This is a genomic window from Bradyrhizobium sp. LB13.1, assembly GCF_054056815.1.
Window position 1 is genome coordinate 7,335,041 of record NZ_JBSRYQ010000001.1, and the last position, 57,246, is coordinate 7,392,286.

General features: G+C 64.2%; 45 protein-coding genes and 7 pseudogenes (2 of these 52 only partly in view). 19 read left to right on the forward strand and 33 right to left on the reverse strand.

Going from position 1 to position 57,246, the window contains the following annotated elements; all coding sequences use genetic code 11:
• A protein-coding gene (locus ACVWYI_RS35585) for an adenylate/guanylate cyclase domain-containing protein (protein ID WP_456664363.1) crosses the window boundary here: on the forward strand, positions 1-782 show its end. 1,015 nt of this gene lie to the left of the window's left edge; the window shows 782 of its 1,797 coding nt (coding positions 1,016-1,797); its start codon lies off the left edge, out of view; it ends in the stop codon at positions 780-782.
• A 174-nt stretch (positions 783-956) separates the two neighbouring features.
• Positions 957-3,724, forward strand: a pseudogene (locus tag ACVWYI_RS35590) (di-heme-cytochrome C peroxidase).
• 180 nt (positions 3,725-3,904) lie between these two features.
• Here the strand turns inward: ACVWYI_RS35590 and ACVWYI_RS35595 are convergent.
• Positions 3,905-4,852, reverse strand: a complete 948-nt coding sequence (locus ACVWYI_RS35595; RefSeq protein WP_247339671.1) for an alpha/beta fold hydrolase — start codon at positions 4,850-4,852, stop codon at positions 3,905-3,907.
• Positions 4,853-5,058: 206 nt separating this feature from the next.
• On the opposite strand from ACVWYI_RS35595, the gene ACVWYI_RS35600 reads away from it, so the two are divergent.
• Complete coding sequence (locus ACVWYI_RS35600; protein ID WP_456664364.1) at positions 5,059-5,529, forward strand: Hsp20 family protein; 471 nt, start codon at positions 5,059-5,061, stop codon at positions 5,527-5,529.
• A 361-nt stretch (positions 5,530-5,890) separates the two neighbouring features.
• Positions 5,891-6,727, forward strand: a complete 837-nt coding sequence (locus ACVWYI_RS35605; protein ID WP_456664365.1) for an alpha/beta fold hydrolase — start codon at positions 5,891-5,893, stop codon at positions 6,725-6,727.
• Here ACVWYI_RS35605 and ACVWYI_RS35610 read toward each other — a convergent pair.
• Positions 6,724-7,518 carry a hypothetical protein gene (locus ACVWYI_RS35610; RefSeq protein WP_456664366.1) on the reverse strand — a complete coding sequence of 265 codons (795 nt, stop codon included), beginning with the start codon at positions 7,516-7,518 and terminating at the stop codon, positions 6,724-6,726. The genes ACVWYI_RS35605 and ACVWYI_RS35610 overlap by 4 nt on opposite strands.
• A gap of 490 nt (positions 7,519-8,008) precedes the next feature.
• Between ACVWYI_RS35610 and gltB the strand changes: the two genes are divergently transcribed.
• Positions 8,009-12,742, forward strand: a complete 4,734-nt coding sequence (gltB, locus tag ACVWYI_RS35615; protein WP_456664367.1) for a glutamate synthase large subunit — start codon at positions 8,009-8,011, stop codon at positions 12,740-12,742.
• 157 nt (positions 12,743-12,899) lie between these two features.
• On the forward strand, positions 12,900-14,351 hold the full coding sequence (locus ACVWYI_RS35620; protein WP_247339666.1) for a glutamate synthase subunit beta: 1,452 nt from the start codon (positions 12,900-12,902) through the stop codon (positions 14,349-14,351).
• Positions 14,352-14,416: 65 nt separating this feature from the next.
• Here ACVWYI_RS35620 and ACVWYI_RS35625 read toward each other — a convergent pair whose 3' ends face one another.
• Positions 14,417-15,469 carry a DUF262 domain-containing protein gene (locus tag ACVWYI_RS35625; protein ID WP_456664368.1) on the reverse strand — a complete coding sequence of 351 codons (1,053 nt, stop codon included), beginning with the start codon at positions 15,467-15,469 and terminating at the stop codon, positions 14,417-14,419.
• 155 nt (positions 15,470-15,624) lie between these two features.
• Positions 15,625-17,377, reverse strand: a pseudogene (locus tag ACVWYI_RS35630) (outer membrane beta-barrel protein).
• Positions 17,378-17,569: 192 nt separating this feature from the next.
• Here ACVWYI_RS35630 and ACVWYI_RS35635 point away from each other — a divergent pair.
• Positions 17,570-18,577 carry a KpsF/GutQ family sugar-phosphate isomerase gene (locus ACVWYI_RS35635; protein WP_247339662.1) on the forward strand — a complete coding sequence of 336 codons (1,008 nt, stop codon included), beginning with the start codon at positions 17,570-17,572 and terminating at the stop codon, positions 18,575-18,577.
• 48 nt (positions 18,578-18,625) lie between these two features.
• Here the strand turns inward: ACVWYI_RS35635 and ACVWYI_RS35640 are convergent, their stop codons facing one another.
• Positions 18,626-19,099 (reverse strand): carboxymuconolactone decarboxylase family protein, encoded by a 474-nt coding sequence (locus tag ACVWYI_RS35640; protein ID WP_456664369.1) that lies wholly within the window; start codon positions 19,097-19,099, stop codon positions 18,626-18,628.
• Between the two features lie 150 nt (positions 19,100-19,249).
• Here ACVWYI_RS35640 and ACVWYI_RS35645 point away from each other — a divergent pair, with 150 nt between their 5' ends.
• Complete coding sequence (locus ACVWYI_RS35645; RefSeq protein WP_247339658.1) at positions 19,250-19,588, forward strand: winged helix-turn-helix transcriptional regulator; 339 nt, start codon at positions 19,250-19,252, stop codon at positions 19,586-19,588.
• A gap of 118 nt (positions 19,589-19,706) precedes the next feature.
• Here the strand turns inward: ACVWYI_RS35645 and ACVWYI_RS35650 are convergent, their stop codons facing one another.
• The 4 genes from ACVWYI_RS35650 to hemH form a co-directional block, all read right to left on the reverse strand.
• On the reverse strand, positions 19,707-20,150 hold the full coding sequence (locus tag ACVWYI_RS35650) for an NfeD family protein (RefSeq protein ID WP_247339656.1): 444 nt from the start codon (positions 20,148-20,150) through the stop codon (positions 19,707-19,709).
• A 72-nt stretch (positions 20,151-20,222) separates the two neighbouring features.
• The gene (locus ACVWYI_RS35655; protein WP_247339654.1) at positions 20,223-21,227 is read right to left on the reverse strand and encodes an SPFH domain-containing protein; all 1,005 of its coding nucleotides are present in this window, start codon (positions 21,225-21,227) and stop codon (positions 20,223-20,225) included.
• Between the two features lie 230 nt (positions 21,228-21,457).
• A complete protein-coding gene (locus ACVWYI_RS35660) occupies positions 21,458-22,435 on the reverse strand; it encodes an ABC transporter substrate-binding protein (protein ID WP_247339652.1) in 978 nt (325 codons plus the stop codon).
• A gap of 10 nt (positions 22,436-22,445) precedes the next feature.
• The gene (gene hemH, locus ACVWYI_RS35665) at positions 22,446-23,483 is read right to left on the reverse strand and encodes a ferrochelatase (RefSeq protein ID WP_247339650.1); all 1,038 of its coding nucleotides are present in this window, start codon (positions 23,481-23,483) and stop codon (positions 22,446-22,448) included.
• Positions 23,484-23,566: 83 nt separating this feature from the next.
• Here hemH and ACVWYI_RS35670 point away from each other — a divergent pair, with 83 nt between their 5' ends.
• The gene (locus ACVWYI_RS35670) at positions 23,567-23,965 is read left to right on the forward strand and encodes an MAPEG family protein (RefSeq protein WP_247339637.1); all 399 of its coding nucleotides are present in this window, start codon (positions 23,567-23,569) and stop codon (positions 23,963-23,965) included.
• A 154-nt stretch (positions 23,966-24,119) separates the two neighbouring features.
• On the opposite strand, the gene ACVWYI_RS35675 is transcribed toward ACVWYI_RS35670, so the two are convergent.
• From ACVWYI_RS35675 to ACVWYI_RS35685, 3 genes are read right to left on the reverse strand one after another with little or no spacing between them, the layout of a single operon-like run.
• On the reverse strand, positions 24,120-25,235 hold the full coding sequence (locus ACVWYI_RS35675) for a nickel/cobalt transporter (protein WP_456664370.1): 1,116 nt from the start codon (positions 25,233-25,235) through the stop codon (positions 24,120-24,122).
• A complete protein-coding gene (locus ACVWYI_RS35680) occupies positions 25,232-25,870 on the reverse strand; it encodes a DUF1007 family protein (protein ID WP_247339633.1) in 639 nt (212 codons plus the stop codon). Before ACVWYI_RS35680 ends, ACVWYI_RS35675 begins: the two co-directional genes overlap by 4 nt.
• Positions 25,870-27,951, reverse strand: coding sequence for a M3 family metallopeptidase (locus ACVWYI_RS35685; protein ID WP_456664371.1), 2,082 nt, complete (start codon positions 27,949-27,951; stop codon positions 25,870-25,872). Before ACVWYI_RS35685 ends, ACVWYI_RS35680 begins: the two co-directional genes overlap by 1 nt.
• Positions 27,952-28,089: 138 nt before the next feature.
• Between ACVWYI_RS35685 and ACVWYI_RS35690 the strand changes: the two genes are divergently transcribed.
• The 5 genes from ACVWYI_RS35690 (at position 28,090) to ACVWYI_RS35710 (ending at position 32,890) form a co-directional block, all read left to right on the forward strand.
• Positions 28,090-28,344, forward strand: a complete 255-nt coding sequence (locus ACVWYI_RS35690) for a hypothetical protein (protein ID WP_247339629.1) — start codon at positions 28,090-28,092, stop codon at positions 28,342-28,344.
• A 657-nt stretch (positions 28,345-29,001) separates the two neighbouring features.
• On the forward strand, positions 29,002-30,144 hold the full coding sequence (locus ACVWYI_RS35695) for a type III PLP-dependent enzyme (RefSeq protein ID WP_247339628.1): 1,143 nt from the start codon (positions 29,002-29,004) through the stop codon (positions 30,142-30,144).
• A gap of 143 nt (positions 30,145-30,287) precedes the next feature.
• Complete coding sequence (locus ACVWYI_RS35700) at positions 30,288-30,875, forward strand: GNAT family N-acetyltransferase (RefSeq protein WP_456664372.1); 588 nt, start codon at positions 30,288-30,290, stop codon at positions 30,873-30,875.
• Positions 30,876-31,009: 134 nt separating this feature from the next.
• On the forward strand, positions 31,010-31,399 hold the full coding sequence (locus ACVWYI_RS35705; protein WP_247339622.1) for a RidA family protein: 390 nt from the start codon (positions 31,010-31,012) through the stop codon (positions 31,397-31,399).
• A 48-nt stretch (positions 31,400-31,447) separates the two neighbouring features.
• Positions 31,448-32,890, forward strand: a complete 1,443-nt coding sequence (locus tag ACVWYI_RS35710) for a homospermidine synthase (protein WP_247339619.1) — start codon at positions 31,448-31,450, stop codon at positions 32,888-32,890.
• 66 nt (positions 32,891-32,956) lie between these two features.
• Here the strand turns inward: ACVWYI_RS35710 and ACVWYI_RS35715 are convergent, their stop codons facing one another.
• The 11 genes and pseudogenes from ACVWYI_RS35715 to ACVWYI_RS35765 form a co-directional block, all read right to left on the reverse strand.
• Positions 32,957-33,292, reverse strand: a complete 336-nt coding sequence (locus ACVWYI_RS35715; protein WP_247339618.1) for a hypothetical protein — start codon at positions 33,290-33,292, stop codon at positions 32,957-32,959.
• A gap of 102 nt (positions 33,293-33,394) precedes the next feature.
• On the reverse strand, positions 33,395-34,111 hold the full coding sequence (locus tag ACVWYI_RS35720; protein WP_247339616.1) for an MgtC/SapB family protein: 717 nt from the start codon (positions 34,109-34,111) through the stop codon (positions 33,395-33,397).
• Between the two features lie 30 nt (positions 34,112-34,141).
• Positions 34,142-35,161 (reverse strand): WD40 repeat domain-containing protein, encoded by a 1,020-nt coding sequence (locus ACVWYI_RS35725; protein ID WP_456664373.1) that lies wholly within the window; start codon positions 35,159-35,161, stop codon positions 34,142-34,144.
• Entirely contained in the window at positions 35,161-36,201 is a 1,041-nt protein-coding gene (locus ACVWYI_RS35730) for a CobW family GTP-binding protein (protein WP_354104493.1), read from the reverse strand. The genes ACVWYI_RS35725 and ACVWYI_RS35730 overlap by 1 nt, the downstream gene beginning before the upstream one ends.
• 54 nt (positions 36,202-36,255) lie before the next feature.
• Positions 36,256-37,120: pseudogene (locus ACVWYI_RS35735) on the reverse strand (metal ABC transporter solute-binding protein, Zn/Mn family).
• A gap of 5 nt (positions 37,121-37,125) precedes the next feature.
• A pseudogene (locus ACVWYI_RS35740) lies at positions 37,126-38,001 on the reverse strand (metal ABC transporter permease).
• 6 nt (positions 38,002-38,007) lie between these two features.
• Entirely contained in the window at positions 38,008-38,763 is a 756-nt protein-coding gene (locus tag ACVWYI_RS35745) for a metal ABC transporter ATP-binding protein (RefSeq protein ID WP_456664374.1), read from the reverse strand.
• 2 nt (positions 38,764-38,765) lie between these two features.
• The gene (locus tag ACVWYI_RS35750; RefSeq protein WP_247339603.1) at positions 38,766-38,990 is read right to left on the reverse strand and encodes a hypothetical protein; all 225 of its coding nucleotides are present in this window, start codon (positions 38,988-38,990) and stop codon (positions 38,766-38,768) included.
• Positions 38,991-39,034: 44 nt separating this feature from the next.
• Positions 39,035-39,535, reverse strand: coding sequence for a hypothetical protein (locus tag ACVWYI_RS35755; RefSeq protein WP_247339602.1), 501 nt, complete (start codon positions 39,533-39,535; stop codon positions 39,035-39,037).
• Positions 39,532-40,143: a permease gene (locus ACVWYI_RS35760; RefSeq protein WP_247339601.1), complete on the reverse strand. Its 612-nt coding sequence runs from the start codon at positions 40,141-40,143 to the stop codon at positions 39,532-39,534. Before ACVWYI_RS35760 ends, ACVWYI_RS35755 begins: the two co-directional genes overlap by 4 nt.
• A 214-nt stretch (positions 40,144-40,357) precedes the next feature.
• Entirely contained in the window at positions 40,358-40,954 is a 597-nt protein-coding gene (locus ACVWYI_RS35765; RefSeq protein WP_247445116.1) for a superoxide dismutase, read from the reverse strand.
• A 237-nt stretch (positions 40,955-41,191) separates the two neighbouring features.
• Between ACVWYI_RS35765 and ACVWYI_RS35770 the strand changes: the two genes are divergently transcribed.
• The 3 genes from ACVWYI_RS35770 (at position 41,192) to ACVWYI_RS35780 (ending at position 43,727) form a co-directional block, all read left to right on the forward strand.
• Positions 41,192-41,719, forward strand: coding sequence for a GNAT family N-acetyltransferase (locus ACVWYI_RS35770; protein ID WP_456664375.1), 528 nt, complete (start codon positions 41,192-41,194; stop codon positions 41,717-41,719).
• 82 nt (positions 41,720-41,801) lie between these two features.
• Entirely contained in the window at positions 41,802-43,187 is a 1,386-nt protein-coding gene (locus ACVWYI_RS35775; protein ID WP_456664376.1) for an MATE family efflux transporter, read from the forward strand.
• A gap of 105 nt (positions 43,188-43,292) precedes the next feature.
• Positions 43,293-43,727: a DUF2147 domain-containing protein gene (locus ACVWYI_RS35780; RefSeq protein ID WP_354050706.1), complete on the forward strand. Its 435-nt coding sequence runs from the start codon at positions 43,293-43,295 to the stop codon at positions 43,725-43,727.
• Here ACVWYI_RS35780 and ACVWYI_RS35785 read toward each other — a convergent pair.
• The 6 genes from ACVWYI_RS35785 to ACVWYI_RS35810 all read right to left on the reverse strand — a co-directional run bounded on the left by ACVWYI_RS35785 (position 43,724) and on the right by ACVWYI_RS35810 (position 49,703).
• The gene (locus ACVWYI_RS35785) at positions 43,724-44,875 is read right to left on the reverse strand and encodes a DUF3095 domain-containing protein (RefSeq protein WP_456664377.1); all 1,152 of its coding nucleotides are present in this window, start codon (positions 44,873-44,875) and stop codon (positions 43,724-43,726) included. The two genes, ACVWYI_RS35780 and ACVWYI_RS35785, sit on opposite strands and share 4 nt — an antisense overlap.
• Before the next feature lie 206 nt (positions 44,876-45,081).
• The gene (locus ACVWYI_RS35790) at positions 45,082-45,291 is read right to left on the reverse strand and encodes a hypothetical protein (protein ID WP_456664378.1); all 210 of its coding nucleotides are present in this window, start codon (positions 45,289-45,291) and stop codon (positions 45,082-45,084) included.
• Between the two features lie 126 nt (positions 45,292-45,417).
• Positions 45,418-46,140 carry an SDR family NAD(P)-dependent oxidoreductase gene (locus tag ACVWYI_RS35795; RefSeq protein ID WP_247339588.1) on the reverse strand — a complete coding sequence of 241 codons (723 nt, stop codon included), beginning with the start codon at positions 46,138-46,140 and terminating at the stop codon, positions 45,418-45,420.
• Positions 46,133-47,515, reverse strand: coding sequence for a class I adenylate-forming enzyme family protein (locus tag ACVWYI_RS35800; RefSeq protein ID WP_456664379.1), 1,383 nt, complete (start codon positions 47,513-47,515; stop codon positions 46,133-46,135). Before ACVWYI_RS35800 ends, ACVWYI_RS35795 begins: the two co-directional genes overlap by 8 nt.
• On the reverse strand, positions 47,502-47,747 hold the full coding sequence (locus ACVWYI_RS35805; RefSeq protein ID WP_015688794.1) for an acyl carrier protein: 246 nt from the start codon (positions 47,745-47,747) through the stop codon (positions 47,502-47,504). Before ACVWYI_RS35805 ends, ACVWYI_RS35800 begins: the two co-directional genes overlap by 14 nt.
• A gap of 141 nt (positions 47,748-47,888) precedes the next feature.
• Entirely contained in the window at positions 47,889-49,703 is a 1,815-nt protein-coding gene (locus tag ACVWYI_RS35810; protein WP_456664380.1) for a long-chain-acyl-CoA synthetase, read from the reverse strand.
• A 385-nt stretch (positions 49,704-50,088) separates the two neighbouring features.
• On the opposite strand from ACVWYI_RS35810, the gene ACVWYI_RS35815 reads away from it, so the two are divergent.
• The gene (locus tag ACVWYI_RS35815; RefSeq protein ID WP_247339574.1) at positions 50,089-50,808 is read left to right on the forward strand and encodes an SGNH/GDSL hydrolase family protein; all 720 of its coding nucleotides are present in this window, start codon (positions 50,089-50,091) and stop codon (positions 50,806-50,808) included.
• Between the two features lie 44 nt (positions 50,809-50,852).
• On the opposite strand, the gene ACVWYI_RS35820 is transcribed toward ACVWYI_RS35815, so the two are convergent.
• Complete coding sequence (locus ACVWYI_RS35820; protein WP_247339572.1) at positions 50,853-51,122, reverse strand: DUF3551 domain-containing protein; 270 nt, start codon at positions 51,120-51,122, stop codon at positions 50,853-50,855.
• 33 nt (positions 51,123-51,155) lie between these two features.
• A pseudogene (locus ACVWYI_RS35825) lies at positions 51,156-51,436 on the reverse strand (DUF3551 domain-containing protein).
• Positions 51,437-51,863: 427 nt separating this feature from the next.
• Here ACVWYI_RS35825 and ACVWYI_RS35830 point away from each other — a divergent pair.
• A pseudogene (locus ACVWYI_RS35830) lies at positions 51,864-55,002 on the forward strand (efflux RND transporter permease subunit).
• Between the two features lie 28 nt (positions 55,003-55,030).
• On the opposite strand, the gene htpG reads toward ACVWYI_RS35830, so the two are convergent.
• Both htpG and ACVWYI_RS35840 read right to left on the reverse strand, forming a co-directional pair.
• Positions 55,031-56,908: a molecular chaperone HtpG gene (gene htpG, locus ACVWYI_RS35835; protein ID WP_247339567.1), complete on the reverse strand. Its 1,878-nt coding sequence runs from the start codon at positions 56,906-56,908 to the stop codon at positions 55,031-55,033.
• 120 nt (positions 56,909-57,028) lie between these two features.
• A pseudogene (locus ACVWYI_RS35840) lies at positions 57,029-57,246 on the reverse strand (hypothetical protein); it runs 197 nt beyond the window's last position.

Genomic DNA, 57,246 nt, shown 5'->3' on the forward strand with positions numbered 1-57,246 from the left:
AGGGGCTGTCGCACTACTACCGGCAGACCAAGGAGGATTTGAACCTCGCCGTCGCCCTGTTCAGGGAGGCGATCGCGGTCGATCCGAAGCTGTCGATCGCGCACGCCTATCTCGCCACGATCCAGATCCAGAGCATCCAGTTCGGCTGGGTCAAGGGCACGCGCGAGATGTGGGCCGAGGCGATGAAGCTTGCCGAAACCAGCGTCCGGCTCGATCCACGCTCGTCATTTGCATTCTCGATCCTGTCCTGGGCCCACGCGCTGGAGGGGCATTACGAGGCCGCGATGGACGCCGCCAAGCGCGCGGTCGCGCTCAACCCCTACGACAACGGCGCGCGCGGCGTGCTCGGCATCTGCCATTTCGTCATCGGCGAGCACCGCGAGGCGATCGAACTGTTCTCGATGGCAGCGCAGCGCGACAACAGCGATCCGCGCTACCAATGGGCCGCGCTGAATGCCTTCAGCCACTATCTGCTGGGCCAATATGACGCGACCCTGTCATGGGCCCGCGAGCAACTCTACATCAACCCGAACCACATGCAGGCGCTGGCGATCCGCGCCGCGGCGCTCGCGCAATTGGGGCGGGCGGGCGAGGCGAACGAGGCGACCCGCGTGCTCATGGGTAACTACCCGACTCTGAATGTTGACCGTCATTTGCGCAATTTCCACTGGAAGCGCCCCGAGGACCTCGCCCATTACCGCGACGGACTCTTGAATGCGGGCGTGCCGCTCGGCAAGCTGACCCTGGTCCAGAGCGGCCTGAAACGCGTCGCCGAATCCTGAGGGCCAGCCGCGGCCACGCGGCAATTTCCGTCCACCTTGATTGACACGACAGTGAATTCAACCACACTTCGTTACACGCTGAAGTAGTATAATGTACTGTCGGTTTGTTAGGACTTTCCCCGCTCTATCGCCGCGCCTGTATTTTACGATTCGCTGTTTTCAGGATTCTGGGCCATGCATGATGCCGCTTCGAAGCCCCCGTTCGACCCCTCGATCCAGGTCTCGCCGAACAATCCCTGTCCATTCCTGCGCGGCCTCGTCGGCGAAGGCTTTGTTGACGGCGGGACTGTCCCGCTCGGGACGCTGTCGCAGACGATTGCAAATGCAACCGGCGAGACCGGGCTGAAGAAGGCCTTCGCCCGCATCCAGGTCCGCGGGGTCGCGCTCATCGCAAACGGTCTCGGTCACATCCTGAAGAGCGCATTTTCGGGTGCTCAGCTCGACGCGCTGCGTGGCGGCCCCCTCGACAAGCGCGGCGCCGGCTCGCGCGTCCTCGGCGTCGACGGCAAGGTCGACGAGGACGAGCTCGCGCGGTTTGCGAGCTTCGGCCGGAATTACCAGAATCCGAACGGCGGCGGCTCCGAGCCGGGTCTCAACGCCTCGGAAATCGACGTCTTCATGCGCGACAACGTCAAGCGCGCCGGCAGCGCCGCGCGCTGGTACTACCCCCTGCTGATGAAGTTCGAATGGCCGATCCTCCTGAAGATCGTGGGCAAGGGCGAGGGGGAGGACCGCTATCTCAGCGTGGCCGACGTGCGCACGCTGTTCAACGAGCGCCAATTCCCTGCTCGCATCAACCGGCGGCTCGTATCGCAGCCGGTGCTGTCGACCTGCCAGCGCGTGGTGCGAGGCGCCCTCAAGTTTGCGGCCCTGCTCGTCGCCCTCGGCCTCGTCTTGCTCGTTGCCGTCGCCGAATTCCCCGACCAGGTCCGCGCCATGCTGCCGCAAAAGGGGATTCTCGTGAATCTGCTGCCGCCGCCCCTGCCCGCTGTCCCCGAGACGAAGGCGGCCTATTGGCTCGAGCAAAACTGGTCGCTGAAGGACAGGCACTGGTTTCACCACGCCAGCCAAGGCACGGCGACCTTTCCGGTACCCTATGAATGGTTCATGGCGCTGGAGCAGCCGCGCCTGCACCTGTTCTCGCGGCCAGGCATGATGACGGACAGCGCCTATCTCGAGCGCTTCGGCTTCATCCCAAGCCCGCAGTCGATCCAGACTGACGCGGCGTCACTGCGCCGCTTCGGCTACGCCAATGTCTACGAGACGACGCAAGCGCCGGACTGGTCGACCAGATGGACGCCGGCGGAGAACGTCGATGGCCTGCCGGTCGGCTTCGCGCGGATGACCGGGGTCAGCGATCCCGCGACGGGCCGACGCGAAGAGAACAAGATCGGGCTGACCTGCGCGGCCTGCCATACCGGCCAGATCCATTACCAGGGCATCGACATCCGGTTCGACGGCGGCCCGGCCATGACCGACCTGAAGAAGCTCGAGCTCTCCACCGGCCTGTCGATCGCCTACACGCTTTACGTGCCGTTCCGCTTCCAGCGCTTCGCCGATCGGGTGCTCGGCCCCGACGCCAGCAAGACGGACCGCGACGCGCTCAAGCAGAAGCTCAGCGCGATCGGCAATTTCCTGATCGACTGGGCGAAAACCCAGCAAAAGACGATTGAAGGCAAGAAGACCTGGAACGGCAGGCAGCAGAGTGACACCGAGGAGGGATTCGGCCGCCTCGACGCTCTCAATCGCATCGGCAATCAGGTCTTTTCGCAGGACCTGGCGCTGAGCGGGATCAAGGGATTCGAGAAGAACCTGCACGCCCAGGACGCGCCGGTCAGCTACCCTCCGATCTGGACGGTGCCCTGGTTCAAGTTCGCCCAGTACGACGCCTCGATCGAGCAGCCGCTGATCCGCAACGCCGGCGAGGCACTCGGCGTGACGGCGCTGCTCAACCTGTCCGACGCCTATCCGGAGGACAGGATTTGGCGGTCCTCGGTTCACATCAACACGCTCGGCTGGATCGAGGACATGCTCAGAGGGCCCGATCCGTTCAAGACGGCTGATCCCTCCACCGGTCCGAAGTTCGGAGGCCTGCTGGCGCCGAAATGGCCGTCGCAGATCCTCGGCGACAATTGGAGGCTTGATCAAAAGAAGGTCGACAATGGTCGCAAGATCTACGCCGAGATGTGTTCCGGATGCCATTTGCCCGCCATCGACACTCCGGCTTTCTGGTCCTCCGGACATTGGGAGCCGAGCGGCGACGGCAAGGTCCTGAACGCGGTGACGATCCCCCTCGACGAGATCAAGACGGACCCCGAACAGTCGCTCGTGCTCAGCAACAGGATTGTCGATGTGCCCGGCTTTTCCTGAAGGTGAATACGGCCGACCTCCAGAAATGGTGGCAATGCGACGTCTCGACTGCGAGCTCGCCGACCGAGATGGTGTATGCGCTCGGGCTCATGACGGTGGTGGACCTGGTCGCCCGCAAATGGATGGACGACGAGAAGACTCCGGACGCCGAGCGGGCGAAATTGTGGAACCTCGCGCGCAAGAACTGCCTCAATCCGGTGGGGGGAGCACGCTATCGCGCGCGGCCGCTCAACGGCATCTGGGCCACCGCGCCCTATCTGCACAACGGTTCGGTGCCGTCTCTCTACTGGTTGCTGAAGCCTGCAAGCGAGCGTCCGCAAAAATTCTGCATGGGCCGCCGCGACTATGATCCCGTGACCGTCGGCTTTGCGGTCACCGCCGACGAGAAGTGCAAGACGGGTGAAACCGAGTTCTCGGCGGGGTCGGACAAGGATCCGATCCAGGGCAACAGCGTGCTCGGCCATTCCTTCGAGCGCAAACCGGGTGAGGAAAAACGTCCCGGCGTTATCGGCCGCGTGTTCAAGGACGACAACGAGCGCTACGATCTGATCGAGTATCTGAAGACGCTGTAGCCGAGCTCTGTCCCGAGCACGCCGCCCTCATCCTGAGGAGCCCGCACAAAGCGGGCGTCTCGAAGGATGGCCGAGGGCGAGAGCCGGGCCTTCATGGTTCGAGACGCGCGTTCCGCGCTCCTCACCATGAGGGTCTTGCGACCAAGCGGGCCGAGGCAGCGCACCGCCGTCGCTCCCGCCTCACTTGAACAGCGGCGTGCCCGGCACGAAGGCGTCGAAGGCTGCCCAGAATTGGGAACGGTAGCGGTCCTGCTCCTGGAGGATCTCGTGCTTGGCGCCGGCGATCACGAGATGGGAGCCGGCGCGCAGATGATAGGCGAACTCCTCGATCGCCGCGGTCGAGACCACGGTGTCGCTGGAAGCCGCCAGCATCAGGATCGGCTGACGGATCTTCGACGGGTAGTTTTTGCCTCTGAAGGTGTTCATCGCGCGGAAGGCGGTATCGGCCCAGGCGACCGTCGGTGAGGCCAGCCCCAGCGTCGGATCCTCCTCAAGGATCGCGGCATTGCGCGCGTAGCGCACGGGATCGCTGGTCAGCGGATTGTTGATGAAGGGGTTGAGCCCGGTGATGTGATCGCTGCCGCCGGGGACGTAGCGGCCGCCCATTCCCAACACGCGCATCGTCTTCAAAAGCGTCCGCGCCGGAAACGAGGTAGCGCGGCCGGGCAGGTCGATCATCGGCGCCGACAGCACCATGCGGTCGAACCAGCGCTTGCCCGCATGCGCGACCCGCAGCAACACTGTGCCGCCCATGGAGTGGGCGAGGGCGAAGAAGGGCGGCGGGCAATCCGGCAGCACCACCTGCTGCACGAAGGTCTCGACGTCGATCTCGAAATCGGCGAAGTCACGCACATAGCCCTTGCGCGGATCCCGCAGGCGGCGCGAGGAGTGGCCCTGCCCGCGCCAGTCGATCATCGCCACAGCAAAGCCGCGGTCGCGCAGGTCGCGCACGGTCTCGAAATATTTCTCGATCTGCTCGCTGCGTCCGGTGAAGACGCAAACCGTGCCCTTGCGGTTTGCCGGCGGTGCCCAGCGCGCAAAGCGCAGCTCGGCGCCATCAGGGGTCTTGATGGTGCCGCTGACGACGTCTTCGGGAACAGGATTGGACGGAATCGAGACCAGCGTCATGGGCGGGAGGTTTTGAGAATCAGGGGGCGGGAGCGCCGAAAAGGCGCAGATAGCCGCCCTCTTGAACGCAGTTTCCCAAAACCCATATCACTATGGTGCAGGCCGCTACCAGTGTTTCGGAACCGGAACATCAGGCTGCACACAGACGAAAGCCCGGCCCGATTGGCGGGCGGGTTTCCAACAGTCGCTCAATGGAGGACTTGACCATGCGTACCTACGATCTGACCCCCTTTTATCGTTCCACCGTCGGCTTTGATCGCCTCTTCAACCTGCTCGACCAGACGAGCTCGGACGGCAGCCCCGGTTATCCCCCCTATAACATCGAGCGCACCGGCGAGAACGACTATCGCATCACCGTTGCGGTTTCGGGCTTTGCCAAGGATGAGCTCTCCATCGTCGCGAAGGAAAACACGCTGACGATCAAGGGCGAGAAAGTCGCCAACGAGAACTCGAAGTCCGAAGTGCTCTACCGCGGCATCGCCGCGCGTGCCTTCGAGCGCGCCTTCCAGCTTGCCGACTTTGTACAGGTGAAGGACGCCTCGCTCGAGAACGGCCTGCTTCACGTCGACCTCGTGCGCGAAATTCCCGAGGCCAAGAAGCCCCGCCAAATCTCGATCAGCAGCAGCACGCCAAAGCCGCAGGTGATCGAAAACTCGGCCGCGCAAGCCGCCGCATAAATCACTCACGCCACTTCCAGGTTGCGAAAACGCCCCGGTGCCCCGGGGCGTTTTTTGCTTGTCCAGTCGTTGGCTCGCGAAAAGCCGCAAGTAGCCCCGTGGCTACTCCTCCATCGATATATTTCATACGGGTCCAACTGTCTCGTCAGCGCGGCAAGATCCAGCGGCAGTCAGCTGGTTTTCGGTTGAGATCGAAATACAGGTTTGGGTCCGTTGTTCTACGTTGCCCCCACACCTCGCGGGCTCGCCTGCGAGTCTCGTACGCGCCCGACACTTGTCACAGGTGAGTGACCACGCGTAACGCCGCCGCTCCGCACACCGTCCTTTGGATATCGAACACAAAATGAGACGGAAAACGATCATGATACTTTGGCGCAGCCTTTTCGTCGCCGCGAGCCTGCTGGCGGCCCCCATCAGCCTTGCTCACGCACAGACCCCGCAGACGGTGAAGGCCAGGAACGTCGTGCTGGTGCACGGCGCCTGGGCCGACGGCTCAAGCTGGTCGGAGGTGATCCCGATCCTCCAGGCCGCAGGCCTCAACGTCACTGCCGTGCAGAATCCGCTATCGTCGCTGTCGGACTCCGTCGAGGCGACCAAGCGCGCGCTGGCCGAACAGGATGGTCCAACCGTGCTGGTTGCGCATTCCTGGGGCGGCACCGTGATCAGCCAGGTCGGCAACGACCCAAAGGTCACCGGCCTCGTCTATGTCGCCGCCCGCGCACCCGATGCCAACGAGGATTTCGTCGCTCTGTCGAAGCAATTCCCCGCGGGACCGGTGCGCGCCGGCGTCGTCGAGCGCGACGGTTACACCAAGCTTTCGGAAGACGCCTTCCTGAAGTACTTCGCCAATGGCGTTAAGCCGGAGCAGGCCGAGGCGCTCTACGCCGTGCAATGGCCAACGGCCGCCTCGATCTTCGCCGGCCGCACCACGGAGGCGGCATGGCATTCCAAGCCGAGCTGGTACGCGGTGTCGAAGAACGACTACACCATCAATCCCGATTTCGAACGTTTCCTCGCCAAGCGCATGAACGCCACCACGGTCGAGCTCGATGCCGGCCACCTCTCGCTGGTGTCGCACCCGAAAGAAGTGGCGAACCTGATCCTGGAAGCGGCGGCGGTACGGGCGGAGCTGACCGGCGATCGCCTCAATGAGAAAGCGCCCGAGGTTTTCGGGCGCTTTTGTTTTGCTCAGGTCTAATCCAGTCCCTGTGCGGCCGGCATCTCCTGCGTCGGCATGATCCTGGGAGCCGGCTTGGCCTGAACGACGGTTGCTGCCGCGGCTTGCGGTGCGGCTTCGGTGGGCTTGGCCTGCACGGCCACCGCCTGCTGCGCAGGCTGCGGCGCCTGGGCCTGCTGCGTCGTGGGTTCGGCCGGCTTGGCGGCGACCGGCGCCTCGCCACGCGGCGGGGCGGCCTTCGGCACCGGTACGGCGCGGCTGACGACGTGCGGAATCGGGGCCGGCGGGCGTGGCGGGCCACTGCGGACCATGGTCGGTGGCGGCAGCGCGCTTTGCGGGCGGTCGGGCGCCATCGCGGGCTGCTCGTAGGCCGGCGCCATGCCGTAGGCGTCAGCCGCCGGCATGAAGCGCAAAATTCTTCCGTCGCGGGCATCGATCACCAGCCGGCCATCCTCGCCGCGGCGGTCGATCACCGCGATGGTGTAGACGCTGCCGCGCAGGCGCGGGATGCCCAGCGGCGAGAAGCCGTTTTCGCGCAGCACCGCGTAGACCTCGGTCGACGGCAGCAGCACCGGGGGCGGGCCGCGGTCTTCGTAGCCATAGCCGTAGCCTTGGCCATAGCCGTAGCCTTGGCCGTAACGCGGCGGCGGCGCGGCGTCCGATGGCGCATAGGGGCCGTCGAAATCCGACACCGCAATAGCGGCCCTGCTCCCGATACCGTTCGCCGGAACTTGCGCAAAAACCTGCGCTTGAGCCGCGGTCGCAGCCAGCACCAGCGTGGCAGCGGCCACACATCCTGTGAAAAACTTCATGGTCGACACGCTCCTGTCAGCCCCCGAACGTCTCGCGCTCTTTCGCTTCTTGCGGCGTGGCGCGCCTTTCGAAGGGTCGATCCGAAGCATCCTTGGGGATTTCGGCGTCGGCAGGGCCGGATAAGGGCGCGTTTGCTTCAAAACCGGGGCCGCACGGCTTGCGGAAAGCGGTGATTGACACCTCGGGAATCGGGACTTGCACGCGCTTGTGTGATAGACAAAAATTTGGCAAGGTGATGGTTAGGACAGGAAGACTGTCTCAATTTTGCTTGCGGTTCCGGCATAGGGATTGCAACGAAAGTCGGTGCTTTCGAGCGCCAGTAAGGCAACAGGCAAAGCCGTTCTCGGGGACGAAGAACGCCTTGGCCTGAATTTAAGAAAATGCGGCTCGCGAGCGGACGAGCGGTGACCCAGAAGCGGGTGCCGCGGGACGCCCAAGGTGCGCCGAAGATGGCGGTGAGGCAGCTTGCCGCATGGAGAGGACGAGGACATGAACGGGTCGCAAGTCGAGCGCGGAAACATCGTGGCAGAACAACTGTCGGCGACGCTCGCCTCGAAAACGAGCGACCCGATTCAGGAACACAACTCACGCCCGCCGGCGGTAGGTCTGTACGATCCGAGCCTGGAAAAGGATTCCTGCGGCGTCGGCTTCATCGCCAACATCAAGGGCCAGAAGTCCCACGAGATCGTCGCGGACGCACTCAGCATCCTCTGCAACCTCGAGCACCGCGGCGCCGTCGGCGCCGATCCGCGCGCTGGCGACGGCGCCGGCATTCTGGTGCAGATCCCGCACGCCTTCTTCACTCGCAAGGCCAAGGAGCTGGGCTTCGCGCTGCCCAATCCGGGCGAATACGCCATCGGCGCGCTGTTCATGCCGCGCGACACCGCCTGGCGCAACGTCATCAAGAGCATCATCGCCGACCAGATCAAGGAAGAGGGCCTGACGCTGCTCGGCTGGCGCGACGTGCCGACCGACAACTCCTCGCTCGGCGTCACCGTGAAGCCGACCGAGCCCGCCTGCATGCAGGTGTTCATCGGCCGCAACGGCACCGCCAAAACCGAGGACGATTTCGAACGCCGGCTCTACATCCTGCGCAAGTCGATCTCGCAGGCGATCTACCAGCGCCGCGACCGCGGCCTCGCCGGCTATTATCCCTGCTCGATGTCGTGCCGCACCGTGATCTACAAGGGCATGTTCCTCGCCGACCAGCTCGGCAAGTACTATCCCGATCTGCACGAAACGGATTTCGAGAGCGCGCTCGCACTCGTTCACCAGCGCTTCTCGACCAACACTTTCCCGGCCTGGTCGCTGGCGCATCCCTACCGCATGATCGCGCATAACGGCGAGATCAACACGCTGCGCGGCAACACCAACTGGATGGCGGCGCGCCAGGCGTCCGTCAGCTCGGACCTTTACGGCAAGGACATCAACCGGCTCTGGCCGATCTCCTACGAAGGACAGTCGGACACCGCCTGCTTCGACAACGCGCTCGAATTCCTGGTACAGGGCGGCTACTCGCTGCCGCACGCCGTCATGATGATGATTCCGGAGGCGTGGGCCGGCAATCCCTTGATGGATGAAAAGCGCCGCGCTTTCTACGAGTATCATGCCGCCCTGATGGAGCCGTGGGACGGCCCGGCCGCGATCGCCTTCACCGACGGCCGCCAGATCGGCGCCACACTCGACCGCAACGGCCTGCGGCCAGCGCGCTATCTCGTCACCAAGGACGACCGCATCGTGATGGCGTCCGAGATGGGCGTGCTGACAATTCCCGAGGACCGGATCATCACCAAGTGGCGCTTGCAGCCCGGCAAGATGCTGCTGGTCGACCTCGAGCAGGGCCGCCTCATCCCCGACGACGAGATCAAGGCCGAGCTCGCGAGGAGCCATCCCTACACGGAATGGCTGGAGCGGACCCAGATCGTGCTGGAAGAGCTGCCGAAGGCGCCGACCACCGGCGTGCGCTCCAACCTGTCGCTGCTCGATCGCCAGCAGGCGTTTGGCTACAGCCAGGAAGACATCACCATCCTGATGACGCCGATGGCCTCGATTGGCGAGGAAGCCGCGGGCTCGATGGGCAACGACACGCCGATCTCGGCGCTGTCGGACAAGGCCAAGCCGCTGTTCACCTACTTCAAGCAGAACTTTGCGCAGGTCACCAATCCGCCGATCGACCCGATCCGCGAGGAGCTGGTGATGAGCCTCGTCTCCATCATTGGACCGCGGCCGAACCTGTTCGACCTGCAAGGCATGGCCACCACCAAGCGCCTCGAAGCGCGCCAGCCGATCCTGACCGACGCGGACCTCGAAAAGATCCGCTCGATCTCCGACGTCGCCGAGTCGCACTTCAAGTCGCGCACGCTGGACACCACCTTCCACGCCGGCCTCGGCGCGGCCGGCATGGACCAGGTGCTGGACGAGCTCTGCGCGCGCGCCGAAAGCGCGGTGCGCGAGGGCGTCAACATCATCATCCTGTCCGACCGCATGGTCGGCACCGACCGCGTGCCGATCCCGTCGCTGTTGGCTTGCGCGTCCGTGCATCATCATCTGATTCGCACGGGTCTGCGCACATCGGTCGGCCTCGTCGTCGAATCCGGCGAGCCGCGCGAAGTGCATCACTTCGCCTGCCTCGCGGGCTATGGCGCGGAAGCGATCAATCCTTATCTGGCGTTCGAAACCATCATCGCGATGAAGGACCGCCTGCCCGGCTCACTCGACGACTACGAGATCGTCAAGCGCTACATCAAGTCGATCGGCAAGGGCCTGCTCAAGGTGATGTCCAAGATGGGCATCTCGACTTACCAGTCCTATTGCGGCGCGCAGATCTTTGACGCTATCGGCCTGAAGGCGGAATTCGTCGGAAAATTCTTCGCCGGTACGCACACCCGCGTCGAGGGCGTCGGTCTCGCCGAGATCGCGGAAGAGGCCGTGCGCCGCCATGCCGACGCGTTCGGCGATGCTCTGGTCTACAAGACCGCGCTCGACGTCGGCGGCGAATATGCCTATCGCAGCCGTGGTGAGGACCATGCCTGGACCGCCGAGTCGGTCGGGCTGCTCCAGCACGCCGCGCGCGGCAATTCGCTGGACCGCTACCGTGCCTTCGCAAAAATCCTCAACGAGCAGTCGGAGCGCCTGTTGACGCTGCGCGGCCTGTTCCGGATCAAGAACGCGGACGAAGAGAAGCGCAAGCCTGTCGCCCTCGACCAGGTCGAGTCGGCCAAGGACATCGTCAAGCGTTTCGCCACCGGCGCGATGAGCTTCGGCTCGATCTCGCGCGAGGCGCACACCACGCTGGCGATTGCCATGAACCGGATCGGCGGCAAGTCGAACACCGGCGAAGGCGGCGAGGAAGCCGACCGCTTCAAGCCGATGCCGAACGGCGACAGCATGCGCTCTGCGATCAAGCAGGTCGCCTCGGGCCGTTTCGGCGTTACCACGGAGTATCTCGTCAACTCCGACATGATGCAGATCAAGATGGCGCAGGGTGCCAAGCCCGGCGAAGGCGGACAGCTGCCCGGCCACAAGGTCGACGCGACCATCGCCAAGGTTCGCCACTCGACGCCGGGCGTCGGCCTGATCTCGCCGCCGCCGCACCACGACATCTACTCGATCGAGGATCTGGCGCAGCTCATCTACGACCTCAAGAACGTCAACCCCACGGGCGACGTCTCGGTCAAGCTCGTCTCGGAGATCGGCGTCGGCACGGTGGCCGCGGGCGTCGCCAAGGCGCGCGCCGACCACGTCACCATCGCGGGCTTCGAGGGTGGCACCGGCGCTTCGCCGCTGACCTCGATCAAGCACGCCGGCTCGCCGTGGGAGATCGGTCTCGCTGAAACCCACCAGACGCTGGTGCGCGAGCGGCTGCGCAGCCGCATCGTGGTCCAGGTCGACGGCGGCTTCCGCACCGGCCGTGACGTCGTCATCGGCGCGCTGCTCGGCGCCGACGAGTTCGGCTTCGCCACTGCGCCTTTGATCGCGGCAGGCTGCATCATGATGCGCAAGTGCCATCTCAACACCTGCCCGGTCGGCGTCGCGACCCAGGACCCTGTCCTGCGCAAGCGCTTCACCGGCCAGCCCGAGCATGTGATCAACTACTTCTTCTTCGTCGCCGAGGAAGTTCGCGAGATCATGGCCTCGCTCGGCTTCCGTACCTTCAACGAGATGATCGGCCAGGTGCAGCTGCTCGACCAGACCAGGCTGGTTGCGCACTGGAAGGCCAAGGGGCTCGATTTTTCGAAGCTGTTCGTCAAGCAGAAGGAAGAGAAGGGCCAGAAGGTCTATCACTCCGAGCGCCAGAACCATCATCTGGAAGCCGTGCTCGACCGCACGCTGATCGAGAAGGCAACGCCTGCGCTCGACCGCGGCGCGCCGGTGAAGATCGAGGCCGGGATCAACAGCACCAACCGTTCCGCCGGCGCGATGCTGTCCGGTATGGTCGCCAAGATCTACGGCAATGCCGGCCTGCCGCATGACACCATCCATGTCAGCCTCAAGGGCACCGCCGGCCAGGCCTTCGGCGCCTGGCTCGCGCATGGCGTCACCTTCGAGCTCGAGGGTGAAGCCAACGACTATGTCGGCAAGGGCCTCTCGGGCGGCAGGATCATCGTCAAGCCGCCGGCCAACAGCGCCATCGTGCCGGAAGAGAGTATCATCGTCGGCAACACCGTGATGTACGGCGCGACCGATGGCGAGTGCTACTTCCGCGGTGTCGCCGGCGAACGCTTTGCCGTGCGCAACTCCGGCGCGGTCGCTGTGGTCGAAGGCGCCGGCGATCATTGCTGCGAATATATGACCGGCGGCATCGTCGTCGTGCTCGGCAAGACCGGGCGCAACTTCGCGGCCGGCATGTCCGGCGGCATCGCCTATGTGCTCGACGAGAGCGGCGACTTCGACAAGCTCTGCAACATGGCGATGGTCGAGCTCGAGCCGGTGCTGTCGGAAGAGCTGATCAACGCCGGCACCTATAACCACTCGGGTGACCTCGAGGCGCACGGCCGGGTCGACGTGTTCAAGAACCTGCTCGCCTCCGACGTCGAGCGGCTGCACGTCCTGATCACGCGTCATGCGAAAGCGACCGGCTCCAAGCGCGCCGCCGACATCCTGGCCAACTGGAAGGACTGGCTGCCCAAATTCCGCAAGGTGATGCCGGTGGAGTACCGGCGCGCGCTGCGCGAAATGGCCGCCAACGCGGACGCCGAGCCGAAAATCGCGATCGGGGCGTAGCTAAGAAAGCCTCATGGTGAGGAGCGCGAAGCGCGTCTCGAACCATGAGACCATCAGCGGGGCCTTCATCCTTCGAGACGCGGCGCCAAGTGCGCCGCTCCTCAGGATGAGGGGTGAGAGAACAAAACGAATTTAAGCGGCAGGGACTTCGGGTTTAATGGGCAAGATCACGGGTTTTCTCGAAATCGAACGGCACGACCGCAAGTACACCCCGGTCGCCGAGCGCGTGAAGCATTTTGGCGAGTTCGTCGTTCCCTTGACCGAGAAGGAAACGCGCGACCAGGCCGCGCGCTGCATGAATTGCGGCATTCCCTATTGCCACGGCACCGGCTCGGTCGCGCCGGGAACGCCGGGCTGCCCGGTCAACAACCAGATCCCGGACTGGAACGACCTCGTCTACCAAGGCAACTGGGAAGAGGCCTCGCGCAATCTGCACTCGACCAACAATTTCCCGGAGTTCACCGGACGCATCTGCCCGGCGCCGTGTGAGGCCTCCTGCACGCTCAACATCGACGACAACCCCGTCACCATCAAGACCATCGAATGCGCGATCGTCGACCGCGCCTGGGACAATGGCTGGCTGAAGCCGGAGATCGCGGCGGTCAAGACCGGCAAGAAGGTCGCGGTGATCGGTTCCGGCCCGGCCGGCATGGCCTGCGCGCAGCAGCTCGCGCGCGCAGGTCACGACGTGCATTTGTTCGAGAAGTTCGCCAAGGCCGGTGGCCTGCTGCGCTATGGCATTCCTGATTTCAAGATGGAAAAGAACGTCATCGACCGCCGCGTCACGCAGATGGAGGGGGAAGGCGTCACCTTCCACTACAACAGCCATGTCGGCATCGACGGCAATATCGATCCGCGCGAGATGCTCAACGAGTACGATGCTGTGGCGCTGACCGGCGGCGCGGAAGCTCCGCGCGACCTGCCCATCCCCGGCCGCGAGTTTTCGGGCGTCCACTACGCGATGGATTTCCTGCCGCAACAAAATCGCCGCGTCTCCAGCGAGCCGCTCAACGGCGTCAGCGAGATCCTCGCTGGCGGCAAGCACGTCGTCGTCATCGGCGGCGGCGACACCGGATCCGACTGCATCGGCACCTCGCTGCGCCAGGGCGCGCTCTCGGTGACCCAGCTCGAGATCATGCCCGCTCCGCCCGAGCACGAGAACAAGGGCCTGACCTGGCCGAACTGGCCGCTGAAGATGCGGACGTCCTCGAGCCAGGCCGAAGGCGCGGCCCGCGAATTCGCCGTGCTGACGCAGAAGTTTTCCGGCGAGAACGGCCAAGTCAAGAAGCTGCACTGCGTCCGCGTCGACGACAAGTTCAAGCCGATCGCCGGTACCGAATTTGAGCTCGACGCCGACCTCGTCCTGCTCGCGATGGGCTTCGTCCATCCCGTGCACGAGGGCCTGCTCAAGCAGCTCGCAGTCGAGCTCGACCCGCGCGGCAACGTCAAGGCCAACACGCTCGACTACCAGACCTCGCGCCCGAACGTGTTTTCGGCCGGCGACATGCGGCGGGGTCAGTCGCTGGTGGTCTGGGCGATCCGCGAGGGGCGGCTGTGCGCAAGGTCGATCGACACGTTTTTGATGGGGAAGACGGATCTGCCGCGGTAAACCCATCGTCGCAGTCGTGGAGACTACGACGACTACACATCACAACGCTTACCGCTTCCACAACCTCAGAGCGCGATCAAAGAGGAGCCTCCCTCTCTCTTCAATAGCTGCCTCATCCCAAGTTGGAAAATCGTCGAGCATCTGATTGATAGGAAGCAGCGAGTGATCGGGATATCGCGTCCTTGGTGGCTTGCTAGGAAGTGTTGCATGAACAGGTCACTACGAGGACGCACAAGTCGACCTTGTTTAACCTCCTGTCGCCAAAACTCGTCGTCAAACCGAGCCCAATACTTCTCATAGCTTGCCTCAACATCGAGACCAGCGCAGCTTGCCCGAAAAAAAATGTAATTCTTCAACAAGTCCGCGGGGAGAAGCGGCGCGCCGCGAGCGTTAAGTGTCTCAAATATGACCTGTGGATCGTCGTCCTTTTGCAAATCGATCACGACGACCATCAACGCATTTCGTAGTGCTTGAAAGCACTCGTCGACTCTAGTGGCCAGCTCGAACTCTGCGCCGGCGGGACTTTCACCTTCGCTGCCGAGGAAGAATTGCTTCAACTGCTCAAAAAAGAAGAGATAGGCCTCTACCATTCTAGGACGGGGCTCAGGCTTTCGCGCGTAAGGCCGCCGAACCAATGGATAACGCTTAAGCAACTCCTCTCGTGAACCAGACGCTATAACATTTCCAAATTGCGCGCGATCTAGCTGTGTTGGCCACACCTTAAATTTGTCGACTTCGGGATCAGCCATCATCCCTGCGTTAAATAGAAACTTGTCACACTCATCAGCGAGTGACTTACAGTTCTCTTGTTTGCAAAAGTCTCGATAAGCCGCAAGGAAGATTTGTAACGTTGTCAAGCGTTGCTGGCCATCGATCACTTGACGTACTACGACATGGCCCGTGGGAGTCTGCTTTTGATCTAGTACCATGGCTCCCAGGAAGTGATGAGGCGCATCGAGCCTGCCGCTAAGAGCATCGCTGAACTTTCGTTCAATATCCTCCCAAAGAGGGAGCCACTGCTGTTCCTCATCCCAAACGTATTGCCTCTGAAAGAGTGGAACCTCCAGTCTTTGCTTCGCATCAAACACGGAAAGCAGAGATGACTTATGAACGTCCATTTTTGAAAAGCCCCTAATGCAATTTTTGATTGCATCTGAGCCACTTTTTCCCGCGGATGTCCAGCGCAATGTCAGCCAGCCACTGCAGCTCTTTCTTAAAGGAAGGACTATTGGGGTGATCAAGCAATGGCGAGGCGAATCGAACTACGACCGGCTCAATTCTGCAACCTCACCCCCACCATCATCACCGTCCCCTGCGAGCTAGATCCCGCCTGGTTCGAGTCCAGGATGTCGTGGCGCAGCGTGCCCTTGATCCAGATGTTGCGGTTGAGCTTGTAGATCAGATTGCCTTCGAGCGAGTAGGTCTTGTCGTTGCGATTCTGGCCCTGGTAGTCGTAGGTGCCGTAGGTGAACTTGCCCACTGCCGTAAGCCAACGGCGGAAATCGTGATCGACTTCGGCGGCGTAGGTGTGCACCAGCACGCCGGATGAGCCGGGCACGGTGGTCTCCGCGATCTGCGTGTCGGTGGCGAATTTCACCGTGGTCAGGCCGCTCGCGTTCCAGATCAGCGAGCCCGAGGTGAGGAAGCCCGCGAGCTGGCTCAGCCGCGGATCGACATAGTTGCGCGCGGAATAGCCGACCGAGACCTCGCCCGTGAGGATGCGCGAGAACTCGAAGGACGAGCCGACCTTGGCGTACCCGCCGTTCGAATCGCGGAAGTAGCCGTTGCGGTCCGCGGGCTGGTCGTGGACGCGGGTGTCGCCCTGGATTTCGACGAACGGCTTCAGGCCCGGCTTCAGCTCGTAGGAAAAGCGCCCCACGCCGCCATACTGGTTGAAGTCACGATCATCGTTGCTGAAGGTCGAGCCATCGGTCAGCTTGGAATTGGTGTAGGCGGTGCGATCGACGGCGGCGCCGGCAGCGACCTGGAAGCGATTAAAGGTCTGGTCGAAGCCGACGGTCGTGCCGTAGGTGGCGTAAACAGGATATTTTTGCAGGCCGGCCTGCACATTCGGGCTGCCGGGATTGTCGGTGGCGAGCCGCAGGCGGAGCTGCGTGGTCAGCTTGAGATCGCGATTGACGTCGATGCGGCCGTCGACATGGCCGGTAAAGTCGGGGCGGTCAACCTCGACCGGCGAGGGCGAGGCAAAGCCGTCGATCGTCGCCGGCATGTTGTTGGTGTAGCCTGAGAACGAGCCGCGCAAATCGGCGACCAGCGCGTGGCGCTCCCAGGTCGGACACCACGAGAAGGTCGGGCGCGACGACATAAGCCGGCGAGCCGACAGGCTTGTTCAAACGCGCCGGATTGGTGTCGTAGCCGGCGGAGAGCTCGAGCCCACCCTTGATCAGGAAGCTGCCGGCATAGTCGCCGACGGCGCCGAACGAATCCTCGTCGAGCTTGAGGCGGCGGCGCAGCGGCTGGCCGGGCACGTTGCCGGCCAGCGCCGGCGGCACCGGCGTCTTGTGCGCGGTCTCGGAGGGTGGCGGCGCGATGCGCGGCGGCCCGAGCGTTCGATCCGGCGTTGCCGGCGGCACCGGCGAGCCGGGACCGACCGGGCGTTTCGGCTTTGGCTGTCCGGGATAGAGCTTTGGCTGCAGCCGCTTGCGGTTGAGCGAATCGTATCCGGAGGCGCTGGCGCCATTGGCAGCGGGCAGGCCGTAGGTCGGCACCTGATTGGTCGGGTTTTGGCCCGCGCGCGCCGGCGCCTGCTGGCGCTTGCGCAAATCGGCATTGGGATCTGGGAGCGCCGGCAGCGCATCCAAGGGTGCCTGCGGCACGCCCGCGGTACGGCGGGTCGGCAGCGTGTCGGGTGAGGCGAAGCCACCGCGGTTGGGGCTGAACAGGTCGGGGGTGAGGCTCTGGGCGCCTGCCGGTGCGCTTCCGAGGGCCGTCAGCGCGAGACACGGCAAAGCGGCGCGCAGGAAATGCGCGCGTTTGCTCCGGCTCGTGCCTGGAGACGACCCCACGATGGAAGAACCCCAACGAAATCAAACACTTTCGCGATAGCCTCCGCCGGCTGGCGGGCACCATCGTTAATGGAGTTAAAACAATTATGGTTAACGACCGGTTGAGGGCTGGGGCGTCCTCGTCGCCTCGAAGGCCATGGCGTGCTAAGCAGGAGCCAACGGGCGAACCGCCCCTCCTCCCTGGACCAGAACATGCCGAGTTCGAAACCGCTGATGACCCAATCATCCGGCCCCATTCCCGACAGCGTCGAATCCGCACTCCGCACGCTGGAAACCGAGAGCGGCGGTATCAACGCACTCGCCGCCGCCCTGCGCGGCCCGCTTGGCGCGAGTTTCGCCAAGGCGGTCGATCTGATCCGCAACGCGAAGGGCCGCGTCATCGTCACCGGGCTCGGCAAATCGGGCCATATGGGCCGCAAGATCGCGGCGACGCTGGCTTCGACAGGCACGCCCGCCTTCTTCGTGCACACCGCCGAAGCCGCCCATGGCGACCTCGGCATGATCACCACCGACGACGTCATCATGGCGCTGTCCTGGTCCGGCGAGCAGCCGGAGATGAAGACCCTCGTGAACTATTCCGCGCGGTTCGCGATCCCGATGATCGCGGTGACGTCGAACGCCGCGTCCTCGCTTGGACAAGCAGCCGACATCGTGCTTGAGCTGCCGAAGGCGCGCGAGGCTTGCCCGCACAATCTGGCGCCGACCACCTCGACCATGATGCAGGTCGCGATCGGCGATGCCATCGCGATCGCGCTGCTCGAAGGCCGCGGCTTCACCGCGCTGGAATTCGCGCATTTCCATCCCGGCGGCAAGTTAGGCGCGATGCTGAAATTCGTCCGCGACTACATGCGCACCGGCGCGGAGATTCCGGTCAAGCCGCTCGGCACCAAGATGTCGGACGCAGTAATGGAGATGTCGGCCAAGGGCCTCGGCTGCGTCTGCATCGTCGATGATGTCGGCGGGGTTGCCGGCATCATCACCGACGGCGATCTGCGCCGCCACATGCGGCCCGACCTGCTGACGGCGTCGGTCGACGACGTCATGACCAGGCAGCCGAAAACCGTGCCGCCCTCGATGCTCGCCACCGAGATGATCGAGGTGCTCAACACCCGCAAGATCACGACGCTGGTCGTGACCGAGGCGGACAAGGTGGTGGGCATCGTGCATCTGCACGATCTGTTGCGCGCGGGCGTGGCGTAGGGCGCGCGCTCTCTCCTCCGTCATTACGAGCACAGCGGGTGGTTAGACCTAAGCGGGGAATCTTGCCGCCGTCTCCTCCAGCGGCAGCTTTAGTCCGTTCGCCAGATACGACACCGTGCGGTAGAAGCCACACAGCAGCATGATCTCCAGGATCTGCGCCTCGTCGTAATGCGCCGAGAGCGCGGCGAACTCGGCATCGTCGAACGTCGCGCGGTGATGCAGCGCATCGACGGCGGCGATCATCGCCTGTTCGGCCGGCGGCCAGCACGACGACGTCGCGTCGCCCTGCACGGTCGCACGCACCTCCGCCTCGCTGAGCCCCGCCGGCCCGGCGAAGATCACGACATGCACGCCCCATTCATATTCGCATTTGTTCAGCGCGCAGGTGCGGTCGATGACGATCTCGCGCTGGCGCAGGGACAGCGGGCCAGGATCGAGCAGGCCGCCGGCGCGGAACTTGTCCCAGGCGCGGGTGTGGCCCGCCATCACCCGGAACAGCCGCAGCGGCGGCGCGCCGCGCATGATGCGGTCGAACTGCGCCTGGATCTCCGGGGGATAAGGCGGGGTGAGCGGCGCAATGCGCGGCGGGGCCTAAGACATCGGCTGCCTCCCTTGCTACATTTACTGTAGCATCACGCTACATTATTTGTAGCAATACGCAAGAGGGCGACGATGGCGAAACAGTCCGCTTCCAGATCGCGTAGCGTCCGTGGTTCGCGCACGGGTCGACCGGTCATGGCGCTGCTCGACCTCCTGGGGCGACGCTGGAGCCTGCGTATCCTGTGGGAATTACGCGAAGCCCCCCTCACCTCGCGCGGCTTGCGCACTGCCTGCGACGAGGCCTCGCCGACCGTGCTTCAAGCGCGGCTGAGCGAGCTGCGCGAGGCCGGGTTCGTGGAGTTGGGCGAAGGTGGAGGTTATGGGCTGACGGCGCTGGGGCGGGAGCTGTGCGAGACGTTCATACCGCTGCACAGGTTTGCGGAGCGGTGGCGCAGCAAGAGAGGCGCCTAAGTCTGGCGACGCGGTCCTGACAAACTCGTCATTGCGAGCGGAGCGAAGCAATCCAGAATCTTTCCGCGGAGACAGGCTGGATTGCTTCGCTTCGCTCGCAATGACGGGGAGACAACAGCTACGTCGCCGCCACCGTCAGATTCGCACCGTCCACCTGCACCACCTTCACACGTGTCCCCGCCGGCGTATCCGGGCCGGCGACGCGCCACACCGTGTCGCCGATACGCATGGTGCCGTTGCCGTCGATGATCGGCTTCTCCAGCGTGAACTCGCGGCCCAGGAGCGCGTCCGCGCGCTTGTTGAGGAAGGGGCTGGCACTCGCATCCGCCCTCGGCCGCGCGAGCCGGCGCCACACCGGCACGGCGGCGGCGGCGAACGCAGCGAACATCACGAGCTGGATCTGCCAGGACACGACAATCGCGAACGAGATCAGGCCGACCAAAATCGCGGCGAGCCCGAGCCAGAACAGGAAGATCCCCGGCGCCAGCACCTCCAGCACCATCAGGATGAAGCCGAAGATCAGCCAGTTCCAGGTGCCGAGCGATACGAACATGTCGGTCATGACACGACCTCTTTATTTTAGACGCATGCCCTTATCGGAAAACCGGTGTCCGCTTCCGGGGGTGCGCTGTGACTATCCCTGCCGTGGCGGCACCGCCGGCGGCGTGGGGCTGGACGACGGCACCGAACCGCCGCGGCGAGCGGCAGCGGCCGCGGACGCCGCACTTTCGCCGAACGTCGCCTTCGCAATCTCGCCGATGCCGGCGAGCGAACCCAGCATGCTCATCGCTTCGACCGGAAGCATGATGATCTTCTGGTTCGGCGAGTCGGCCAGCTGCCCGAACGCCTTGATATACTTGTCCGCGATAAAATAGTTCAACGCGGAGATATCACCCTTGGCAATGGCTTCCGATACCACAAGCGTCGCCTTGGCCTCGGCCTCCGCGGAACGTTCGCGGGCCTCGGCGTCGCGGAATGCAGCTTCCTTGCGGCCTTCGGCCTGGAGAATCTGGCCCTGCTTGGCGCCCTCTGCACGCAAGATCTCGGACTGGCGCTGGCCTTCGGCCGCGAGAATATCGGCGCGTTTGACGCGCTCGGCCTTCATCTGCCGGCCCATCGCCTCGACGAGATCGGCGGGCGGCACGATGTCCTTGATCTCGATGCGGTTGACCTTGAGACCCCACGGCGAGACCGCGGCGTCGACGACGCGCAGCAGGCGCTCGTTGATCTCATCGCGATGCGACAGCACCTGGTCGAGATCCATGGAGCCCATCACCGAACGGATATTGGTCATGGTCAGCACGATGATCGCCTGCTCCAGATTGGAGACTTCGTAGCTCGCCTTCGCGGCATCGAATACCTGGAAGAAGGCGACGCCGTCGACCGTGACCGTGGCGTTGTCCTTGGTGATCACCTCCTGCTCAGGTATCGAGATCACCTGCTCCATCATGTTGATCTTGCGCCCGACGCGATCGAAATAGGGCACGATCAGATTGAGCCCGGGGCTCAGCGTCTGGGTGTATTTGCCGAACCGCTCGATGGTCCAGTCATAGCCCTGCGGCACCGTTTTCACGCCGGCAACCAGCGTGACGATGACGAGCAAAACCAGAACAATCGCGAAAATGTCGAAACCGCTCATATTTCCTCCGAGGCGGGAAAAGGTCTTTCCCGCGCTGTCATTGGTCGGGAATGCGACCCCACCGGTTCAGCGGTCGCGACTCACGTCGGCATTGGCGCGATTCTGCACAAGACGCAGGGAGAGGGAATGGCCGCGATTATGTATTTGCGAGGCGCTCTTGAAAGCGTGCAGGCGCAGACCTAGCGGCGGACGTTAACGAATCCAGCCATGCCAGCGGTCGCAGCCGAATTCTATTCGATGACCTCGTTCGCGGTTGCGAGCAGGCTTGGCGGAAGCGTGACGCCGATTGCCCTGGCCGTCTTCAAGTTGATCGCCAGCTCGAACTTGGTCGGATTCTGGACCGGGAGGTCGGCCGCTTGCGCACCCTTCAGGATGCGGTCGATGTAGGAGGCGGCGCGGCGGAGCTGCTCGGCACTGTCGGTGCTGTAGGACATCAGCCCGCCCTCGTCGACGAAGGTGCGGCTCCAGAACACTGCCGGCACGCCCGCTTCACCGATCGCCGCCAGGAGGTGCGCGCGGTTGGCCATGGTGAAGAAGTCCGGCAGCACCAGCAGTCCGCCGTCCTTTCGCGAGGCCAGCGCGGCGATCGAGGCGGTGTCGTGCACGGGCGCAGGCTCCACCGTCACATGGAGCGCGCGGCCCGCGTCCTCGATGGTGCGCAGCATCAGCGGCGCGAACGGCGCGGTGGCGGGATTGTAGACGACGAAGACACGGGACAGTTTTGGCGTGACCTGCGTCAGCATCTCCAGCCATTTGCCGGCCAGCGGGCCGTCGTAATCGGTGAAGCCGGTGACGTTGCCGCCGGGATGGGCGAGATTCTGGACGAAGCCCTGGCTGACGGGATCGGTGACGACGGCGAACACGATCGGGATCGTCGTGGTGCGCCGGCGCAGCTCCTCCACCGAGGGCGTTCCGACCGCAAGCAGGATGTCGGGCTTGAGCGCCACGAGTTCGTCGGCGAGTTGCGCGATGCGCGCGCGGTCGCCGCCGCCGTTACGCCAATCGATCTTGAGGCTGGCGTGCTCCTTCCAGCCATGGCCGGCGAGCGCCTCGACCAGGATGGCGCTTCGCGTCTGCCCGATCCCATCGTCGGCCGCAGTGACCGAGAGCACGCCGAGCCGCCGCGTCGCATTCGGCTGCTGCGCCAGCGCTGAAGCCGGCAGCGCTGCGGTCATCCCAAGGAGCGCCAGAATCTCGCGGCGGTTCATGGGGCGCTCCTCAGATCCAGCCCTGAAGCTCGCGCAGCACCAGCGTCCGGATCACATCCATGCCGGGATCGCTGTCGTTGAGGCAGGGGATCGCGGAAAACTGCTCGCCGCCATTGTGCTTGAATATCTCGGCATTTTCCTGCGCGATCTCCTCCAGCGTCTCCAGACAGTCGGCGGAAAAGCCGGGCGTCACGACCGCGATCCGGCGCACGCCCTCTTTCGCCAGACGCTCCATGGTCTTGTCGGTGTAGGGCTGGAGCCACTCGTCGAATCCGAAGCGCGACTGGAACGTCAGCAGCAGTTTCGTCTCGTCCATGCCGAGCCGGCGTCGCAGCGCCTCCGTCGTGGCCACGCATTGGCCCTGATAAGGATCGCCCTTGTCCACGTAGGCCTTCGGCATGCCGTGGAATGAGGCGACGATCAGCTCCGGCTTGAACGGCAGGCTCGCCAGATGCGTCTCGATCGAGGTGGCGAGCGCCTCGATATAGGCTTCGTCCTCATAGTAAGGCGGTGTCACCCGCAGCGTCGGCTGCGCGCGCAGCCGCGCAAGCACGCGAAACACCTCGTCGCAGACGGTGGCCGATGTCGCGGCGGAATATTGCGGATAGAGAGGTACGGCAAGGATGCGATCGCAGCCCTTCGCGATCAGCGCATCAACGCCCGACTTGATCGAGGGATTGCCGTAGCGCATCGCCCACTCCACCGTGACGTGGTCGCGGTCCGACAGCATGGCTCCGAGCTTGTCGCTCTGCGAGCGCGTGATGGTCTTGAGCGGCGACTCGTTCCTCTGGGTGTTCCAGATCTTGAGATAGTCGCGCGCCTTGGCGCGGGGGCGGGTGCGCAGGATGATGCCGTTCAGCACGAACTGCCAAATCAAGCCCTGATCCTCGATGACGCGGGCGTCCGAAAGGAACTCTTTGAGATAGACCCTCACACCCGGCGCATCGGCCGTATCAGGCGTGCCGAGATTGACCAGCAGCACGCCGACGCGCGGCAGACCGGACCGGACGGCCTGCTTCGCGGCTGCGATGGGGGCAATTGTCGTCATGTATCGTTGGGTCGCGCGTTGCTCCGAACTTGTCAAGATGAGGCCTGTTTCGCTAGGGTCGCACTCAAGCGGGGAGAGGAAAGATGACGCTCGCTGAATGGTGCGTCTTTGGAGCATTGCTGCTCTATCTGTTAACGATCGGCTCGATCAAATGGATCAGATTTCGCAGCTTCGACAATTCGCGGCCGCGTGATCCCGCCTTCTATCAGGACGCCATCGCGCAGCGCGCGCTCGGCGCGCACCAGAACGGCATCGAGACCTTTCCGTTCTTTGCTTTCGCAGTGCTGCTCGCCGAATACAGGGATTCGCCGCAGCGCCTGGTCGACGAGCTCGCGGCGCTGTTCCTGATCGTGCGGATCGCCTATGTGCTGACCTATCTCGGCAACCGCCCGACGCTGCGCTCCATCCTTTGGAGCATCGGCTTTGCGATCAATCTCGGGATCTTCTTCATGCCGGTGTTGAAGCGGTTTCTGCCGGTGTGACGCGCCGTGTCCCGGACGCGGTGCAGCGCGCTTGCGCTGCTCCGCAGAGCCGGGACCCAGAAGGCCACCCGCTACCCTACGGAGACATGGGCCCCGACTCTGCAGCGCACCGTCGAAGGGACGCTGCGCTGCGTCCGGGGCACGAGAGTCTTGCTCAAAAACACGTCGTCCGCTCAGCCGCGATGTAACCCAACAACAGGCCGGCGCCGAACAGCAGCACGAGGCCGGCGGCGGCGAATTCGATGCCGCGCATGAACAGCGCACCACCGCCGTCGCGCCCGGCGCTGAGGCGGGCGGCGATGTCCTTGGCGGAGACGGCGACCACCGCGATGGCGGCGACCGTGATCGCGGTGCCGAGCCCCATCAGCAAGGTCGCGGCGATGCCTGCCCAGAACAGACCTTGGGCCAGCGCGAACACCAGCACCAGGATCGCGCCCGAACAGGGGCGGATGCCGACGGTCAGGATCGCGCCGAAGCCGCGTCCCCAGCCGCCGGGGCCGGCGAGCTCGCTCGGCGCGGGACCGTGGGAATGGCCGCAATGCTCGTCATGGACGTGGTCATGCTCGTGGTGATGATGGGCGTGCGCGTGGTCGTGACTGTGATCATGGGGTCGATGATCATGCGCATCGTGATGATGGTGGCCGTGATCATGGTGGTCATGCGGCACGCCCGCGATCGCCGGCACTGGCTGAACTGCCTGGAGGGCACGGATGAAAGTGCGGCCCTTGACCCAGACCAGGCGCAGGCCGAACAGCGCGATCAGGGCATAGCTTGCGATCTCGATCGCGCCTTCCGCCTTGCACATGGTCTTGGCGGTCGCATTCAGCACCCAGGCCGAGACGCCGACGATCAGGATCGCCACCAGCGACTGCATCAGCGCCGAGGCAAATGACAGCACGATGCCGCGCCGGGCGGTCTCACGATTGGCGACGAGATAGGAGGCGATCACCGCCTTGCCGTGGCCGGGGCCGGCCGCGTGGAAGATGCCATAGGCGAACGAGATGAAGAGCAGCGTCCACACCGCCGAGCCGTCGGACTTCGCGGCGCGGATGGTCGCCGACATCTGGCGATAGAATTCCGACTGTTTTGCCAGGAGCCAGCCGATGACGCCGTTGGCCTCGGGGGCTGCTGGCTGGGTGGTGCGCGGCGCGCCGAACGGGTTTTGCGCGAGGAGATCAACGTGGAGCGCGGCATCGACCACGCTTACGACCAGCACAATGGCGGCGCAGGCGAGCAGCCCGCGGGCGAGCGGGGAGAGTTGCGGCTTCAAGGGCAATCCACCGTGATCTTGTTGGCGAACATCATGCCGAAATTCGAGTTCTCGCCGTTCATGAAGGTCTGCTCGTTGAGCTTCTGGGCGGTGGCGGAGCCGTCACTGGGCCGATCAAGCTTCATCTGGCAACCGGCGGGCGCGCCGACCAGCTTGACCGGATTGTCCTTGGCCATCTGGAAGTCGATGAAGAAGGAGCGGTCGAACACTTCGAGCACCAATTGCCTTGGCTTGACCGGGTTCTTCAGCGGCAGCGTGAAGTGCAGCGTCAGGACCGTGTCCTTGTAGTCGAGGAAGTAGTCGACCGGCTCCTGGAATCGCTCCTTCTTGCCGTCGGCTCGCGCAAAGGTGAAGTAGGCATATTCCTTCAGCGATTCGACATTGGTCTGCGCCAGCGGCCCGAGCTCCTCGCGCGTATAGGCGCCCTTGGTCTTGCTCTCGAGCCCTTGCACCGCATAGGCCGAGAACATGTCGTCAAACGTCCAGGAGTGGCGGACGCCGGTGATGGTGCCGTCCTCAGCGTAGAGCAGCTCGCTCGTCGCCGTAATCCAGACATGCGGATGCGCGCTCGCCGTTCCTGCCGCAAGCGACAGGGCGATGGCGAGCAGCAGTCCGAACAGGGCACGCATGCCCATCAGGCGACCTTTGCGTCGTCGAGCAGACCGCGGCGGCGCAGCAGCGCGTCCGGCTCCGGCGGGCGGCCGCGGAACGCCTCATAGGCAACTTCAGGATCGACCGATCCACCCGAGGAGTAGATGTCGTCGTGCAGGCGCTTGGCGACCTCAGGATCGAAGATGTTGCCGGCCTCCTCGAACGCACCGAAGGCGTCGGCGTCCATCACCTCCGACCACATGTAGCTGTAATAGCCCGCGGCATAATGATCGCCGGTGAAGATGTGACCGAACTGGGTCGGCCGGTGGCGCAGCGAGATCTCCTCGGGCATGCCGATCTTCTCCAGCTCCTTCTTTTCGAAGGCGCGGACATCCTGCGCGGCGGAGGCCGGCTGGGTATGGAATTCGAGATCGACCAGCGCCGAGGAGACGAACTCGACCGTGGCAAAGCCCTGGTTGAATTTTCGCGCGGCAAGGAACCGTTGCAGCAGATCGTCCGGCAGCGGCTCGCCGGTTTGGTAGTGGCGGGCGAATTGCTGCAGCACCTCGGGCCGCTCCTGCCAGTGCTCGTAGAGCTGCGACGGCAGTTCGACGAAGTCGGTGAACACGGAGGTGCCCGACAGCGACGGATAGGTCACGTTGGAGAGCATGCCGTGCAGGGCGTGGCCGAACTCGTGGAACAGCGTGCGGGCATCGTCGGGCGACAGCAGCGAGGGTTCCCCGCCTGCGCCCTTGGAGAAGTTGCAGATGTTGAGGATCAGTGGCGCGACCTCGCCGTCGAGCTTCTGTTGATCGCGCAGCGAGGTCATCCAGGCGCCGGAGCGTTTCGACGTCCGGGCGAAGTAGTCGCCATAGAATAGCGCCTTGTGCTTGCCGTCCTTGCCCCTTACCTCCCAGACCCGGACATCCGGGTGCCAGACCGGAACGTCCTTGCGCTCGGCGAAGGTGATGCCGAACAGGCGCGTGGCGCAGTCGAAGGCGGCGGCGATCATGTGGTCGAGCGCGAGATACGGCTTGATCGCAGCGTCGTCGAAATTGGCCCGCCGAAGGCGCAGCTTTTCGGCGTAGAAGCGCCAATCCCAGGAGGCGAGCTTGAAATTTCCGCCCTCTTCCGTGATCAGCGCCTGCATGTCGTCGCGGTCGGCAAGCGCGCGCGCCCTGGCCGGCTTCCAGACCCGCTCCAGAAGGCCCCGCACCGCTTCCGGCGTCTTGGCCATGGAATCCTCGAGCCGGTAGGCTGCGAAGGTCGGATAGCCCAGCAGATTGGCGCTTTCCTCGCGCAGCTTCAGGACCTCGACGATGGTCGCGTTGTTATCGTTGGAATTGCCGTTGTCGCCCCGCGCGGTGAAAGCCTTGTAGACCTTCTCGCGCAGGTCACGTCGGGCCGAGCTCTTCAGGAACTGTTCGACCGAGGAGCGCGACAGGGTGACGATGGCCTTGCCGGCCATGCCACGTTCTTCTGCCGCAGCCTTGGCGCTGGCGACAAAACTCTCCGGCAGGCCCTGGCGGTCGGCCTCGCCGAGCTCCATGAACCACTCCTGCTCGTCGCCGAGCAGATGATGGCTGAAGCTGGTGCCGAGCAGGGCGAGCCTCTCGTTGATCTCCGCCATCCGCGTCTTGGCCTCTTCGGAGAGGCCAGCGCCCGAGCGGTGGAAGCGGGTGTAGGTGCGCTCGAGCAGGCGGAGCTGTTCCGGTGTCAGACCGAGATTGGCGCGGTTCTCGTGCAGATGGGCGATGCGGCCAAACAGCACGGCGTTCATCATGATCGGATTCCAGTGCCGCGCCATCCGCAAGGAAACCTCTTTGTCGATCTCCAGGATGGCCGGATTGGAATGCGCCGAGACGAGGTCGTAGAAGACGGAAGCGACCTTGCTGAGCAGTTTGCCCGAGCGCTCCAGCGCCGTGACGGTGTTGGCGAAGTCGGCTGCGGCCGGATCATTGGTGATCGCCGCGATCTCCGCGGAGTGATCGGCGAAGGCCTGCTCGAAGGCCGGGAGGAAGTGCTCCGGCTTGACCTCGTCGAAAGGCGGGGTCGCAAACGGCGTCACCCAGGCCTTCAGCAGCGGGTTGGTCTCGGAGTCCGTAGTTTGGCGGGGTTCTGACATCACACGTCCCGATTTTCGAGCCTGAATTGTTGCGGCCAGCTATAGCACGCGATGGGGCTTTTTTGGGCCATTTGCCCTTGCTCCCGGCCGCCTTTTCGAGGAGATTGCGGCCCTCCAAGCCTAGGGACCCCTGAGCTCATGAACGCGCCTTCCTCGTCTTCCCGTCGGATCGTCTGGCCGAGCGTCATCACTGTCATCAGCGCCGCCATCCTGATCGGCGCCGAGGTGTTCGGCGCGGCGTTTGCCGGCGGATGGGCGCTCGCGATCCTGTTCGGGCTCGGCGACCAGGGCGCACATATCCTTCAGGCCGCGCTGTTCGCGCTCGGCGTGTTCGTGATGACCGCCTTCATCCGCGCGGCTCAGCGCGTCGAGCCCTTCACGAAGCGCAGCTGACGCTTCTCACGCGCGCGAGGGACACGCGCGCGCAGAAAACTTAACGCGCGTTCATCTTTCGCGCTGCTCGCGCAACACTGCGCAAGCAGATGTTAGGCAAATCTGTTCTCAGCCTAAAAAATCTCTTGCGAACCAGAGTCAAAACACCTATTTGCGGATTGCCCAATTTCGCACGTGCCTGTGGTCGTGTGTCAGTCGGTAGGTATCCGGACAAGAGGCCGGACAGCCGCCAAGGGGTGAAGAAGCCGAGGGGCTCTTCGGAAGTGCGGAGGTCGCGAGGCCTGAGCAAACCCGGAGCGTCCAGCATCTCTCTCAAAGAGATGCCTTGTCGAAGGTGACTTCACTTTTTGCAACCGTGACTGGCAGCCGGAGGCGAACCGGCGCACCCCGCTCTCAACGGGGGACGCGACTTAAAGCAACGACGGATCGGGCTTTTTTGGTCTCTACCGGCATTCCAACGCCGGCGCGGGCTACTGAAAAGGCTTGTCCTTCATTGCCAGGTGTGCGGGCGGGAACATTTCCCAACCAATCCACGGCAGCACAGTCTGATGTGAGTCTTTGGCTCGTCGCGCCTCCATCGCGCGATCTGGCCGGAGCGCTCTTATCCGACGTCATTTTTTGAACGGATCCCGTCGCTGGGCCGTTTGGGAGAGTGCTATGACCGATCGTATCCAGGAATTCCTGCGCAACCGCCGCAAGGATGGCCTCGACACCGAGCCGTGCCTCGTCGTCGACCTCGAAGTCGTGCGCGACAATTACCAGACCTTTGCCAAGGCGCTGCCCGACAGCCGCGTGTTCTATGCCGTCAAGGCCAACCCGGCGCCGGAAGTGCTGGCTTTGCTGGCGTCCATGGGCTCCTGCTTCGACACCGCGACGGTCGCCGAGATCGAGATGGCGCTGGCCGCCGGTGCGACGCCCGACCGCATCTCCTTCGGCAACACGATCAAGAAGGAGCGCGACATCGCGCGCGCCTTCGCGCTCGGCATTCGGCTGTTCGCGGTTGATTGCGTCGCCGAGGTCGAGAAGGTCGGCCGTGCCGCGCCCGGCGCGAAAGTGTTCTGCCGCATCCTCTATGACTGCGCCGGCGCCGAATGGCCGCTGTCGCGCAAGTTCGGCTGCGACCCGGAGATGGCCGTCGACGTGCTCGACGTCGCCAAGCGTCTGGGCCTGGAGCCGTGCGGCATCTCCTTCCATGTCGGCTCGCAGCAGCGCAAGGTGAAGGCGTGGGACCGTGCGCTGGCGATGGCCTCGCAGGTGTTCCGCGACTGCGCCGAGCGCGGCATCAACCTGACCATGGTCAACATGGGCGGCGGTTTCCCGACCAAGTACCTGAAGGACGTGCCGCCGGTGGTCACCTACGGCCGCTCGATCTTCCGCGCGCTGCGCAAGCACTTCGGCAACCAGATTCCGGAGACCATCATCGAGCCGGGCCGCGGCATGGTGGGCAACGCCGGCATCATCGAATCCGAGGTCGTGCTCATCTCGAAGAAGAGCGACGAGGACGAGGTGCGCTGGGTCTATCTCGACATCGGCAAGTTCGGCGGTCTCGCCGAGACCATGGACGAGTCGATTCGCTACGCCATCCGCACCCCGCATGACGGTGCGGACATGACGCCGTGCGTGCTCGCTGGGCCAACCTGCGACAGCGCCGACGTGCTGTACGAGAAGAACCCGTATCCGCTTCCCGTCACGCTCGAGATCGGCGACAAGCTGCTGATCGAAGGCACCGGGGCCTATACGTCGACCTACTCGGCGGTGGCGTTCAACGGCATCCCGCCGCTGAAGACCTACCACATCTGATTTGCCACATCTGATCCGCCTCTGATCTGAGGCCTGACGAACCCGGGAGCCGGCTTGCCGGCTCCCTCCCTGACATTTCGATCTGACGACGTCTTGGATAGGCGTGCTTTTCGCACGTCGTTTCAAGCGGGGACTGACGCGCCATGACTGCTCATCGGAAGACACAGGTTGACCTCTCTTCGAAAGCCGCTCCGTTCGCGATCCGCAGCGAGCGTGCTGCCGACGTTGCGATGCGTGAAGCGCTGCTGGATGCCAGCTTTGGCGAGAACCGCCATGGCCGCACCTGCCAGCGCCTGCGCGACGGACGCGCACCAGCCGCGGGGCTTGCCCTGTCGGCAGTGCGCGGAGGGACGCTCGTGGGAACCGTGCGGCTGTGGCACGTCAGCGCTGGAGGCAGGCCCGCTCTGGTCCTCGGACCGCTGGCGGTGCACCCTGCCTGCCGCGAGCTCGGGATCGGCGCCGCGCTGATGCATCAAGCGCTGGCCGCCGCCCGGGCGCGCGGGCATGCCGCTGTGATCCTGCTCGGCGATGCCCCTTATTACGCCCGCTTCGGCTTCTCACCCGCGAAGACTGGCGAGCTGTCGCTGCCCGGCCCGTTCGAGCGCGACCGCCTGCTGGCGATCGAATTCACGACGGGCGCGCTGGACAGCGCTGCCGGGATGATCGTCCCGACCCGCGCGGCCTTGCCCAAACGCCGGGCGGCTCGCGCTCTCCAGGCGCACGCGGCTTAAGGGATTGCCGTCTTCGACGACCCAAGCCGCGGTCGTACCCACGCCCGCGCTGACGCCTGTCCCTTTGGGGTTGCGCGGGCCCGAGAAACGCCCTTTAACCCGCGGAAACGCCCCTTTCAGTCGAGGCTGAACCGATGTCCCGTCGCCTGATTTCCACCGGCTCCCCGTTCGAGAAGACCGCCGGCTACAGCCGCGCCGTGATCGACGGCGAGTTCGCCTTCGTCGCGGGAACCACCGGGTATGACTACACCACGATGACAATGCCGGCCGATGTCACGAGCCAGTCACGCAACTGCTTCAAGACCATCGAAGCGGCCCTGAAGGAGGGTGGCTTCGAGATGGCCGACATCGTCCGCGCGACCTACTACATCACCGACATCAAGGACGCAGACGCACACTTCGCCGTCTGCGGCGAAGTCCTCGGCGATATTCGCCCGGCCGCAACGCTTCTCGTCGTCTCGGCACTCTACAAGCCCGAGATGAAGGTCGAGATCGAAGTGACCGCGAAGCGCCGCGGCGCCTGATCCATCCCTCACCCTTTGTCTGCCAGTACTTTCCGGAGAAACCATCCCATGAGCCCCGCCTCGCAGATCTACGCGAAGATTACCGGTCCTATCGTCATGGTCGGCTTCGGCTCCATCGGCAAAGGCACGTTGCCGATGATCGAGCGGCATCTCGATTACGACAAGTCGCGCATCACCGTGATCGATCCCAAGGACGAGGGCCGCAAAGCACATTGCGAGAAGCACAATGTAAAGTTCGTCCAGCAGGGCGTGACCAAGGACAATTATCGCGACTTGCTGACCCCGCTCCTCACTGAAGGCGGCGGCCAGGGCTTTTGCGTCAATCTTTCGGTCGATACCGGCTCCACCGACATCATGGAGCTCTGCAACGAACTTGGCGCTCTTTACATCGACACCGTCAACGAGCCCTGGCTCGGCTTCTATTTCGATTCGTCGAAGGGCCCGGAAGCGCGCTCCAACTACGCCCTTCGCGAAGCGACGCTGGCCGCCAAGAAGGCGCGCCCCGCGGGCTCGACGACGGCGGTCTCCTGCTGTGGCGCCAATCCCGGCATGGTCTCTTTTTTCGTCAAGCAGGCGCTGCTCAACGTCGCCGCTGATCTGAAGCTTAATGCTCCCAAGCCGAAGACCAAAGCCGAATGGGCGGATCTGATGCGGCAGGCTGGCATCAAGGGCATCCACATCGCCGAACGCGACACCCAGCGCTCCAAGACGCCGAAAGAGCCTGATGTCTTCGTCAACACCTGGTCGGTGGAAGGTTTCCTGTCGGAAGGCGTGCAGCCGTCCGAACTCGGCTGGGGCACCCATGAAAAATGGATGCCCGAGAACGCGCACACTCACGAAGCCGGGTGCGGCGCCGCCATCTATCTGATGCAGCCCGGCGCCAACACGCGCGTGCGCACCTGGTGCCCCACCCGCGGCGCGCAGTACGGCTTCCTCGTCACCCACAACGAGTCGATCTCGATCTCCGATTACTTCACGGTGCGTGACGGATCGGGCACAGCAATCTATCGGCCGACCTGCCACTACGCCTATCATCCGGCTGACGACGCCGTGCTGTCGCTGCATGAAATGTTCGGCCGCGCAGCGAAGATGCAGGAAAAGCACCACATCCTCGATGAGAACGAAATCGTCGACGGCATCGACGAACTCGGCGTGCTGCTGTTCGGCCATGACAACAATGCCTACTGGTACGGCTCGCAGCTCTCCATCGAAGAGACCCGCAAGCTTGCGCCGTATCAGAACGCCACCGGCCTGCAAGTGACCTCCGCCGTGCTCGGCGGCATGGTGTGGGCGCTGGAAAACCCGAACGAAGGCATCGTCGAAGCCGACGAGATGGATTTCGATCGTCTGCTGGAGATCCAGATTCCGTATCTCGGCCCGGTAAAGGGTTTCTACACCGACTGGACGCCGCTGACGGATCGTCCGGGACTATTTCCGGAGGACATCGATACGAGCGATCCCTGGCAGTTCCGGAATGTTCTGGTGCGGTGACAACCCAGCCGTCATGGCCGGGCTTGTCCGGACAAGCCCGGCCATGACGCTGCAACTACGAGTTCGCTATTTCTCTTTGATCGGCGGCGCGATCTTCTCGGCAGGTGCCGGCGGCAACGCTGGCTTAGCCGCGCCCGCCGCGCCTTGCGTCTGCGGATCGGGGCGCGCGGGCTCCGGGGCCGGCGTGGTCGGCCGATTACCGCCGGGCCTGGCTTCCGCAGGCTTGTTCTGATCGTCCGACGGCGCGCCCTGGAGTGGCTGCGTCACCTGCGCCGTTTGCATGCGGATCTCGGCGCGGATTTGCGCCAGCGACATGCCTGACACCACGACGCCTGCTGCGAACAGCGAGCACGCGATTATCAGGTCGAACTTCAGTCTGCGCTTGTCACTATTGCCGGTCATATCGATCACCGCATTTGTCCGCGGTATCAACGAACTTGCCCCCACCCCGGTTCCGCTGCCGGAAAGGCGGGAACCTGCCGCCCGCGAGCCAAATTGCCGCGCTTACTCCGTGGTGCTGACTTCCCACGTCGCATGCCGCACGCCGGGCAAGTGCTGGAGATCGGTCGCCGCCATGTTCAGTTCGTTCGGATCGACCGCGGTCGCGACCAGCTTGGCGACGATCTCCAGAATGTCGTCGCCGATCTCGACCACGTGGACGTCGGCTACCGGATATTTTGCGGCCTCGAGTTTCTCGACCAGGCGGTCGCGCATGTCGGGTAAGACGTCGGCCGCGACCGCGAGCTTGAAGTAGTAGGTCGCCTCGGAGGCCTTTTCGTTCAGCGGGATGCGGTTGATGGCGTTGACCAGCGGACGCAGCATGGTGTTGCCGGCAATCACGAACACCGTCAGCGCCGCGGCCTGCGCGACCATGTCGGCGCCAGCGCAGGAGCCGACCGCGGCCGAAGCCCACAGCGTCGCCGCGGTATTGAGTCCGCGCACATCCATCCCCTGCTTCATGATGACGCCGGCGCCGAGGAAGCCGATGCCGGAGACGACGTAGGAGATCACCCGCACCGCACCGTCAGCGCCGGTCAGGTGCATCGCGAGATCGACGAAGGCGGCGGCGCCGACCGCGACCAGCACATTGGTGCGCAGGCCCGCAGTGCGCTGGCGATACTGCCGCTCGGCACCGATCAGCGTGCCCAGCACGAAAGCCGTGAACAGGCTGACCAGCGTGTCGGCAAAGTCTGCAATCTGGAAGGTCGTGAGAAACCGCATGGCCCCATCTACGGTCAGAACGATGACGGCTTAAAGCTCCAGAAGCCCGCCGTCCCCATTTTCATCCGCGAACGCCAGCAGAGTCCCCTTGGCGTTCCAGGCGAGCGCAGCCATGGGCGGAGTGCCGTTGCGGCGAACCAGGATTTCCGCGCCGTCCTCCAGCCGCACCATCAGCACGGTGCCGTCGCTGTAGCCGGCGGCGAAGATGTCGTTCTTGGGGTGACAGGCAACCACCGACACGCGCGCCTGCAACGGCGCGAGCATCGCGGGCTCTTTGCCCATCGGCCCGTCCTTGCTGGCGAACGGCCACAGGATCACGGTGTCCGCACCCGAGGTCGCCAGCGCCTTGCCGCCCGCGCTCCACGACATCGAGCGGACGCGTCCGGGATAGCCGGTCATGCGCATGTGCCTGTTGTCGGCAAGCCGCCAGCCATGCAGCGCCGACTCGTGCATCGTGGTGACCAGAAATTTGTTGTCCGGGCTGAAGGTGACGCCGAGATGCGAACCGGCCCAGGGCAGGAATTCGGCCGACGCCACCATGTTGGGAAACCACAGCGTCGCGCCGTTGTAATGGGCGATCGCGAGCCGCAGGCCTTTCGGCGCGAACGCAAGCCCGCCGACGGTCGAGGGCACCTCGATCGACTTCTCTTCTTGCTTGCCGCTCTTGACGAAAGCCGTCTTGCCGGCCGACCAGGCGTAGGCGCCGTCCGGATGCAGCGCCACCGCATCGATCCAGCGCCGCTTCGGGTCGGTCGCAAGCAGCGTCACCGCGCCCTTGGCGTCGAGCGACACAACCTTGCCGTCGTCGCCGCCCATCACGAGACGCTTGCCGTCGGAAGCGGTCGAGAGAATGCCGCCGCTGTGCACGGCGACCGTGCTGATCTCGCCCTGGCCATCCACGAACGCGACGTTCTCCTCGCCGCCGACGAAGGCGGCGCGGTCGCCAAGGAAATGGGCCGCGGTCACGCCCATGCCGAGCGCAACCGGCTTGACACGGTCGGTGACGGAGACGATCGAGGCGGAATCGGGGGCCGGCGTGAACTCTTTCATCACGAGACGATGCAGCTCTCAAAACCCTGGCGAATGAGATCTTGGGGCAATTCGCGGCCGATGAAGACGAGGCGGCTCTCGCGCGGCTCGCCGTCCTTCCACTTCCGCTGGTGGTTGCCCTCCAGCATCATGTGGACGCCCTGAAAGACGTAGCGGTCGTCATCGTCATGGAAAGCGAGGATGCCCTTGGAGCGCAGGATCTTGCCACCCTCCACCTGCACCAGGTTCTGGAGCCAGGGCATGAACATGTTCGGGTCAAGCGGCTTGTCGGTCTTGAGCGAGAGCGACTGCATGTCCTCGTCGTGATAATGCTTCAGGCCGTGGCCGTGATCATGGTGGTGATGGTCATGCCCGTGATGATCATGGTCATGGTCATGGTCATCGGCCTTCAGGAAATCCGGCTCGATGTCGAGGATGCGGTCGAGGTCGAACGCACCGCGATCAAGCACGTCGGCCAAAGCTACCGAGCAGCGCTCGGTGCGATGGAGCTTCGCATAGGGGTTGATGCCGCGGATGCGGGCCTCGACCTCGGCAAGCTCGGGCTTGGTGACGAGATCGGTCTTGTTCAGCACGATGACGTCGGCGAAGGCGATCTGGTTTTTGGCCTCGGGCGCGTCCTTCAGACGGTCGGACAGCCATTTGGCGTCCGCAACCGTCACGACCGCATCGAGCCGCGCGTTCTTCTGCACGTCCTCGTCGACGAAGAAGGTCTGGGCGACCGGGGCCGGATCGGCAAGGCCGGTGGTCTCGACGATGATGGCGTCGAACTTGCCCTTGCGCTTCATCAACCCGTCCAGGATGCGCACGAGGTCGCCGCGCACGGTGCAGCAGATGCAGCCGTTGTTCATCTCGAACACTTCCTCATCGGCGCCGATGATGAGGTCGTTGTCGATACCGATCTCGCCGAATTCGTTGACGATGACCGCGTATTTCTTGCCGTGGTTTTCCGACAGGATGCGGTTCAAAAGCGTGGTCTTGCCGGCACCGAGATAGCCGGTCAGGACGGTCACGGGAATTTTCTGGGAGGTCGCTTCAGACATAACAACTCCGGACTTCGGGCTTTTCGCGCGACGCAAGGCGGGGTGGCCCCTGCCCTAGTGGTCAAGTGCGCTGGTCAGGGCCTTTATATTGTGCCTGACCATATCAATGTAAGTGGGTCCAGGCCCCTTTTCGCCGGTCAAACCGTCCGAAATCAGGGTCCCGCCGACTTTTGAGCCGGTCTCCGCCGCGATCCGCCGGATCAGCCGGTCGTCGCTGATATTTTCCAGGAACACGGCCGGGATTTTTTGGGCCTTGATCTGGCTGATGATGGTGGCGATGTCCCGCGCACTGGGCTCGGTTTCGGTGGAGACGCCCAGGGGCGCGATGAACTGGACGCCGTATTCGGCGGCGAAATAGCCGAAGGCGTCATGGGTCGAAATCACCTTGCGCCGCTCCGGCGGGATTTTGGCCAGGGCCTCGCGGACCTCGCGGTCGAGCGTTTTCGAGCTTTTCCAGATAGGCCTTTGTCTGGGCGCGGAAGAACTCCGCATCGTCGGGATCGGCCGCGGCCAGCGCATCGGCGATGCCGGTGACGTAGATTTTGGCGTTGGGGACGGACTGCCAGCCATGCGGATCCGCGGCCGAGCCGAGCTTCAGCGGCGCGATGCCGGCGCTTGCGGTGACCACCTGCGCCTTGGCCCCGGAGGATTGCACCAGGCGCGGCAGCCAGCCCTCGAGGCCAAGCCCGTTGACGATGACCAGTTTTGCGTCCGCGATCCGTTTCGCATCGCTGGGGGCCGGCGTGTAGACGTGCACGTCGCTGTCGGCCCCGACCAGAGTCGTCAGATTGATACGGTCGCCGCCGACATTGCGAACGAAATCGCCCAGGATCGAGAAGCTCGCGACGACATTGAGCCGCCCCGCGGCGTGCAACGGCGAGGCGATCAGCAGCAACGCAAAGAGCAGAAGGAAGCGCATCGCTGTCACGCTTCCAGATGCCGGCCCGGGAAACATCTGCCTGACAACACCGCCGACGCGGCCGAACAGGACGGAGACCATGTAGAGCGCGCTCGCCACCAGAATGATCGCAGGGCCCGACGGCACGCGGGTCTGAAACGACAGCACGAGGCCAGCATAGCCGGAGACGGCGGCAGCGACGACCGCGATGCAGATCATCACCGTGAGATCGCGCGACCAGAACCGCGCGATGCCGGCCGGCAGGATCATCAGGCCGACCGCCAGCAGGGTACCGAGCGCCTGAAAGCCATTGACGAGATTGATGACGACGAGCGCGAGGAAGGCGAGATGCGCAGGTCCGCCGGCACGACTGACGGTGCGCAGAAATAGCGGATCGACGCTCTCGATCACCAGCGGCCGGTAGATCACCGCGAGCACCAACAACGTCACTGTGGCGTTGAAGGCGACGACCAGCAGCGTCTGGTCGTCCATCGCGAGGATGTTGCCGAACAGCACGTGCAGCAGGTCGATATTGGTGCCCTTGACCGAGACGAGACGATGGTCACGCCCAGCGCCAGCGAGGCCAAATAGAAGGTCGCGAGCGAGGCATCCTCCTTCAGCCCGGTCGAGCGCGCGACGAGGCCTGCGAGGATCGCGACGGCAAATCCCGCAATCAAGCCACCGGCCGTCATCGCGAACAGGTTGAGACCTGACAGCAGGAAGCCGACCGCCGCGCCCGGCAGGATCGCATGCGCCATGGCGTCGCCGACCAGACTCATCCGCCGCAGCATCAGGAACACGCCGATCGGCGCACCCGCGAACGACAGCGCGATGACGGCGGCAAGCGCGCGCCGCATGAACTCGAATTCGGTGAACGGGCCGATCAGCGCGTCATAGATCATCGGATATCAAGCCGCCCGCGAGCGGGCATCATCGGCCGAACAGGCGGCGGCGCTGTCGTCGAAGGCTTCGCACATGCGCATCGCGACGATCAGGTTTTCGGGCGTCAGAACCTCCGCCGTCGGTCCCCACGCCACGGGGCCGCGCGCCAGCACCAGCGTCTCGCTGAAATGGTTACGCACCATCTCCATGTCGTGCAGCGCGGCGAGCACGGTGCGGCCCTCGCCGTGCCAGTGCTTCACCAGCGCCAGCAGATCGACCGTGGTCTTGCTGTCGATGGCGTTGAAGGGCTCGTCCAGCACGATCAGCCGCGCGTCCTGGAGCAGCACGCGCGCGAATAGCACGCGCTGCATCTGGCCGCCCGAGAGTGTGCCGATCGGGCGGTTCTCGAAACCGTTGAGGCCAACGGAAGCGATCGCGCGGAGGATCTTTTCGCGTGCGGCCTTGCCGATGCCGCCGAACAGGCCGGTCCCACGCCACAGCCCGGTGCCGACGAAGTCCAGCACCGAGATCGGGAAGCTGCGGTCGATCTCCGCGCTCTGCGGCAGATAGGCGATATCGCGGGAGTCGAGCCCGCCGAGATGGATGCTGCCGTCGAGCGGCTTGAGAATACCGACGATACCGCGCAGCAGCGTCGACTTGCCGGCGCCGTTCGGGCCGATCACGGCCAGCAGCGCGCCCGGAGCGACCTCACCATTGAGGTGGTGCACGGCCGGATGCCGGTCATAGCCGAGCGTGACATTGTGGAAATGCAGTCCCGCCATCGTCACCTCATCGCCAGCCACACGATGCCCCACAGCACCGCGCAGACGGCAAGCGCGGCCGCGAGGCGGCTGGCCATGGTCATGCGCAGGATCGACCAGTGCGCCGCCTGGGCCGGATGCGGCACTGCTGCGTCATGGACATGGGCGTGTGTATGGTCATGCCCATGGGAAGGGGCATGGTCATGGGCGTGGCCGTGAGGCTGGGTGTGGGACGCGGCGGGAACCATCCGAGAACGTTATATTATAACATTACCCCTGTCCACGCCCCGGCTCAGGGCTTGCCGATCACCATCGCGATGGCGGCGGCCACGAAGGGGAACGGCACCGAAACCGCGCAGCGGAACCAGACGAAACGGGCCGGCATGAACGGGATTTCCCACAAGATCACCCGCTGGAAGGCGAACAGCGCCCACGCGACGACATAGGCGACCACCTGCGGGACGCCGCCGCCCGACTTCAGCGCCACCGTACCGATGGAGAACCCTATCACCGGGCCGCCGGGCGTCGCGGCCCCGGCGACTACGGCGGTTGCGACCCCGAGCCAGCCGCTATCGGGGCCGAGCCAGCCGCTGATCACCTCCTGCGGGATGATGGCGGCGATGTAGCCGGAGCCGATCACCCCGAGCGCGATCCGCGGCACGATGTTGATGAAGTCCATGGAGCCTTCGCGCAGCGAGGCCTTGAACACCGGAGGCCCGCGGCGGAAGGCGATCAGGCCGACGCCGAAGACCGAGCCCCACAGCAGCATATCGATGAGAAGCGCCGCGCTCACGTCTCGTCGTCCTTCATGGCCGGCTTCGGATAGAGCCGGACATAGACAAAGCGGCCGAGCGCGCCGGCGAGCACCGGCAGCGGCAGCGAGATGATGATGCGCCACAGCGTGAAGTCGGTGCCCATGATCGGGATTTCCCAGGCCACCGCCCGGCCATAGCCGATCAAGGTCCAGCTCACGACCATGGCGATGACGGCACCGAAATCGGCGCCGACGGCGAGCAGCGCGCTCGCCACCGGATAGGCGGTGAAGGGACCGCCGGGCAGGATCGCGCCGAAGGCGGTGCCTATCAGAAGGCCCTTCAGGCCGGATTTCGGCCCGAGTGAGCGCGAGACTTTTTCGTGCGGCAGGATTTCCGAGATGAACGCGCCGAGCAGGCAGCCGGCCAGCACGCGCGGCAGGATGCCGCCGAACAGCGAGAGATCGTGGGTGAGAATTTCGAGAACGCCGTCGGTGCCGTCACGCCGCCAGACCAGCGCCGCGCTCACCGCCACCAGCACCGCGATCATGATTGTCGACCAGCCGATCGGCTTGCGCACGCGGCCCGGCCGCGGCTCGGACTCCACGTCATCAGCGGGCGGCGGGTCTTTCTGGGAAGGTCCTGACAACGGGCTCGTTCGGCTCGAGGGTGATGCCCGTCCTGATTAAGGACGCCGTCCTCGCGATGCAAACAGTACCGGCGGCGGGAGCGTTGCGCCCCCTGCGCAGAGCCATGCGAGGCACAGACGAACTCCGTAAAGCATCAAAGGCGGCCGCGCATGCGACCGCCTTTTCAATCCCGTCATTCAGGAGCGGCAAAGCCGAACCCGAATGCGTGAAGCCTCAGGCCTTGTCGAACAGCGACTCGACGTATTCCCAGTTCACGAGGTTCTCGACGAACGCCTTGAGATAATCCGGACGACGGTTGCGATAGTCGATGTAGTAGGAGTGCTCCCAGACGTCCACGCCGAGGATCGGGGTGGCGCCGTGCACCAGCGGATTCTCGCCGTTCGGGGTCTTGGCGATCTCCAGCTTGCCGTTCTTGACCTGGAGCCAGGCCCAGCCCGAGCCGAACTGACCGACACCCGCCGCCTGGAAGTCCGTCTTGAACTTCTCGAAGCCGCCGAGGTCCTCGTTGATCTTCTTCTCGAGCTTGCCCGGCAGCTTGGTGCCGCCGCCATTGGGCTTCATCCAGCTCCAGAAGTGGATGTGGTTGTAATGCTGGCCGGCATTGTTGAACACTGCGGGGTTCTTGCCGAACGAGCCCTTGACGATCTCCTCAAGGGACTTGTCTTCCCATTCGGTGCCCTTGAGCGCGTTATTGCCGTTGGTGACATAGGCCTGATGATGCTTGTCGTGGTGGAATTCGAGCGTTTCCTTCGACATGAATTGCCCGAGGGCGTCATAGGCGTAGGGGAGTGGGGGCAGCGTAAAGGTCATGGGTTGTTGTCCGCGACTGATGGGGGAACGAGACTTAACGGTCAACCTTATAGAAGGTTCCTTTGCCGTTAAATACCGCGAATTTGCCAAAACGGGTGATGCGGACGCTTGGCCCGATTGCATAAAATCGTCGCAAGGATCTGGGGCGTTTCAACTGGGCCTTAAAATATCATTGCCTTTGAGGTGCTTATGGCAGAACGAACGCACTGACAGGGCGGAGATGCAAAAGAGAGAGCCATGAGCATCGAGATCGACATTTTGAACGGCGACGCCTCGTGGTCGATCGCGGAGCCGCTGCACAACGCGGTCTGGCCGCGCCACAGCGTCGAGAAGCAGCCCTGGGCTCACGTCAAATGGGCCAATGCCGACCTGCGCGTGCTGATCGAGACGCCCGAGGATGGTCTCGTCTGCCATGTCGGCATCTACTTCCAGACAGTCAGCTGGAACGGGCAGAAGGTTCACGTCGGCGGCATCGGCGGTGTCTGCACCCGCGAGGACCGCCGCGGCCGCGGCTATGCGACCATGGCGATCGACGCCGCGGTGCACACCATGCGCGCCAACGAGGCGGTCCGCTTCGCGCTGCTGTTCTGCGAGCCGCATAATTTTGCGTTCTACGAGGCTCGCAAATGGAGGCCCTTCACCGGCGAGGTCTATTGCGAGCAGCCGGAGGGACGGATCCGGTTCACCCACATGGCGCCCTACGTCTTCGACATCGTCAGCGCGCCGACCCTGGGCACCATCGACCTATGCGGCCTGCCGTGGTGAGCCCTGCGTGACGGCAGGTTGGTGCCGGCGCCGCACGCCCTATAATATGTCGAACATCATCTAATATTCCGCGCGGTAACACATGACGATCGACGCCTCCGTAGACGCCGTGCCGCCGCGTGCCCCGGTCGCCTCCTCAATCACCAGTCTTTTGACGGCACCGATCCTGCCGACGCTGCTGCAGCTCGCGATTCCCAACATGATCGCGATGGTCGGCAGCACGCTGGTTGCGATCGCCGAGACCTCCTATATCGGCCGGCTCGGCACCATTCCTCTGGCCGCCATCGCGCTGGTGTTTCCATTCGCGATGCTGACGCAGATGATGAGCGCGGGCGCGATGGGCGGCGGCGTCTCGTCCGCGATCAGCCGTGCGCTCGGCGCGGGAGATCGCGACCGCGCCGCGACGCTGGCGCTGCATGCCGCCATCATCGGTCTCTGCGGCGGGCTGTTCTTTACGGTAATGATGCTCGCCTTCGGCCGCTCGTTCTTCATGCTGCTCGGTGGGCGCGAGCGCGTGCTCGAGGAAGCCAGCGGCTATTCGCAAATGCTGTTCTCAGGCGCGGTCGCGATCTGGCTCGTCAACACGCTGGCCTCGGTGATCCGTGGCACCGGAGACATGCGCCTGCCCTCGATGACCCTGATCGGGGCGAGCGTGCTCCAGATCGCGCTCGGCGGCACGCTCGGGCTCGGCCTGTTCGGCGCGCCACAATTCGGCATGCCCGGCGTTGCCGCCGGCCAGCTGGTCGCATTCAGCTGCGCCGCGATCTTCTTGCTCTGGTATCTCCTGTCCGGGCGCAGCCGGCTGCCGCTGAAGGTCCGCGCCTTCCATTTCGAGCGCGCAATGTTCTTCGACATTCTCAAGGTCGGGGCGCTGGCTTGTCTGTCGCCGCTCCAGACCGTGTTCACCATTTTGATCTTCACGAGGATTCTCGCCACCTTCGGCACCGAGATGCTCGCCGGCTACGGCATCGGCTCGCGCCTGGAATTTCTGCTGATCCCGATCACCTTCGCCTTCGGCATCGCCTCGGTCCCGATGGTCGGCTTGGCGATCGGCGCGGGGCAGTTGAAACGCGCGCGGCACGTGGCCTGGACCGCGGCTGCGGCCTCGGGACTCACAGTCGGCCTAATCGGCCTCGTCATCGCGCTCGATCCGTCGCTGTGGGTCGCGCTGTTCACGAGGGATCCCGGCGTTACCGCCGCGGCGCACAGCTACTTCCACTGGGCCGGCCCGGCCTTCGTGTTCTTCGGTATCGGCGTGTCGCTGTATTTCTCCTCGCAAGGCGCGGCGCGCGTCGGCGGTCCCGTGCTCGCCTCCACCGCGCGGCTTCTGATCGTCGCGATCGGCGGCGTTGGCCTCATGATGGCGCAGGCCCCGGCCTGGACCCTGTTCGCGCTGATCGGCGGCGCCATGGTCGTGTTCGGGCTTTCCACCGCGGCCTCGGTCGCCTTCGTGCGCTGGGACAAATGAGCGCAGGTGAATAAGCGGCGGCAAGTAAGCGCAGCAATGTGATTCCATCCAGCGTTGCACTATCCCGTCAGGCTGCTATGGAGGCGCTCCACTTCGGGGCTCTCCATGACTTCCAGATTCGCTGCTCTCATCGTCCTCCTGGCTGCGCTACTTGGCGCGACTGCCGCCCGTGCGCAGAGCGCCGACGGGACTTGGCAGACCCAGGCCGGCGACGCCCGCGTCAAGATCAGCAAATGCGGCGGCGGCATCTGCGGCAATGTCGTCTGGCTGCGTGAACCCCACGACACCGCGACCGGCCAGCCCGCCACCGACAACAAGAATCCCAATCCCGCCCTCGCCAGGCGCCCGATGATCGGCTTGCCATTGTTCAACGGCATGCAGCCTTCAGGGCCGAACAAATGGTCCGGCCAGATCTACAATGCCGATGACGGCGGCACCTATGCCAGCAGCGTCAGCGTGACATCAGCGGATTCGCTGCGCGTCGAAGGCTGCGTTGGCGCGCTCTGCGGCGGCGAAACCTGGACGCGCGCGGGGCGTTAGCTCGCTCCCGCGGTCATCGCCTTCAGCGCCGTGGCCGCCGAGGCGTAGCCGCCCCGCGCGCCGTCGATGAAATGGACGTGATCGCTGCGCAGCGCCGACGGCGTGAAGCAGGTCATCATCGCGGCGTCCTGCTGATAGAGACCATAGCGCACGATGCCGTCGCGCGCGGCCGCGGCGAGACGATTGCTGAGGGCGCGTTCGAGTTCCGGCGTACAGTCCAGGATCATGCGCAGGCCATCGTCATATTTGCGGAAGTCGGAGTTCTCCACGACTTGACGTGTATAGCGCTTCGGTACAAAGCCGCCGACGTTGAGATCAAAGCGCATGATCAGATAGACGAACAGCGTGTAGGCCAGCACGCTGGCGCGGCGTGCGAGCAGCGGACCTCCGCGCTTGGTGCGCGCCTCATAGTCAAGCCCCTGCGGCGGCCATGTCAGCGGCGGCCCTTGCGGCGGCACGGGCCGACCGGCATCCGGACTGCGCTCGACGAGCTGGATGACATCCTCGATCACCTTGCGGAAGGCTCGCGGATCGGCGCCCTGGGTCGGCATCACCAGCACCGACAAAATCAGCCCGCGCGCAGCCGGAATCACCTCGAACCGGCAGGACAGGCCGGAGAGATCGGGCTGCGTGCCCGCGGGCGCTTCGGGTATTGCAAAGTCGCCGCGCTTCATCGCGGCGTCGGCCCAGGCAAGCCCGCCGCCCGAGAACATCGCATAGGACAAATTGGCCGACGGACCGAAGCGCGCGACGCGCACGTCGAGGCCCTGCGCTCGGATGGCACTCACCGGCACCAGCGCGACGCGCATCCCCAAATCGAGATCTTCCCGCACCCAGGTTGCGGTCGCAGCCAGAGCCCCGCGGGCCGGCTCGAGATCGCGAGGCGCGACCGCGAAGCTCGCGCCGTCGCCGCCGAACACGAAGGGGAATTCGCGTCCCTCCAATGCGTTTGTCACCGCTGCGATCACGGCGGCGCCGGCCATGTTCACCGCCTTGTAGCGCTGCGCCGCGATCGCTTTGGTGGAATCCACGATGTCAGCAACGCCGACACTCCAGTCGTCCGGCAGCGGCGAATACAATGCAGGGTCCATCAGGCTGGTGAAGCCGCGAAAGACGGGAATGCTGCCGTAGAAGGAAGCGGCTGACATTGCGGTTGCCGGTCGAGTTTCGGATGAGGGAAGATACGCGGCGGGATCGCTTCGGGTTCGCCGGCCGGCTCGTCCGAAGGTCGCACCATCATTGGCCGAGACGACCTCAACGACAAGGTGCCGGTTCATTTCAGCACAAGACAATCGCGCCATCGGCTGACGCAGCGCCAGCCCGACGCCAGAGTTCTTCCGATGGACGACCTCCGCTAGTGCAGCTTCTCGTCCTCACGCTTGCGCAAGGCTTCGAGCGATGCGTCGTGGCAGCCGACCAGACGCACGAACTGCTGCGGATACATTTCATAGCCGTGACTGCCGGAATTCTGCTGCGTCATCGGCGGGCAATGAACATCGTCCGACTTGGCGCGAGATGGCTCGGTCCGGTCGGGATTTGAAGCGGTCATGTTTGACGTGGTCATGGACTGCTCCCTGTCAATTGGGGCAGATCGATTGACATAACCCAATCGATTGCGGGGCATCTTACGACCAAATCCGGCTTGATGTCATTGCGCCGGATCAACTCAATTATGGCGACCGGGTGCCGCTTACGCCGTATTCCCCGCGTCGATCGTAAACACGGTGCCGGTGACGTTGCGGCCGCCCTCGCCGAGCAGATATTCCACCATGCGCGCGACGTCATCCATCTCCGGCAAGCGACGCAGCGCGCTGCGGCCGGCGATGCGCTTGCGCCCTTCGTCGGAAAGATTGTGCGTGAGCTCGGTGTCGATGAAACCGGGCGCGATCGCATTCACGGTGATGCCGAGCTTGCCAACCTCGCGCGCGAGCGAGCGGGTGAAGCCGGTGGCGGCGGCCTTGGTCGCACCATAGACCGAGAGACCGTTATAGCCTGTCGTCGCGATGATCGAGGAGATGTTGATGATGCGGCCCACACCATCGGCCATCATCTGCCGCGCGACATATTTGGTGAGGATGATCGGCGACAGCACGTTGAGCTGCACCAGCGCCTCGATCTCGGAATTGTGCATGGTCGCGAGCAGGCCTTCGGTGCCGAGGCCGGCATTGTTGACGAGGCCGTAGATCGGGCCGAATTCGTCGCGCACGAGTTTTGCATAGGCCGGGATCGCGTCGATTACGGCGAGGTCGCAGGCGCGGAAATGCAGGCGCCCCTCCGACCCGGCAATCGCGGCCTTGAGCTCGTCGCTCTCGCGCCGCGCCGCCGCGATCACGTTGTAGCCGGCATCAACAAGCCGCTTGCCGATCGCAAGGCCGATGCCGCGGCTACCGCCGGTGACGAGAACATTATGCATCGGTGCGCGCCAGTTTGCCGGCCGGGGTGACGTCGAGCGCCTCGACGAAGCTGATCACCGCCGGCACCTTGTGGGACGCGAGCTGCGCGCGGCACAGATCCAGGATCTGGTCGCGGATCTCTTTCGCGCGCGCCGGATCGGTGCCGTCGGCAAGGATCAAATCAGCGACGACGATGCCGCCGGTGATCGGGCTCTTGCGCGACTTCGCCCGCGACATCCGCACGTCGGGATGACGGTTGATCACCGCCTCGATCTCCTCAGGGTGAACCTTCAGCCCACCGATATTGATGATGCCGCCGCGGCGGCCGACGAAATAGTACCGGGCGCCGCGCAATTCGACGATATCGCCGCTATCGACAAATCCGTCGTCATCGGTGAGCGCAGCAGCATTGCGGCCGATATAGGCATGCGCCGTGCGCGTCGAGCGGATGCGGAGCGAGCCGTCGACGACCTTCATCTCGACGCCGTTGCGGTTGCCGAGATAGTCGGCCGGGAAGCCTTCCAGCCCGTCATTGACGGCGAAGCCGACGCCGGCCTCGGTCGAGGCATAGGCATGGCCGACGGAGGAATTCGGGAATGCCGCCTTCAGGCCGTCCAGCACCGCCTGGTCGGCGATCTCGCCGGAGAGGCGGACGTAGCGCGGCGCAAATTGCGCGGCCGAGCCGCTCATCAACAGCTTGCGCCAGTGCGAGGGCGTGCCGGAGATATGGGAGACGCCACGCGCCTTCAGCCGCGTGACGTGATCGCCGAGCACCTCATGCGGATCGGACAGCACCAACGAGCCGCCGGAGAGAACGGCGCGGAGGAATATCTGCAAGCCGCCATAGCGGCGGATGTCGTAGAACGTCGCCCATACCGGCGCCGGTCCCTTCGCGGGGCCTTCGGCGACGATCGCCCCGGTGAGTGCCTCCAACGTATGGCCGGCGATCTTCGGCACGCCCGACGTGCCCGAAGTGAGCATCAGCCATTCCGTGGCGCGTTCGGTCGTGGCCGGGGCGGTGACCTGAAGCGGCAATTGCGCGGTGACGACCAGCGGCACGCCGGTATCGGCCCAGCGATCCGGCTCGTCGGTGACGACGGCATCGATCCCGGCATCCGCGATCAGCGCATCGAGATGCGCTGGGTTGAGATCGGGCGGGCACAGCAGCATGCGACGAGCGATACCGTCGAGCTCGATCATGGCAAGACCCGACCGGAGCTGATCGGACAATTTCAGCAGCACTGCGCGGCCGGACAATTCGCGCAGGCGGCCACCCAGGACCGTGTGCGACAAAATATCCGTCAGCGACACGACATCGTGCGCGTCCGACAGCGTGCGGCCCGTCAGCTCCGCGCCAAGATGGTCGCGGAGCGCAAAGTTCTCACGCGGGGACATTTTCGTAGGCCCGCACAAAATCGCCCACGGTGGCGGGGAACGCTGCGTCCTCGGAGATGGTGAAGGGGTCGACGCCGGTCTCGTCCTCGAGGCGCGCCACCAGGATGGCGAAGGCGAGCGAGTCGAAGCCCGTCTCGTGCAGGGACAGATCGTCCGAGAGCGCGGGAAGCGTGACGTGCTGCTCCTTGGCGATCTGCTGGATCGCTTCAATGACTTTAGACCGTACCGACATGGCTGGCTCGCTTCTGTTGTCGTTCGTATTGCGGCGGCTCTTGATGACCGCCTCCCATGCCCGTTTGTTTACCCGACAGAAGTAAATGGCTTCTTGGACAATTCGGATAAAATTGGACCTATCTGGCGGATTTTCACGCGGTTAAAGCCGGATCGTACCCTCGTTGATTTGCGTATAGGTCTTCGCATCCAGCGCAACGTAGGCGCCGGTCTTCGGGTCCAGCATGAATAGGGGATCGGAGATCGTCCCCGGATCAAATCCCTCGCGCGCGAGCTCGCCCTTCTTCTGCTTGAACGTCTCGGTCGCATCGAGCTCGCGCGAGATGCGCATGAAGACGGGGCGCGCATAAGCCGGCAGACGCTGCGCCAGATGTACGGGCAGCGCCGCGACGTCAAAGCCCTCGTTTACCACGATCGCGCTCATGCCGGCGCGGCCATCGGTGCCGGGGATGCCGACGCCGTAAGTGGTGGCGTCGATCACGCCGGTGAAATCGCGCACGGCGTCGTTGACCTCCGAGGTCGCCACGTTCTCGCCTTTCCAGCGAAAGGTATCGCCGATGCGATCGACGAAGTGGAAGAAGCCCTTGTCGTCGAGCCGCATCAAATCGCCGGTGCGGAACCAGGCATCGCCCTTGGCAAAGACATCGCGCAGGATCTTCTTCTCGGTCTCGCTCGCCTCGGTGTAGCCCTCGAAGCGACCGCCACCCGCATCCGCCGTGCCGATGCGGCCGATGGCTTCGCCGGCCTCGCCGCGCGCGCAGGGGATACAAAAGCCTTCTGCATTGCGCAGCGGCACGCCGCTATCGGGATCGAGCTTGGCGAGGCTGGCAGGGAAACGATGCGCGAGCAGCGGCGGGATGCGGCCGATCGCGCCGGGCTGACCCTCGACGTTGAACAGCGAGAAATTGCCTTCGGTCGCCGCGTAGAATTCGAGGATGCGGGGGATTGCAAAACGGGCCTGGAAATCTTCCCAGATGTCGCCGCGCAGGCCGTTGCCACAGACAAGACGAAGGCGATGCCGGTTCTCGTATTCGGACGGCGGCGCCTTCAGAAGATAGCGGCAGAGCTCGCCGATATATTGGAATAACGTGCAATCGTGACGCACGATCTCGGGCCAGAAATTCGATGCCGAGAATTTTTCCGCGACTACCACCGAGCCGCCGGCGGCCAGCATGCTGCATGGTGCAACGATGCCGCCGACCGAGTGGAACAGCGGCAGGCAGTCGTAAAGCCGATCCTGAGGCGTTGCGCCGGTGAGGCCGGCAAACCAAAAGCCCCAGTTCAGGATGCGGCGGTGGCTGATGCTGGCCGCTTTCGGTAGGCCGGTGGTCCCGGACGTGTAAATCAGCAGGGCCCGATCGTTGATGGTGACGTCGCCACGCTCGTCCGGAGAAAGCGGGCCGTCATCGAGCGCGGCAAGTGCGACGTCGATCGCGCGTCCACCGCGGGCATCGCCATGGGTCCAGACCTTTGCTTCCGTCTTCAGGTGCGGCGACGCGCTGTCCAGCGCCTTCGTGAGCTCGTGCGCGACGATAATTTGAGCGGGCTTTGCGACATCGATGCAATGCGCGACCGACTGGCCGACGAGCTTGGTGTTGATCAGCGCGACCACGCCGCCGACGCGACTGATCCCGAGCCAGGCCGCGACATAGTCGATGCCGTTCGGCATGATCAACGCGACAGTGTCGCCCTTGGCTACACCGGCCGAGCGGGCCCACCGCGCATAACGATTGATGCGTTTCGAGAGCCCCTCATAGCCGAGGCTTGCGTCATCGGCGACCAATGCGACGCGATCGGGCTGCCGCTGCGCCCAATCGTCGACGACGTCGGCGAATAGCCGGCCCGGCAGCGTCTCGATCCGCGCGGTGAGCTCGATGGCCTTCAGCCAGATCTTTGAAGCCGAAGGTGCGCGCGCGGCTTTCGGTTGCTCGGTGACGCCGATGGTCATGCCGTTCATTCTTTCGGAACGTGTCTGCTGTTTCCGGCAGCTTAGCTCGCACGCCCTGCCCAGATGTTAAGAGACAAGGTAAAACCCGGTTAGTGCGCGATTAACTCTAGTCATCCTTTATCAAGCCGGTGGGATCGGCGTGCGCGGCTGCGCAATTCTTGCGATAGCAAAGCCAGTTGCCTTGGGACGCGCCGCGCGTGTCCCCTTGTCCTGCTTGCGGGGCGCAGGTGAACTGGAGAGCGTCATGATCACCACGCGACATTTTCCTTCATGCTTGTCGGGGATCAGGAAGGAGTAGCGACCTGTATCAGGGCGCGCGAGGCTAGGCGGGCCCGGGTAAACGGTCTAAGCTTTTCGACCCTGCATTGTCCGGGTTGCAAAAGGGAGACGACCCGTGGCTCTCGACTCGTCAGAGTTTCCTGTCCAGGCCGCGCCGTTCGAGCAGCCGCTGACCAATTTTGCCAGCCGCCTGAAGGAAAGACAGGTCAAGGTGGTCGTGATCGGCTCGTCGACCACGGCGGGCGAAGGAGGCATCGCGCCCTATCCGCAGCGGCTGCTGGCGGACCTGCGGATAAAATTTCCAAATGTCGCAATCGAGGTGATCAACCGGGGCGTCGGCGGCGAAGAGGCCTGTCTGGAGCTGAGGCGGTTTGACCATGATGTCTTCGATCTGAACCCTGATCTCGTCATCTGGCAGGTCGGCACCAATTCAGTGTGGCAACGGAATCCCCCATCGTTCAAGGACACCAGGCAGGCCATCCGTGACGGTGTTGACCGGCTGCTCGGCGCCAAACGGATCGACGTGATCTTGATGGACCTGCAATATGTGCCGGCGCTGCTGACACCGGCCAAGGCCGACAAGACGAACGCGATGGTCGCGGCGATCAGCGAGATCGCCCATGCCAAGAGGGTCAACGTCTTTCGTCGCTTCGCGCTGATGAAGGCCTGGCACGATGTTGCAAAAATTTCGTTCGACCGCATGGTCGACCCCGGCGATGGCGACAGGTTGCACGCAAGCGACTGGACCACAGACAAGATGACCTGGGAATTGACCAACGCGATCGCCGTCGCGGCCGACAAGGCGCCGCCCTCCGGAGACGCACACAGCACGTAGTTCTTCATGCTCCGTCGGATTGACGACCGAACGAGCGGCGAGTGCTAGCCGCCTCGCCTATGGCGCAAGCGCTGCGGCGGTGCGTTGAACGGATAATACGGATTGAGATCGCAGCTCGCGGAGCGGCCCGAAGCGGTGGCGCGGCACTGCGGCAGCGAGGTGAAGGAGCAATCGTACCACTCCCCGCCACCGCCATTCGCGCCCGAATAGACATGCATGCAGATGGGATAGCGTGGGTCGAAGGTCTGCGCATGCGACGGCGCGGCTGCAAGCAATGCACCGACGATCGCGATCAGGCCGAATGAGCAACGCATGAAAAATGTCCCGGACATCGCAATCGCCAATCGTTAGTGCACCTTCTTGTGACGCCGGCGCGGCGCCGGCGGCGGTTCGTCGAAGGCGTAATAGGGGTTGACGTCGCAGCTCGCCGAGCGGCCCGACGCCGTGGCGCGGCACTGCGGCAGCGAGGTGAAGGAGCAGTCGAAATAGTCGCCGCCGCCCCCGCCGAAGCCGCCGGGCGTGTAGACGTGCATGCACACCGGGTACGCGGATCATAGGTCTGGGCGCCGGCATCTGCCGCAACGAACAGCGTGGCAATCGCGGTGAGGGTCAGGATCGGCAGGCGCATCGGACAGTTCCTCGAATCGGTGGCAACGGCACGCGTTATGCCATTTCGATATGGCACAACCGCACGGAAGAAGCGATTGTTCCTATTCCATGGCTCTCTCGCTTGTGACGCGCGGCGAAATGGATGAGAGACAGCGCCGCAAGGATGCGAAAGCGGAAAGCCCCCCCTTTCCGGCCTGCGCGGAACGCATAACTCGCTGCAGCTCTCCTTCGACAAAGGTCGCAAGCATCCGGCGCAGGAATTCGTTCGCTGGCCGGAGCGAACGGACTAGTCTTTCGATCACAACGCCGGCCCCGGACCGACGACGTTCCAGGGCAATCAACAAACAAATGGGCTGAAGGAAACGCGCTTTCGCGCTCGGGCTCTCGGGCGCGGCTCCGCCGTGCGCGGGGAGAAGATGCGCTGGCCAGGCTGGTGGTGTCAGGGCATGCAAGAGAGCTTCTCGTCTCCGTTCATCCGCTATCCGATCGGCACCTCACTGCTGATGGCGGGCATCCTGTTCGTAGGCCTCGTGGCCTATCCTCTGCTGCCTGTTGCCCCGCTGCCCCAGGTCGACTTTCCGACCATTCAGCTCTCGGCTTCGCTTCCCGGCGGCAGCCCGGAGACCATGGCCTCTTCCGTGGCGCAGCCGCTCGAGCGCCAGCTCGCGCAGATCCCCGGCATCACGCAGATGACGTCGACCAGCTCGCTGGGTTCGGCGTCGATCACCATCCAGTTCGACCTCAACCGCAGGATCGACGCCGCCGCCAGTGACGTGCAAGCCGCGATCAATGCGGCGAGCGGCCAACTGCCGAAGAACCTGCCCTCGCCTCCTACCTATCGCAAGGTCAACCCGGCGGATTCGCCGGTCATGATCCTGTCCGCGACGTCGGACACACTGCCGCTGACCGTCGTCAGCGACCGCACCGACGCGCAGCTCGCGCAGCAGATCAGCCAGCTATCCGGCGTCGCGCAAGTGTTCGTCGGCGGGCAGCAGAAGCCCTCGGTCCGCATACAGATCGATCCGGCCAAGCTCGTCGCCAAGGGCCTGTCGCTGGAGGACGTGCGCGCCCAGATCGCGGCTGCGACCACCGACAGCCCGAAGGGCAGCATCGACGGCGCCAGGCGTGCCTACACGATCTACGCCAACGACCAGCTCACCCAGGCCCAGCACTGGCAGGACGTCATCGTCGCCTATCGCAACGGCGCGCCGTTGCGGATCCGCGACATCGGGCGAGGCAGTGGCAGGGCCGGAGGACATGAAGACGGCGGCCTGGGCCGACGGCAAGCGCGGTGTGTTCCTCGTCATCTTCAAGCAGCCCGGCGCCAACGTCATCGAGACCGTCGATCGGATCAAGGCGCAGCTGCCGCGGCTGATCGCGGCGATCCCGCCCGCGATCTCGATCAAGATCATCAGCGACCGCACCATCACCATCCGCGCTGCCGTCGAAGACGTGCAGATCACGCTCATGACCACGATCGCGCTCGTGGTGATGGTGATCTTCATCTTCCTCCGCAGCTTCTGGGCCACGATCATCCCGAGCATCACGGTGCCGCTGGCGCTGCTGGGAGCCTGCTCGCTGATGTGGGTCTTCGGCTATTCGCTCGACAACCTCTCCTTGATGGCGCTGACGATCGCGGTCGGCTTCGTGGTGGACGATGCCATCGTGATGCTGGAGAATATCACCCGTTACGTAGAGCAGGGCGAGAGGCCGCTTGCTGCGGCCTACAAGGGCGCGGCCGAAATCGGCTTTACCATCGTCTCGATCAGCATCTCGCTGATCGCGGTGCTGATCCCGTTGCTGCTGATGGGCGGTATCATCGGCCGGCTATTCCGCGAATTCGCGGTCACTCTGGCGATGGCGATCCTCGTCTCTCTCGTGGTGTCGCTGACCCTGACGCCAATGATGGCCTCGCGCTTCCTGCGTGCCAATCACGAGGCCCGGCACGGCCGCTTCTATCAGTGGAGCGAACGAATGTACGAAAGCGTGCTCGGCGCCTACGAACGCGGGCTCGATGTCGCGCTACGCCACAGTTTCGTGACCCTTTGCATCTTCTTCGCGACCGTAGCGCTCTCGGTCTACCTCTTCGTCCTGATCCCGAAGGGATTCTTCCCGCAGCAGGACAACGGCTTCCTCACAGCCGTGTCCGAGATGCCCCAGGACATCTCCTTTGCTGAGATGAAACGGCGCCAGGTGGAGCTCAACACTATCGTGCAGGCCGACCCCGCCGTCGATTCGATCGCGATGTTCATCGGCGGCGGCGGTACGGCACTGAACTCGGGGCGCATGTACATCACCTTGAAACCGCGGGAGGAGCGCGACGCCGGCGCACAACAGATCATCGCGCGGCTGCGGCCCAAGCTCGCCAAGGTCGAGGGCGCCAGGCTCTATATGCAGGCCTCGCAGGACGTTCGTCTCGGCGGCCGCGCCAGCCGCACCCAGTTCGAATTCACGCTCCAGGACGCCAACCTAGCCGAACTGAACGAATGGGCGCCGAAAATCCTCGCCGCGATGAAGACACTGCCGCAACTGCGCGACGTCGCGACCGACCAGCAAACCGAAGGCACGACGGTTCAACTCAGGATCAATCGCGACACCGCCGCACGCTACGGCATCCAGCCGCAGCTGATCGACGATACCCTCTATGACGCGTTCGGCCAGCGTCAGGTGGCGCAATACTTTACCCAGACCAACAGCTATCACATCGTCCTGGAGATCACGCCGGATCTACAAGGCCAGCTTGGTACGCTCGACAAGCTCTATCTCAAATCGCCGCTTACCGGCGACGAGGTGCCGCTCTCGGTGTTCTGCAACTGGACCAATGTGCCCGTGCGCCCGCTCGCGATCTCGCATCAAGGCCAATTCCCCTCGGTGACGATCAGCTTCAATCTCGCCGAGGGCGTTGCGCTGGGAGAGGCGACCGACGCGGTGCTGCATGCGGTCGGCGAGATGCGGGCGCCGCCGGCGCTGGCAACGAGCTTTCAGGGCACCGCGCAGGCGTTCCAGCAATCGCTCGGCACCGTGCCGTTGCTGATCCTCGCCGCACTGGTCGTGGTCTATTTGATCCTGGGCGTGCTCTACGAGAGCTACATCCACCCTCTGACCATCCTGTCCACGTTGCCCTCGGCCGGCGTCGGCGCCGTCGCGATCCTGATGATCTTCGGCTTCGACTTCAGCCTCATTGCCCTGATCGGAGTCATTCTCCTGATCGGCATCGTCAAGAAGAACGGCATCATGATGGTGGATTTCGCCATAGCGGCCGAACGGGAGCAGCATCTCACCCCGGAGCAATCGATCCGCCAGGCGGCGCTGCTGCGTTTTCGCCCGATCATGATGACGACGATGGCTGCCCTGCTCGGTGGCGTGCCGCTGATGCTCGGAAGCGGCACCGGTTCCGAAATCCGCCAACCGCTCGGTTATGCGATGGTCGGCGGCCTTCTCGTGAGCCAAGCGCTGACGCTGTTCACGACCCCGGTCGTCTACCTCTATCTCGACCGCTTCTCCGACCTGCTCTCGCGCTGGATGGAGAAGAAGCCGCAGGCCGCCGCCGCGCGCGACGAGCAGAAGGATCACGCGGCGGAATGAACGCAGCGGAGCATATGGCCTGTGGCTGCTATCCGCCGAGCCCCTGCAACACCAGCCGGTTCAACCTCGCCGCAAACGCCGCAGGGTCTTCCGGCAGTTCGCCATCCATGATCTGCGCCTGTTCGAGCAGGAGCAGGCTGAGGTCATCGACCAGCTTCGAGCCGGCCTGAGCCTTCGTGATCGCCGTGACCAGCGCATGGCGCAGATTGATCTCGAGGATCGGCTTGGTGCGCATGCCGCGGTTCTGCTGCGCCAGGATGCGCTCGAGCTCGCGGCTCGGGCCCTGGCTGTCGGCGACGAGGCAGGAGGCGGAGCTGGTGAGGCGCGTCGAGGCCTTGACGTCGCTGACGCGCTCGCCCAGCGCGGCCTTGATCACGGCGATAGTGGCGGCCTCGTCGGCGGCCGGCTCGTCCTTCTTCGCCTCGTCCGCCTCGTCGACGCGCGAAATCAGGTCGAGGTTGAGGTCGCCCTGGCTCAGCGACTTCAGCGGTTTGCCCTCGAACTCCGATGGCATCGAGGTCCAGAAGGCGTCGACCGGATCGGAAAGCAGCAGCACTTCGATGCCGCGCGCTGTCGCCGCCTCGAGCCGGGGGCTCGACTTCAGCCGCTCGATGCTGTCGCCGACGAGATAATAGATCTCGGTCTGGTTCGGCTTGAAATCGGCGATGACGTCCTTGAGCGAGCGCTTCTCGCCCGAAGTCGTGGTGAAACGCGACAGCGCGAGCAGCTTTTCACGGCGCTCGAAATCCTCGTAGATACCTTCCTTCAGCACCGCGCCGAAGGCCTCCCAGATCTTCGCAAAGTTCTCCGGGTCCTTGTCGGCAAGGCTTTCGAGTTCGTTTACCACACGCGTCGCCACCGCTTTACGGATCTGCACGAGCTGCGGATTGTTCTGCAGCATCTCGCGCGAGATGTTCAGCGGAAGATCCTCGCTGTCGACGACGCCGCGGATGAAGCGCAGATAGCCCGGCAACAGATCGGCGTCATCCGTGATGAAGACGCGGCGGACATAGAGCTTGACGCGACCTTTACGCGAGGGCTCGAACAGGTCGAACGGTTTCGTCGACGGCGCGAACAGCAGCACGGCGTAGGAATAGCGGCCTTCGGCGCGGTAGTGCAGCGTCATCGCGGGATCGTCGAAGGCGGATGCGATCTGCTGATACGCCTTCTTGTAGTCCTCGGCTGTCAGCTCGGACTTGGAGCGCTGCCACAGCGCGCTCGCGGAATTGATCTGGCGCGGCTCGCCCTCTTCCGGCACCAGCTCGATCGGGAACAGGATGTTGTCGGAATAGGCGCCGACGATGCGCTCGATCTCGTAAGTCTCAAGATACTTCTTCGCGTCGTCTTTGAGGTGCAGGACGATCTCGGTGCCGCGTGCCAAGCGCACCGCTTCCTCGTCGCTTGCGCGCGCAATCTCGAAGCCGGAGCCGCCGGAGGACGTCCAGGTCCACACGTCGCTCTCGCCGGCACGGCGGCTGACGACGACGATCTTGTCGGCGACCATGAAGGCGGAATAGAAGCCGACGCCGAATTGGCCGATCAGGCCGAGGCCGTCCTTGGCTTCCTTGAGCTTCGACACGAAGGCCTTGGTGCCGGAACGGGCGATGGTGCCGAGATGGTCGATCAGCTCCTGCCGCTCCATGCCGATACCATTGTCGGCGATCGTCAACATCCCCGCGGTCTTGTTCGGAATGATACGAATCTTGAGAACGTCGCCCTCGCCCAGCAGCGCCGGACCGGCGATGGCTTCATAGCGCAGCTTGTCACAGGCGTCCGATGCGTTGGAGACGAGCTCGCGCAGGAAGATGTCGGTCTCGGAATAGACGGAGTGCACCATCAGGTGCAAAAGCTCGGAAACCTCGGCCTGGAAGGGCTGCGTATGCACAGCCGTGTCTGACGTCGTCATGCGTTCACCCGGTCAATCGAAGGGGAAGAGACCCGGGATATAACGCGATGGGGTAGTGGATCAAGTGGACGTGAACAATCGCCCTCCCCGCGGAGGGCGACTTATCCCGGTCCATGCCGATCAGGTCACACAGCGGCCGGGCTGGAGCAGCTTTGCGACCTCGGTCAGGGAGCTGACCATCGGCTCGCAGGCAATCGTCGGCTTTTTGCGGCTCTGCTTCTGGTTCGGGAGCAGCACCGGCTGGCTTGGCATTGCCGGTCTCGATCACCGCGGGGATGCGCAGCAGCACCGACGTGTCAGCCAGGTCGTTCAGCCGCATCGACACAGTGCGGGTCGGG

What these genes read in the sequence shown, in the direction of transcription:
- ACVWYI_RS35765 (WP_247445116.1), bottom strand. Translation starts at nt 40,954, where the DNA reads ATGACCTTTACGCTGCCCCCACTCCCCTACGCCTATGACGCCCTCGGG.
- ACVWYI_RS35705 (WP_247339622.1), top strand. Translation starts at nt 31,010, where the DNA reads ATGTCCCGTCGCCTGATTTCCACCGGCTCCCCGTTCGAGAAGACCGCC.
- ACVWYI_RS35610 (WP_456664366.1), bottom strand. Translation starts at nt 7,518, where the DNA reads ATGAAGTTTTTCACAGGATGTGTGGCCGCTGCCACGCTGGTGCTGGCT.
- ACVWYI_RS35820 (WP_247339572.1), bottom strand. Translation starts at nt 51,122, where the DNA reads ATGCGTTGCTCATTCGGCCTGATCGCGATCGTCGGTGCATTGCTTGCA.
- ACVWYI_RS35810 (WP_456664380.1), bottom strand. Translation starts at nt 49,703, where the DNA reads ATGAACGGCATGACCATCGGCGTCACCGAGCAACCGAAAGCCGCGCGC.
- ACVWYI_RS35770 (WP_456664375.1), top strand. Translation starts at nt 41,192, where the DNA reads ATGAGCATCGAGATCGACATTTTGAACGGCGACGCCTCGTGGTCGATC.
- htpG (WP_247339567.1), bottom strand. Translation starts at nt 56,908, where the DNA reads ATGACGACGTCAGACACGGCTGTGCATACGCAGCCCTTCCAGGCCGAG.
- ACVWYI_RS35680 (WP_247339633.1), bottom strand. Translation starts at nt 25,870, where the DNA reads ATGGGCATGCGTGCCCTGTTCGGACTGCTGCTCGCCATCGCCCTGTCG.
- gltB (WP_456664367.1), top strand. Translation starts at nt 8,009, where the DNA reads ATGAACGGGTCGCAAGTCGAGCGCGGAAACATCGTGGCAGAACAACTG.
- ACVWYI_RS35700 (WP_456664372.1), top strand. Translation starts at nt 30,288, where the DNA reads ATGACTGCTCATCGGAAGACACAGGTTGACCTCTCTTCGAAAGCCGCT.
- ACVWYI_RS35800 (WP_456664379.1), bottom strand. Translation starts at nt 47,515, where the DNA reads ATGTCCCCGCGTGAGAACTTTGCGCTCCGCGACCATCTTGGCGCGGAG.
- ACVWYI_RS35780 (WP_354050706.1), top strand. Translation starts at nt 43,293, where the DNA reads ATGACTTCCAGATTCGCTGCTCTCATCGTCCTCCTGGCTGCGCTACTT.
- ACVWYI_RS35710 (WP_247339619.1), top strand. Translation starts at nt 31,448, where the DNA reads ATGAGCCCCGCCTCGCAGATCTACGCGAAGATTACCGGTCCTATCGTC.
- hemH (WP_247339650.1), bottom strand. Translation starts at nt 23,483, where the DNA reads ATGACGACAATTGCCCCCATCGCAGCCGCGAAGCAGGCCGTCCGGTCC.
- ACVWYI_RS35635 (WP_247339662.1), top strand. Translation starts at nt 17,570, where the DNA reads ATGCCGAGTTCGAAACCGCTGATGACCCAATCATCCGGCCCCATTCCC.
- ACVWYI_RS35620 (WP_247339666.1), top strand. Translation starts at nt 12,900, where the DNA reads ATGGGCAAGATCACGGGTTTTCTCGAAATCGAACGGCACGACCGCAAG.
- ACVWYI_RS35690 (WP_247339629.1), top strand. Translation starts at nt 28,090, where the DNA reads ATGAACGCGCCTTCCTCGTCTTCCCGTCGGATCGTCTGGCCGAGCGTC.
- ACVWYI_RS35605 (WP_456664365.1), top strand. Translation starts at nt 5,891, where the DNA reads ATGATACTTTGGCGCAGCCTTTTCGTCGCCGCGAGCCTGCTGGCGGCC.
- ACVWYI_RS35775 (WP_456664376.1), top strand. Translation starts at nt 41,802, where the DNA reads ATGACGATCGACGCCTCCGTAGACGCCGTGCCGCCGCGTGCCCCGGTC.
- ACVWYI_RS35725 (WP_456664373.1), bottom strand. Translation starts at nt 35,161, where the DNA reads ATGAAAGAGTTCACGCCGGCCCCCGATTCCGCCTCGATCGTCTCCGTC.
- ACVWYI_RS35805 (WP_015688794.1), bottom strand. Translation starts at nt 47,747, where the DNA reads ATGTCGGTACGGTCTAAAGTCATTGAAGCGATCCAGCAGATCGCCAAG.
- ACVWYI_RS35685 (WP_456664371.1), bottom strand. Translation starts at nt 27,951, where the DNA reads ATGTCAGAACCCCGCCAAACTACGGACTCCGAGACCAACCCGCTGCTG.
- ACVWYI_RS35640 (WP_456664369.1), bottom strand. Translation starts at nt 19,099, where the DNA reads ATGCGCGGCGCGCCGCCGCTGCGGCTGTTCCGGGTGATGGCGGGCCAC.
- ACVWYI_RS35790 (WP_456664378.1), bottom strand. Translation starts at nt 45,291, where the DNA reads ATGACCACGTCAAACATGACCGCTTCAAATCCCGACCGGACCGAGCCA.
- ACVWYI_RS35695 (WP_247339628.1), top strand. Translation starts at nt 29,002, where the DNA reads ATGACCGATCGTATCCAGGAATTCCTGCGCAACCGCCGCAAGGATGGC.
- ACVWYI_RS35660 (WP_247339652.1), bottom strand. Translation starts at nt 22,435, where the DNA reads ATGAACCGCCGCGAGATTCTGGCGCTCCTTGGGATGACCGCAGCGCTG.
- ACVWYI_RS35595 (WP_247339671.1), bottom strand. Translation starts at nt 4,852, where the DNA reads ATGACGCTGGTCTCGATTCCGTCCAATCCTGTTCCCGAAGACGTCGTC.
- ACVWYI_RS35785 (WP_456664377.1), bottom strand. Translation starts at nt 44,875, where the DNA reads ATGTCAGCCGCTTCCTTCTACGGCAGCATTCCCGTCTTTCGCGGCTTC.
- ACVWYI_RS35720 (WP_247339616.1), bottom strand. Translation starts at nt 34,111, where the DNA reads ATGCGGTTTCTCACGACCTTCCAGATTGCAGACTTTGCCGACACGCTG.
- ACVWYI_RS35600 (WP_456664364.1), top strand. Translation starts at nt 5,059, where the DNA reads ATGCGTACCTACGATCTGACCCCCTTTTATCGTTCCACCGTCGGCTTT.
- ACVWYI_RS35650 (WP_247339656.1), bottom strand. Translation starts at nt 20,150, where the DNA reads ATGACCGACATGTTCGTATCGCTCGGCACCTGGAACTGGCTGATCTTC.
- ACVWYI_RS35670 (WP_247339637.1), top strand. Translation starts at nt 23,567, where the DNA reads ATGACGCTCGCTGAATGGTGCGTCTTTGGAGCATTGCTGCTCTATCTG.
- ACVWYI_RS35745 (WP_456664374.1), bottom strand. Translation starts at nt 38,763, where the DNA reads ATGGCGGGACTGCATTTCCACAATGTCACGCTCGGCTATGACCGGCAT.
- ACVWYI_RS35730 (WP_354104493.1), bottom strand. Translation starts at nt 36,201, where the DNA reads ATGTCTGAAGCGACCTCCCAGAAAATTCCCGTGACCGTCCTGACCGGC.
- ACVWYI_RS35795 (WP_247339588.1), bottom strand. Translation starts at nt 46,140, where the DNA reads ATGCATAATGTTCTCGTCACCGGCGGTAGCCGCGGCATCGGCCTTGCG.
- ACVWYI_RS35655 (WP_247339654.1), bottom strand. Translation starts at nt 21,227, where the DNA reads ATGAGCGGTTTCGACATTTTCGCGATTGTTCTGGTTTTGCTCGTCATC.
- ACVWYI_RS35715 (WP_247339618.1), bottom strand. Translation starts at nt 33,292, where the DNA reads ATGACCGGCAATAGTGACAAGCGCAGACTGAAGTTCGACCTGATAATC.
- ACVWYI_RS35750 (WP_247339603.1), bottom strand. Translation starts at nt 38,990, where the DNA reads ATGGTTCCCGCCGCGTCCCACACCCAGCCTCACGGCCACGCCCATGAC.
- ACVWYI_RS35645 (WP_247339658.1), top strand. Translation starts at nt 19,250, where the DNA reads ATGGCGAAACAGTCCGCTTCCAGATCGCGTAGCGTCCGTGGTTCGCGC.
- ACVWYI_RS35625 (WP_456664368.1), bottom strand. Translation starts at nt 15,469, where the DNA reads ATGGACGTTCATAAGTCATCTCTGCTTTCCGTGTTTGATGCGAAGCAA.